Genomic DNA, 55,566 nt, shown 5'->3' with positions numbered 1-55,566 from the left:
ACGGCGGCGCGCTCGTCGACGCGTACGACCGCCGCAAGGTCGCGCTCGCGGCCTCGACGGCGCTGTGGGTGGTCACCGCGCTCATCGCCGTCCAGGCGTGGCTGCACCTGAACTCGGTCGGGGTGCTCTACGCGCTCGTCGCGGCGCAGTCCGCGGCGTTCGCGATCAACAACCCGGCGCGCTCCGCGATCATCCCGCGCCTCGTCGAGCCGCGGCTCCTGCCCGCGGCGAACGCGCTCCAGACGATCGCGTGGAACGTCGCGCTCACCGTCGGCCCGCTGGGCGGCGCGTTCCTCGTCGCGCTGTGGGGCTACCAGGTCGCGTACACGATCGACGCCGTCCTGTTCACGGCCGCGCTGTGGGCCGTGTGGCGGCTCCCCGACATCCCGCCTCTGCCCGCCGGGCCCGGCGCCCCGGCCGCGGTCGCCGCCGCCCCCGCGGGGCGCCGGCGCCGCGTCGTGGGGTGGCGGTCCGTCGTCGACGGCCTGCGGTACCTCGCGACCCAGCCCAACGTCCGCACGACGTTCCTCGTCGACCTCGCCGCGATGGTGCTCGCCTCGCCGCGCGTGCTCCTGCCCGCCGCCGGGGTCGTGTTCCTCGGGGGCGGCGAGGCGACGACGGGCGTCCTCACCGCGGCGTTCGCCGTCGGGGCGGTGCTCGCGGGCGTGTTCTCCGGGGGCCTGTCGCGCGTGCGGTGGCAGGGCCGCGTCATCGTGTGGGCGATCACGGCCTACGGGCTGTCGATCGTGCTGTTCGGCGTCGTGCTCCTCGGCGTGGACGCGACCACCCCGACGACCGTCCTCGTGGGCGGCGTCGTCGCGGCGAGCGTCGCGCTGGCGCTCGCGGGCGCGTCCGACGCCGTGAGCGCGGTGTTCCGCCAGACGATCCTCCAGACCGCGACGCCCGACGACATGCGCGGCCGCCTCCAGGGCGTGTTCATCGTCGTCGTCGCGGGCGGGCCCCGCCTCGGCGAGCTCGTCCTCGGCGCGCAGGCCACCTGGGTGGGGGAGGCGTGGGCCGCCGTCGCGGGCGGTGTCGCGTGCGTCGTCGTGCTGTGGCTCGTCGTGCGGGCCCAGCGCCGGTTCTGGCGCTACGACGCCCTGCACCCGGAGCCCTGAGGCCCCGGCTCAGCCGAGGCGTGCGGCGCCGATCCGCTCGATGCGGTCACGACCCCAGTCCCCGAGGGACTCGAGCGCCGCGTTGAGCGTGCTGCCGTGCTCGGTGAGGGAGTACTCGACGCGCGGCGGCACCTCCGGGAACACCTCGCGCACGAGCAAGCCGTCCGCCTCCATCTCGCGGAGCTGCTGCGCGAGCACCTTGTCGCTCACCCCGGGCAGGCTGCGCTTGAGCGCGGCGTACCGGCGCACGCCGTGGTCCTCGAGCTCCCAGAGGATGAGCGACTTCCACTTCCCGCTCACGACGTCCATCGCGGCGTCGAGCCCGCAGACGTAGGGCCCGCGCCGCGCGGTGCCGGTGGACGTGCCGGTGGGCGTCCCCGTGCCGGGGGAGGTGCGGACCGTCGTCGTCATCGTTCGCTCCTTCGTCGCAGACCCGTTCCGTTCCGGGGGACGCCCTGACCTGCACGCTCACCCAGAGGTGAGAACCCCACCTCGAAGTGCGTTCTTCCCGGGGGACCGCACGCCGGGGAGGGTGGACCGCGAGGGCACGCCGCGCCGCCGGCCGCCCCAGGACCCACGACCCGACCCGGAGGAACGATGTCCGACCAGTCACCCGCCCCAGCAGCCGCCACGCGGCCCGTCACCGTGCTCGGCCTCGGGGCGATGGGCCGCGCCCTCGCCGCCGGGACCGTCGCCGTCGGTCACCCCACCACGGTGTGGAACCGCACGCCCGGACGTGCGGACGTGCTCGTCGCGGCCGGCGCGCGCGAAGCGGCGTCGGTGCGCGACGCCGTCACCGCCTCGCCGCTCGTCGTCGCGGTCCTCCTCGACCACGCGTCGGTGCACCAGACGCTGGACCCGGTGGCGGAGGAGCTCGCGGGCCGGACGCTCGTCAACCTCGTGACGACGACGCCCGAGGAGTCGCGCGAGCTCGCCGCGTGGGCGGGCTCCCACGGGGCGGCCTACCTGGACGGCGGCATCATGGCCGTCCCCGGCATGATCGGCGGGGCGGGGGCCGAGATCCTGTACAGCGGGTCGCGCGCGGCGTTCGACGACTCCCGCCCCGTGCTCGACACGTGGGGCGCGAGCACGTGGTTCGGCGAGGACCCGGGCCTCGCGCCGCTCTACGACCTGGCGCTGCTCGCGGGCATGTACGCGATGTTCGCGGGCTTCTTCCACGGCGTCGCGATGGTGGGGACGGCGGGTGTGAGCGCGCGCGACTTCGCACGCCGTGCCGCGCCCTGGATCGCGGCGATGACGTCGGAGCTCGCCGGCTACGCCGACGTCATCGACCGCCGTGACTACGCGGGCCCTGGCCAGCAGAGCCTCGAGTTCTCGGACCTGTCCGACATGGTCCGGGCGAGCGCGGAGGCCGGGCTCGCGACCGACGTCGTCGCCGCCGTCCAGGCGCTGGTCCGCCGTCAGATCGAGGCAGGCCACGGCGCCGACGGCTTCGCGCGCGCCGTCGAGAGCCTCCGAGACCCGGTCCGCACCCCCGTCGGCACCGCCCTCGCAGGAGGAGCACGATGAGCACACCCGCCCCCGTCACCCTGATCGGCCTGGGCCCGATGGGCCAGGCGATGGTCCGCACGCTGCTCGCCGCGGGCCACCCCGTCACCGTGTGGAACCGGACGCCGGCGCGCGCCGACGCGCTCGTGGCCGAAGGCGCGGTCCTCGCCACGACGGCGGCCCAGGCCGTGGCGGCGAGCGACCTCGTCCTGCTGAGCCTGACGGACTACGCCGCGATGCACGACGTCCTGGACGCCGCGACGGAGGTCCTGCGCGGTCGGACGGTCGTCAACCTCGGCTCGGGCACCCCCGGAGAGACCCGCACCGCGGCCCGGTGGGCGGACGAGCACGGCGCGACGCTCGTCACGGGCGGCGTCATGACGCCCCCACCAGGTGTCGGGGGCGCCGACGCGTACGTGTACTACAGCGGTCCGGAGGCGGCGTTCCGTGCGCACGAGACCACGCTCGCGCTGCTGGGCGCACCCCGCTACCTCGGCGATGACCCGGGGCTCGCGCAGCTCCTGTACCAAGCGCAGCTCGACGTGTTCCTCACCGCGCTGTCGGGCGTCGCGCACGCGGCCGCGCTCGCGCAGGCGGCCGGGGTCGCACCCACGAACTTCGTCCCGGAGGCGCTGCGGACGCTCGTCGAGACGCCCGCGATGATCGCGGGCGACGGCCCGCCGGGCGCGGAGTTCGAGACCGGCGTCCACCCGGGCCACCTCAGCACCGCGACGATGATGGGCGCGACCGCGGCGCACGTCCTCGGAGCGAGCGAGGAGCTGGGAGTCGACGACGTGCTGCCGCGCGCCGTGCTGTCGCACTACGAGCGCACGCTCGCCGCCGGGCACGGGCGGGACGGCTGGACGGCGATCTTCGAGGTCGTCAAGGCGCGGACGCCCGCGGCGCAGGGCGTCGGTGGAGAGTCCTAGGCTCGGGGCGTGCCCCCGAAGAAGCCGACGACCGAACCACCCGCGATCGACCCGGTCGTCCTGGACGACCTCCAGCCCGGTGACGCCTACGACCTCGAGGCGGAGGCCGATCTCGAGGGGTTCGAGATCACGGACCTCCGTCTCGACCGGCTCGACCTGCACGGCGCGACGGTGTTCTCCACGCGGCTCGACCAGGTGCGCGCCGACGAGGCAGACCTGGGGGCGGTGACGCTCACGGAGGTCGTGCTGGGGCGCCTCGACGTCCCGGTGGTGCGCGGGACGCGCGGCCGGTGGCGCGAGGTCGAGGTGCGGGGCGCGCGCCTCGGGTCCGCCGAGCTCTACGAGTCGTCGTGGGCCGGGGTGCGGTTCGTCGGGTGCAAGCTCGGGTTCGTCAACCTGCGCGGCGCGTCGCTGCGCGACGTGGTGTTCACCGACTGCACGATCGACGAGCTCGACCTCGTCGCGTCCGACGCGCTGCGCGTCGCGTTCGAGGGCACGCGCGTGCGCCGGCTCGACGTGCAGGGCGCCACGCTCGCCCACGTGGACCTGCGCGGTGCCGAGATCGACGAGCTCGGTGGCATCGAGTCGCTGCGCGGCTCGACCATCGACTCGATGCAGCTCGCCCGCCTGGCCGCGACGTTCGCCCACAGCCTCGGCATCACGGTGACGGACTGATGGCGGCCCCGCAGGCCGAGGTCCTCGTGGCCGGGCCGGCGTCGTGGAACCTCCTCGTCCAGCTCGACGAGCTGCCCGCTCCCACGCCCCACACCGTGTTCGCGCGGTCGCACCGGCACACGGTCGGCGGCACGTCCGCGGGCAAGGCGCTCAACCTCGCGCGCCTCGGCCGGTCGGTGCTCCTGCGCACCGTGCTCGGGGCGGACGACGACGGCGCGCGCGTCCGGTCCCTTCTCGAGGGCGCGGGCGTGCGGGTGCTCGCGGAGCCCTCGCCCGACGGCCGCACCGAGAGCCACCTCAACCTCATGGACGACGGCGGCGGCCGCGTCTCGGTCTACCTGCGCGCACCGGGCGAGGTCCCGGCCCAGGGCGAGGCGTGGGACGCCACGGTCGCCGCGCTCGACGTGGCGCGGGCCGTCGTCGTCGACCTGGCACTGCCCGCCCTCCCGGTGCTCGACCTCGCGGTGGCCCGAGGCCGCGACGTCTGGGTCGACCTGCACGACTACGACGGCGAGTCCGCCTTCCACCGGCCCTGGGTCGACGCGGGCACGCACGTGTTCCTCAGCGGGGACCGGCTCGACGACTGGCGCGGCTTCATGGCCGCCCGGGTCGCGGCGGGCGCGCGCCTGGTGGTCTGCACGCACGGCTCGCGCGGCGCAGTCGCGCTCACGCCGGAGGGCGGCTTCGTCGAGGTCCCGGCACAGCCCGTGCCGCACGTCGTCGACACGAACGGCGCCGGCGACGGCTTCTTCGCCGGGTTCCTCGACGCTCACCTGCGCGGTGCGGGCGTCGAGGAGGCGATGCGGGCGGGCGCCCGGCACGCCGCCCTCGTCGTGCAGAGCCCGGACCTCGCCCCGGCCTGACCAGCCCTGACGACCCGACCCCTCGCCTGCCCCGCCCCGGCGCCGACCCCGGCCCGCCGCCCACGCCCCGCCCCCGCCCACCCGTCGAGCACGGGGTCGGCGACCGGATCGGGCGGGTTCCGGTCGGTAACCCCGTGCTCGGGCGGGCGTCGGGCGCGTGGTCGGCGGTCGGGTGCAAGGGGCGGTCAGGCGAGGCCGGAGTCCCGCGCGACGATCGCCGCCTGCATGCGGGTCGCGACGCCCAGCTTCGCGAGCACGCGTGAGACGTGCGTCTTGGCCGTGGCCTCGGTGATGTAGAGGTCGGTCGCGATGCCCTGGTTGGACAGGCCCCGGCCGAGCGCCGCGAGCACGTCGACCTCGCGCGGCGTGAGGTCGACGAGCCGCGGGTCGGGCCGGTCGTCGACGACGCCCCCGCCGCCCGACGCCGCGGGGTCCCCGGGACCGTCCGCGCCGCCCGGGCGCGATCCCGAGTGGGGCCGGGGGGCGGCGTCGGGCACGGGGTCGCGCGCGAACGCGGCGAGGAGCCGGCGGGTGACCTCGGGTGCGAGGACGCCGTCTCCGTCGGCGACGCGCCGCACGGCGTCGATGAGCGCGGCGGGCTCGGCGGACTTGAGCAGGAACCCCGCGGCCCCGGCGCGCAGCGCCCCGTCCACGTACTCGTCGAGGTCGAACGTCGTGAGCACGAGGACCTCGGCGAGGCGCTCGCCGGTGATGACGCGTGTCGCCTCGATGCCGTCGACGCCCGGCATCCGCAGGTCCATGAGCACGACGTCGGGCCGGAGCGCCCGGGCGTTCGTGACCGCGGCGGTGCCGTCCGCGGCCTCGCCGACCACCTCGACGTCGGGCGCGGCGTCGAGCAGGAGGCGCAGGCCCGCCCGGATGGCGGCGTGGTCGTCGGCGAGGAGCACCCGGACCGGTCGTCGCGTCACGCGTCCTGCCTCTCGACGGGCAGCCCGGCCACGGGGATCTCGGCGCGCACGGACCACCCGCCCGCGGGCAGCGGGCCGGCGCTGCACGTGCCGCCGAGACCGTCGGCGCGCTCACGCATCGTGAGCAGGCCGGTGCCGGCGCTCAGCGGCGCCTCGACCGTCCCGGAGCCGGGGGCGCCGTCGTCGCGCACCTCCAGCACGACGGCCGCCCCGTGCCGGGAGAGCTCGACGACGACCGGGGCGCCGGGCGCGTGCTTGAGCGCGTTCGTCACGGCCTCCTGCGCGATGCGGAACAGCGCCTGGTCCGCCGCCGCGGGCAGGGGCGACGCGGCGACACCGTCCGGGTCGTGGAGCGTGACGGTCGTCGTCGCGCGTGCGGCGGCGAGGAGCGTGTCGAGGCCGGCGAGGCGGCCGGGGGCGACGACGGCGTCGGACGCACCGCCGTCCTCGCGTCGCCCCTCCGTGCGCAGCAGCAGGATCATGGACCGCATCTCGTCGAGCGACGCGACGGCGCTCGCGCGCACCTGCTCGAGCGCGGCGCGGTCCTTCGCGGCGTCGGGCGGGAGGGCGAGCGCGGCGCCGGAATGGATGGCGATGGTCGACAGGTGCGACGCGATGACGTCGTGCAGGTCGCGCGCCATCGCGGCCCGCTCCGCGCGGACGGCCTCGTGCCGGTCGAGCTGCGCGATGCGCTCGAGGTCGCTCGCGCGCTGGCGCTCCAGGTCGGCCGTGCGGGCCGACGCCTCGGCCTCGCGCGCGGCGAGGTCGGCGCGCTCGCTCGCGACCTCGGCGAGCTCGCTCGTGGTGCGCACGTTGGTGGCCCACCACATCGGCACGAGGAGCAGCGCGCTGAGCTGGAGCCCCATGTACACGAACTCCCGCACGTCCCGCGTGGCCTCGCCCGCCCCGACGGCGCCCACCGCCACGACCGTCGCCGCGACGCCCCAGAGCCACGCGCGCGCCCGGGGCCGCGACCAGAGCGCCGCGGCGTAGAGCAGGTCCCACAGCACGAGCATGAGGGCGAGGCTCCCGCCCCACCGCAGGTCGACGGCGGTGACGACGACCCCGCCGAGGAGCGCGAGGATCGGGTGCGCGCGCTTGACGAGGATGAGGAGGCACCCGACGCCGAGCAGCGCGACGCGCCACCAGGCGTGCGGGGGCTCCACGACGAACGACGCGCGGACGATGCCGACGAGCCCGACCTCGAGCAGCACCCACCCGAGGACGAACGTCGTCACGGCGGAGAACAGGTCGTTGCGCCGGTCCTCGATGCGCCACACGCCGCGCAGGGAACCGGCCGCCGCGCGCCAGCGCCCGGTGCGCCCGGGCGCGGCCGCGCGCGCGTCCTGCGTCCCGCCGTCGTGCGTGCTCACGCCCCCATCCCAGCACAGCCCGCCGGGCAGCGGATCGGTCGAACGGTGTACGACGCCCGCGCCCGCTCCCCGGAACTGCGCCCGTCTCGCTCCTCCGCGGCCCGCGGTGCGGCGCGCGGGTCGGTCGTTCGCCGGACGACGCGCGCGCGCCCGGACGGGAGGCTCGGGCCATGGACCTCCCCCTCGACCTCGACGCCGTCGGCGGTCCGGGCCTCGGCCTGGCCGCGATGGCCGGCGTGCTCGTCGTGCTGGCGCTCATCGACTCCACGAGCTTCGGCACGCTGCTCATCCCCGTGTGGCTCCTGCTCGCGCCCGGGCGGCTGCGTGCGGGGCGCGTGCTCGTGTACCTCGGCACGGTGGCGGGGTTCTACCTCGCCGTCGGGATCGTCGTGCTGCTCGGCGCGGGCGCGTTCCTCGACCGGTTCGGCGACGCGCTCGACACACGCGCCGCCGCGATCGTGCAGCTGCTCCTGGGCATCGGGCTGTTCGCGCTGAGCTTCCGGTTCGACAGCAAGCGCGCGGCGCGCAAGGCCGCGCAGTCCGACGCCGCCCCGTCCGCCGCCGGCCGGCCCGACGCCGTGGGGCCCAGCCCGTGGACCGGTGCCGGTGCCGGGACCGCCGGACCAGGGGCGCCGTCGGCGCCCCCGCGTCCGGGGAGGCTCTCGCGGTGGCGCGAGCGTGCGCTCGGGATCGAGGCGGACGCCGTCGGGACCGGGGTGGTCCGGACGCGCTCGTCGGTGCTGCCGCTCATGGGGCTGGCCCTCGGTGCCGTCGCGATCGAGGTGGGGACGATGCTGCCGTACCTCGCCGCGATCGGGATCGTCACGACGTCCGACGTCGGCTGGCCCGGGAACGCTGCGATCCTCGCCGCGTACTGCGTCGTCATGGTCGCGCCCGCGCTCCTGCTGCTGCTCGGCCGGCTCGTTGCGGCGCGTGCGGTCGACCCGGTGCTGCACCGTCTCGACCGGTGGCTCACGAAGAACGCGACGGACATGACGGGCTGGGTGCTCGGGGCGCTCGGCGTGCTGCTCGCGCTCAACGCGTTCGGGCGCCTCGGCTGGGCCTGACCGGCCCCGGTTCTGCCGGCCGGCTCGCCGACCATGCGGCTGTGGCCCGCCCGGAGCTCCGGACGGGCCATGGCCGCATGCTCGGCGGGGTGGGTCAGTGCGACGTGCCGTTGGTCGGCGCGTCGCCCGAGCCCGCGAGCTGCGTGCCCGCGAGGTTGGCGATGAGCTGGTTGATGTCGACGCCGGTGAGCTGCTTGATGACGCCCTGGCCCTCGCCCAGGACGGACGCGACGTTCTTCGTGAGCGCGGACGCGCCGTCGGTCGAGACGACGGTCATGCCCTGGATGTTGCCGATCGGCTCGGCCGCGGCCCGCACGATCTCGGGCAGGCGCTCGATGAGCTCCTGGACGAGCGCCGCCTCGCCGTACTTCTGGAGCGCGTCGGCCTTGGCGTCGGTCGCCGCCGCCTCGGCGCGACCCTCGGCCTCGATCGCCGCGGCGCGGGCCTCACCCTCGGCCCGGATACCGGCCGCGAGGGCGACCTGGCGGTCGCGCTCGGCCTCACCGGCACGACGCACGGCCTGCGCGGACGCCTCGGCGTCCTGGATGGCCGCGGTCTTGTTGGCCTCGGCGATGACGGTGCGCTTGTACGCGTCGGCCTCGGTGGCGGCGTTCGCGGCGTCACGACGCGCGTTGGCCTCCTGGACCTCCGCGTACGCCTTGGCCTCGGCGGGCTTGCGGACCTCGATGTCGAGGCGCTCCTGCGTCACGCGTGCCTGCTCGGCGAGCGCCTCGCGCTCCTGCTGCGCGACGAGGCGGTCCTGCTCGGCGCGCGCGAGCTGGCCCGCGGCCTCGGCCTCGGCGTTGGCGCGGTCGGTGTCGGCCTTGATCGCGGCGCGCTTGAGGTCGAGGGCCTTCTGGCGCTCGGCGATCTGCTCGGCCGCCTCGATGACGGCGAACTCCGAGGCGCGCTGCGCCTCGGCCTCGGAGACCTCGGCGACCTGGCGGGCGCGGGCCGACTCGGCGCGCCCGAGGTTCGCGAGGTAGTCCGACCCCGGCGTCGAGATGTCGGAGATGTTGAGCAGGTCGACCTGGAGGCCCTGCTCCGAGAGGTCGGCCTTCGTGGACTCGACGACGCGGTCGGACAGGCCCTTGCGGTCGGAGATGATCTGCTCGATCGTCATGTCGCCGACGATGGAGCGCAGCGAGCCCTCGAGGGACTCCTTGATGATCTCGGTGAGCGTGCCCTGCTGGGAGAGGAAGCGCTGGGCCGCGCGGCGCACGCCCTCCTCGTCGCCCCGCACCTTGAAGTTGATCGACGCCTTGATGGCGATCTTGATGCGGTTCTTGTCCACGCCCTCGACCGTGATGCCGATCTGGCGCTGCTCGAGCGAGATGGAGAAGCCCTGCTGGAGGATCGGCCAGACGAACGTGCGGCCGCCGACGACGACCTTCTGCCCGCTGCCCCCGGCCTCCTTGCGGCCCGCGCCGCGGCCCACGATGACCAGGGCCTCGTTCGGCGGGACGCGGCGGATGCGCTTGCTGATGAAGATGACCACCGCGAAGAACGCGATGACCAGGGCGACGATCGCCAGGGTCGTGATGAGGTTCGTGTCGTCGAACATGGTCCGCGCCGGGGCGCGTCTCCTTCCGTGGGTGCGGGCAGGTCAGGACGTGCGGCAGTCGTGCGGGTGCGCAGCACCCACGGGACGACGCGCGGGGCGTCGTGGTCGGTCCGTCGGACCTCAGTCGTTGGGGTAGTGCCGCTGGACGCGCACGCGGCTCCCGGACTGCTCGAGCACGACGACGCGCGCGCCCTCCGGGATCGGTTCGTCGGACCACGCGAGGCGGCGCTCGAGCTCGTGCGCCGCGTCGAGCGAGACCTCGCCGCGCGCGGGGTCGATCGCGGTGGTCGCGGTGCCCTGGACGCCCACGAGGGACACGGGGACGCCGTCCTCCGACGCGCGCAGGTTCTTGACCAGCAGCTGGACGAGGGCCATGACGACGAGCGCCACGACGAGGGACCCGACGTACGCGAGCCACGTCGGCAGGTCGTTGGAGGCCACGATCACGCCGACGGCGCCGAACACCACGCCACCGACGCCGAGCGTCGTCCCGGACACCGCGCCGTCACCCAGGTCGACGATCTCGCCGACGAGCAGCGAGAGGAGCAGGAGGGCGAGTCCGGCGATGCCGATGACGATGAACGCGATCATGCGAGGTCCCCTCGGACGGGTGGCCACGGCGCGGGAGTGGCGTGTGGAGTTGTCGTGAACGTACGCACACCTTACCGTGACCCGACCGTGCCGTGGGGCGATCCGGGGGTACGTCACATGGGGAGGACTCCCCACGGGGGAGTCTCAGACGCCCAGCTCGTCCAGCATCCGCAGCAGGTTGGCGCGGGCCGTGCCGGCGTACCCCTCGACCCAGTCGCCCTCGTAGCCCCGCGGCACCACCTCGACCGCGAGGAGGCACGACAGGTAGGTGCGGTACAGGCGCAGGCGCGTCCACGCGGCGGGGTCGCCGCTGCCGGGCGTGCCGTCGCCGAGGCCCAGGTCGCCGCCCTCGGCGGCGTAGCCCGCGAGGAGGTCCGCGTCGACGGGCCCGGCACCGAGCTGGTCGGCGCCCGCGAGCTCGAACAGCGGGTCGCCCCAGAGCGACCGCTCGGCGTCGAGCACGCCGACGATCCGCGGGGTGTCCGGCGCGAGCAGCACGTTCCCCGGCCACAGGTCCGCGTGCACGAGCCGGGGGACCTCGACGCGGGCGAGGACCTCGCGGTGCCGGGCGACGGCGTCGCGCACCCGGGCCTCCGGGAGCTCGACCCCCCACGTGCGCGCGTCGTCGAGCACGGCGTCGACCATGCGGGCCAGCGCGTCGGGCCAGGTCGCGGCCGCGAGGCCCGACGCGGGGGCCGGGTAGCCGAACCGGTCGCCCGCGATCCGGTGCAGCCGCGCCATGAACGACCCGAGCCCACGGCGGACGGCGGCGGACTCCGCCGCGTCGTCCTCGCGCGCGCTCCACAGGGTCCCGTCGAGGAACGTCACGACGAGCGCGTCGCCGTCCACGTGCTCGCGCGTGAGGTCGGCGTGCAGCACCTGCGGGACGGGCAGGCCCGCGGCGTGGGCGGCCCGGTAGGCCGCCGCCTCGGTGCCGGGGATGCCGTGCTCGTAGCGCAGGAGCCGGGACGTGTCGGCGCCCGTGACCTTGACGACGACGCGGCCCGGGACGTCGTCGGGCGTCACGCCGGGCCGCGGGGCGAGGTCGACCGCGAAGACGCTCGCGAACATCCCGCCGCTCAGCGGCTCGGACCGCAGCGCGTCGCCGAGCGGCGCCACGAGCGCCGCGAGCTGGTCGTCCGTGACCGTCGTCCTGGTGAGCACGCGGCGATGCTACCGCCCGGGCAGGCGGCGCCGGACGCGCGCCCGCGCCGGCCACCGGCCGCGGGTCAGGACGCCGTGAGCAGGCCCTGGTCCGTCACCGCGTCGAGGCTCAGGGTCCGGTACCCGTGGGTCTCGAAGAGCACCGTCACGCGGTCGTCGCCCTCGTAGCCCATGACGGTCCCCTCGCCGAACTCCGGGTGACGCACCGTCGTGCCCGTCGACCACGGCGCGGACGCGTCGTCGGCGGCCCTCTCCTCCGCGGTCCCGGCCCAGCAGCTGTCGCAGCGCCCGCACGGCTCGGGCAGCTCCTCGCCGAGGTAGGCGAGCAGGAACTGGCGGCGGCACTGCGGGGTCTCGGCGTACGCGCGCATCATCTGCAGGCGCGAGTCGTCGACCCGGCGCCGGGCCTCCGCGAGCTCGTGCGCGACGTCGGCCACCGCACCCGGGCGCGCGTCCTCGCCGGCGAGCGCCCGCGCGTCCTCCACGAGCGCGCGCAGGCGTGCGAGACGCCGCGGCAGCCGGGCCCGCCCTCCTGACGACGACGTGCCCGACGCCGGGCCGCCCCGGCCCAGGGCGCGCGCGACCTCGCGGAGGTCGTCGCGGTCGGGCACGCCGACCGCGAAGTAGCGCTGGAGGCCCAGGTCCTCCGGCCGGTAGAAGAGCACCGCGACGGCGGGCTCGCCGTCGCGGCCCGCGCGGCCGACCTCCTGGTAGTAGGCGTCCGGGGAACCGGGGACGTCCGCGTGCACGACGAACCGCACGTCCGGCTTGTCGATGCCCATGCCGAACGCGGACGTCGCGACCACGACGTCCACCTCGTCGTCCGTGAAACGCCGCTGGGCCTCGTCGCGCTCGGCCCGCCGCAGCCCGCCGTGGTAGGCCGCGGTGCGCAGGCCCGCCTCCGCGAGCGCGTCGGCGACCTCGGTCGTGCGACGTCGCGTGCCCACGTAGACGATTCCCACGCCGTGCTCGGCCTCCGCGCGCACCCGCTCGACGACCGCGCGGTCCTTGTCCGCCGCCTCGACCGTGCGCACGACCTCCAGCGCGATCCCCGGGCGGGCGAACCCGCGGACGATCACCGCGGCGTCGCGCAGGTGCAGGCGCTCGGCGACGTCCTCGCGCACGGGCGGGGACGCCGTCGCGGTGAGCGCGAGCACGGGCGGTCGCGGGTCGAGCGTGTCGAGGCGCTCGCCGACGCGCAGGTACTCGGGCCGGAAGTCGTGCCCCCAGGTCGAGACGCAGTGCGCCTCGTCGACCGCGACGAGGCTGGGCCGGGCCGCGCGGACGGCGTCGAGCACCTCCTCGTTGGCGAGCTGCTCGGGCGAGAGGAAGAGGAACTCCAGCTCGCCCGCGGCGGCGGCCTCGAGCGCGGCGCGGCGCTCGGACGCGGGCACGGCCGAGCTCACGGCGGCGGCCCGCGCGTCGTCGTCGCCGAGCTCGAGCAGGGAGCGCACCTGGTCCTGCTGGAGCGCGATGAGCGGCGAGACGACGAGCGTCGGCCCGGGCAGCTCGAGGCCGGGGAGCTGGTAGACCGCGGACTTGCCGGCCCCCGTGGGCAGCACGAGCAGGACGTCGCGGCCGTCGAGGAGCGCGGTGATCGCCTCGCGCTGCCCGGGGCGCAGGTCGCGGTAGCCGAAGACCTCCCGGGCGGTGTCGCGGACGTCGGCGAGGGTGGGCTCGTCGGTCACGGGCGGGGCACGTTGCGCAGGTTGGCGCGGGCCATCGAGACGACCTCGCCCATGCCGCCGCCGAGGACCTCCTTGCTCATCGCGACCGCGAACCCGCGGACCTGGCCCGCGGTGATGTTCGGCGGGATCGAGAGTGCCCGGGGGTCGGTGACGACGTCGACGAGTGCCGGCCCCGGCCGGTTCAGCGCCTCCTGGAGGGCGCGGCGCAGGTCCTTCGGCTTCTCGACGCGCACCGCCGGGATGCCGATCGCGTTCGCGACCGCGGCGTAGTCCACGGGCGGCGACTCGGTGCCGAACATCGGCAGGCCGTCGACGAGCATCTCGAGGCGCACCATGCCGAGGCTCGCGTTGTCGAACAGGACGACCTTGACCGGCAGGTCGTAGTGCTTGAGCGTCACGAGCTCGCCGAGAAGCATCGAGAGGCCGCCGTCACCGGCCATGGCGACGACCTGACGTTCACGGCCCCCTGCACGCCCGGCGGCCGCGGCGCCGATGGCGTGGGGGAGCGCGTTGGCCATCGAGCCGTGGATGAACGACCCGATGACGCGGCGCTTCCCGTTGGGCGTGATGTACCGCGCGGCCCACACGTTGCACATGCCCGTGTCGACGGTGAACACCGCGTCGTCGGCGGCGACCTGGTCGAGCGTGTCCGCGACGAACTCGGGGTGGATCGGCGTCGTGCGCTCGACCTTCTTGGTGTACGCCCCGACGACGCCGGTCATCGCCTTCTCGTGCTTGGCGACCATCGAGTCGAGGAACTTGCGCGACCGCGCCTTCTTCACGAGCGGCAGGAGCGCGCGCACCGTCTCGCCGACGTCGCCCACGACGGCGAGGTCGAGGCGCGTGCGCCGCCCGAGGTGGGTCGGGTCGACGTCGACCTGCGCCGTGCGGACCGACTCCGGGAGGAACTGGTCGTACGGGAAGTCGGTGCCGAGCAGCACGAGGAGGTCGCAGTCGTGCATGGCGTCGAACGCGGCGCCGTAGCCGAGGAGTCCGGACATGCCGACGTCGAACGGGTTGTCGTACTGGATGAACTCCTTGCCGCGCAGCGAGTGGCCCACGGGCGCGGCGATCTTGTCGGCGAGCGCGATCACGTCGTCGTGCGCGCCGCGCACGCCCGCGCCGGCGAAGATCGTGACCTTCTTCGCGGCGTCGATCGCGTCCGCGAGCTGCTGGACGGCGGTCGCGTCGGGGACGACGCGCGGGGGCGCGGGCCGGCACGCGACGTCGGGCACGGCGGCCGGGGCGTCGAGGTCGGCGACGTCGCCCGGGAGCGTGAGGACGGAGACGCCGCGGGCGCCGTACGCGTGGTGGATCGCGGAGTTGATGACGCGCGGCGCCTGCTCGGCGCTCGAGATCATCTCCGAGTAGACGGAGCACTCGGTGAACAAGCGGTCGGGGTGGGTCTCCTGGAAGAACCCGGTGCCGATCTGCTTGCTCGGGATGTGGCTCGCGATGGCGAGCACCGGCACGCGCGACCGGTTGGCGTCGTACAGGCCGTTGATGAGGTGGAGGTTCCCCGGCCCGCACGACCCCGCGCACACCGCGAGGTTGCCCGTGACCTCGGCCTCGGCAGCCGCGGCGAACGCGGCGGCCTCCTCGTGGCGCACGTGGATCCACTCGATCCCCTTGCCCGCGTTCTCGCCCGCGTTGGACCGGTGCACGGCGTCGACCACGGGATTGAGGCTGTCGCCGACGATGCCGTAGATCCGGCGCACCCCCGCCTCGATGAGCTGCGCGACGAGCAGGTCGGCGACCGTGCGGTTGCGCTTGTCCTGCGGGGAGCGACCGATTCCGAACGGCATGACGTACCTCCACGGTGGGCTGGGGTCGTCCTCCATCGTGCGACGGGCCGCCCGGCCGCGCAGCGCGAGCGGGCGTCTCGTGCGTCACCCTCCGCGCGGCCGGGCGCGCGGTCGCTCTCGACCGCGAGCCCGGCCCGGGTGCCTGGGGTCGCCCCCTCAGATTGCGGGCTCGGCGTGCGCCGCGAACGGCGTCCGGCGGCGCGCGACGGCCGCCGCCGCGTCGGCCTGCGCGAGCTCCCCGTGGATCCCCGCGCCGGCCATGACCCCGGCCGCCGCCGACGCGCCGACCTGCGCCATGAGGTCGCTCGAGTTGCCTGCGGCCCACACGCCCGGGACGGCGGTCTGGCCGCGCGGGTCGGCGGGCACGAACCGCCCGAGGGGCTGCTCCTCGAGCGTGCCACCGAGCTGCTCGAACAGCTCGCCGCGCGCGACGAACCGCGGCCCGACGACGACCGCGTCCACCGGGAACGACGTCCCGTCGGCGAGCACGACCGACCGCACGGACCGGCCGTCGACGTCGAGCCGCGCGACCTCCCCCTCGACCACGCGCACGCCGAGCGCCGAGAGCTGTTCCCACGTGGCGTCGTCGGGCTCGGGGGCGGTGTGCTGGAACAGCGTGACGTGGGGGGTGAGCTGGCGGAACAGCAGCACCTGGTGCGCCGCGGCGGGCCCGGTCGCGAGCACCGCGATCCGCTGGCCGCGCACCTCCCACCCGTGGCAGAACGGGCAGTGCAGCACGCTCGACCCCCAGCCCTCGCGGACCCCGGGGACGTCGGGCAGCTCGTCGACGAGACCGGTCGCGAGCAGCACGCGGCGCGCGCGGACCGTCCCGCCGTCGTCGAGCGTGAGCGTGAAGCCGGAGCCGGCGTCGCCGTCGGCGCGGGCGACGCGCGCGTCGCGGACCTCGGCGCCGTAACCCTCGGCCTCGGCGCGGCCGGTGGCGAGCAGCTCGCGCGGCGGCACGCCCTCGCGCCCGAGCAGGTTGTGCGCGCCCTCCGCGGGCGCGTTGCGGGGCTCGCCGGCGTCGAGCACGACGACGGACCGCAGCGACCGCGCGAGCGTGACCGCCGCGCTCAGCCCGGCGGGCCCGCCGCCGACGATCGCGACGTCGTAGGGGGCGTTCTTCTCGGTGGGGGTGTCCATGACTCTCCTCGGCAGGGGACGGGGGTCCACCGCTGAGTGCGTGAAACAGTCGCGGGGATCGGCCCGGACGGCGACTGTTCGATGCACTCAGCGGGGGCGGCGGGCGGCCCAGACGACGCGGCCGCCCCGGGCGCGGACGGTGTGGTCGGTGGTGCCGGGCGCGGTCGCGGCGAGCACGGCGTCGAGCGCGGCGAGGTCGGCGGGCTCCAGCTGGTCCGCCAGGTGCTCGCGCTGGCGCAGCGCGGTGGCGTGCGCCCAGCGGGACGTGTCCGGCCCCGGCGGCACGACGGCGCTTGGCTCGCGCCGGTCCACCACCTCCAGCCCGGCGTCGGTCAGGTACGGGGTCCAGTCGGGGTAGCGGTTCCAGCCGGCGTGCGCCATGGCGCTCTCGAGGTGCGCGGCGAGGTCGGTGTGGTCCGCGCCGTCGGGCAGGACGGGCGACCTCGCGGTCATCTCGACGACGACGAGCAGGCCGCCCGGGGCGAGCGCGTCGCGGGCGTCGTGCAGGACGCGCGCCGGGTCGGCGACGTGGTGCAGCGAGGCCGACGCCCACACGACGTCCGCGACGCCGACGGGCGGCCACCCGGCGTCGAGGTCGGCCTCGACGGTGCGCACGCGGTCCGCGAGACCGGTCCCGGCGAGCCGGGCGCGCAGGCGGTCGAGCATCGCGGCGTCCGCGTCGACGGCGGCGACCTCGGCCTCCGGGAACGCCCGCGCGAGCGCCCGGGTGCCGGTGCCGGTCCCCGCACCGAGGTCGACCACGGCGCGCGTCGGGTCCGGGGCGTGCCCGACGGCGACCGCCACGGCCTCGTCGAGGAGATGCCCGAAGACGAGCGCGTCGAGCTCGAGCAGCTCGGCCAGCCCGGCGCCGTCGTGCGGGCCGTGGGCGTGGGTGTGGCCGTGCTCGAGCGCGTTGCCGGGGGTGTGACCGTGCTCAGCGGGGTGCCCCGGGGCGTGACCGTCGCGGTGCGGGGAGACCGCGACGGCGGCGTCGGGGGTGGGCGCGGGGCGCCCGGGGGCGGGGAGGTCCATGGCTCCACCGTAGGACGACCGTGCGCGGCGAGCATAGGATCTTGCTCATGACGCAAGAACCGGACCTCGACGCCGTCGTGCGGCAGCGCATCCGCGGGCTGCGGCTCGCGCGCGGCTGGACGCTCGACGCGCTCGCCGCGCGCTGCTTCCTCAGCCCGTCCACGCTCAGCCGGATCGAGACCGGGCACCGGCGCATCGCGCTCGACCAGCTCGTGCCGATCGCCCGCGCGCTCGGCACGACCCTCGACCAGCTCGTCGAGCCCGTCGACGACGAGGACGTCGTGATCCGGCCCGAGCCGCAGCGCCGCCCGGGGGAGACCACGTGGCTGCTGTCGCGCGAGCGGACCGGGACGATGGTCGCGAAGATGCGCCTGACGCCCGAGCGCGCCGTCGGGCCGGAGCACCAGCGCGTCCACCCGGGGCACGAGTGGTTCACCGTGCTGTCCGGGACGGCCGTCGTCTACCTCGCGGACCGCCGGATCCTCGTCCACGAGGGCCAGGCGGCGGAGTTCTCGACGATGGTGCCGCACTCGTTCGGCGCGCACGACGGCCCGGTCGAAATCCTGACGATTTTCGACCAGGAGGGCGAGCGCGCCCACCATGAATCCTAGACGATGAGCGCCCCGCAGGAGCCGTCAGTACGCGCCGCTATCCGGGGAAAAGAGGAGTGCAATCTCGACTAGTGATTAGAGAATCTCGCGCACAACCTGGACAATCGTAGCGATAGCGGCGGCCGCACCCAGGACGGCCCCGAGCCGCCGCGCAAGGCGGCGTCTCTTAGCCGGCGCTTCGCGGAGTTCCAGTTCGACACCATCAAGCGGTTCAGCTAACCGTCGACCAGACAGATTACCGGATGACGGCGCTTGTGCCCCAAGCAGCCGTCGCTGCTCGATCATCTCTTCGGCGTAACTGCAACAGAGAGAAGCATCAAAATTTCGGCGCACGCCCCGGAGCGATCCAACACCTCCAATATGCGAAAACCTGGATCGCCAGTATTTCGGATCGTCGGGTTCTAGCCGTCGCTGAGGAAGTCCCCATGACCTGGAGACCACCGCCCACACCTGCCCCTCCTCCAGATACCCGATCGCGTCGGCAAGAGAGGGGTTATCCACGCCTGCCTCTCGTGCTCGCGCGGTACTCTGGGCAAGTATCGCGTAGGCCGGATGATCCCCGTTACGCCAACTAGTCTGGTCTAGCAGCTCCACGGCGAGACGACGACCAGCCACCTCGTGGCGTCCAACGTCACCCCACGACTCGAAGAACAGGTTTCGATGCCGAATCTCGTCCACGAGGGGCTCAAAGTCCCACAATCCTCGACCACCGTCTCGCCAGTCGCTTGGTATCACGTGCATCGCTACGAGTCTGGCGCGATCTAGCGGGGCCTCCTTCAGCACAGGCCCGAGGGCGTATTGTGACACCGTTTCCCAAAGCCCGATCGCCTCTAGGTAGTCAGCCATGCGGCTTGCCCATGACGATCTCGCAACGTCGACGGACGAGGGGTCCGCCCCACCTGCAACCGCGTCACAGTACAACTTGCAGAGATGTGCGACGCCGCCGGACCAATCCAGCACGGCGGAAACCCTCCGACCGGAGGTTGCAACTGTTGGCCATAAAAGTCGAATATCGGAGCGCTCAAGAAGTGGGGCGTGGAACGGCGCGAACACGCTATCGAGGGTAGAGATCCCACGAAGTCGCTCCTCGAGCAAGCGGAGGGGGCGTCTAGAGGCCACGAGGAGCCGTAGCCCTCTCGCGCCACCATACTGAACCTGCTCGCGTAGGTTGCGAAGAAAATCAGCGCCATCCGGAAAGCGCTCGACTGCATCGAACTCGTCGACGATCAAGATTGGCGCTGGCGCTAGGTCGAGCCGTGTGCGAAGATCTCGCCAGCCGACCAGGCTCGGGATCTCGGCCGTGCCACCAACGATCGCTCCAAGGAGCGCTCTTATAGCGTCTGAACCAGAGCGACAACTTTGAAGGTCCACACGGGCGGCGTCCATGGAACCGCTGGAAATTGACTCGCGAACCCGTTCCAGAATCCAGGTCTTTCCTGAACCCGGTGGGCCAACCACGGAACAGTTGCCGCCGCTGCGGAGTTGATCAGATACGCGGTCGCAAAAGGTCTCGATTGGCGTCATAAGCCCTGCCGAAGATACTCGGCGAAGAGCGGCATCTTGATCCGAACGCCGTTGTCCCACTCGAGGACGTCTCTCTTTAAGAGATCGTTTATGACAAGTTGGTCGTCGGCCCCTTCGACGACATCCGACACGTCGACCACTTGATTACCTGCGCCAGCGAGGGCCGCGATTCGCGCTAGGACGGTGAAAGGGTACTCAGCGTCGGGATCGAAACGCTCGGCGGTCTCGCCGTCACCCTCCAAAGCTACAAGTCCCGTGTTGTCCGCCGTAAGCAAGCAGTCAAATCGGAAGGGGTCCAGCTTCTCTGGACCTGAAACCAGGGATTCAACGGCATCGTCCACGTCGACCTCAGTAATCTGGGGCTTCCGACGTTGGTTTGCTAAACGCACGATGCGATCGCACAGCACCTGCGTAAAGAAGGGATGTCCGCGCGTGTGCTCATATATCGACTCAAGCGAGTATCCGGTGTATCGAGAGCTTCCGTCCGATTCCAAGATCGGCTTGTCCGCGAGACTGCGCGTCTCATCGAGGGCAAGATATCCTAGTCGAACGGGCGCCATGCTCGAGAATTCGTTTGGAAATCGCTGCATAAACAGCGGCATGGTGTCTTGGCCAATAATCAAACTTGAGAACGCTCGTGACTCAAGAAGAGCCTTCCATTGCCGCATGAACTCCCGGATGTCCTCGCGGGCCTTGTCCTGATAGTCGCGGCCCCTGAGGACCTCGAAGAGATATGTGAACTCGTCGAAGAGGAATATGTATCGAACTCGAGGCCAGCTGGCGGTGCGCGAGAGCATTGCCCTGCCAGCAGCGAGTGCTGACTGCAGGCTTTCCAGCGGACGAGAGTCGATCTTGTCTTCTGCCGGCCAAAGGCGCATGAGTTGATCAAAACTGGTTCCGTCGAGATTCTCCAGCATGCGAAGGCGGATTTGATCAAGCACACTTCGCACAAATGAAACTGTCAGATTATCTCGGTCGAGAATCCCCACGGATACGGAAGTCACAATAGCAGGCTTCGCGGAGCAGAGTCGCCTTACTTGTTCAATTAGACTTGTTTTCCCGCTTCGCTTCTGCCCGTAGAGGGCGAACCCGGTCCCGAGTGGCCCATTCCGTAGCTGGTCTACGAGATCCGTGAGCAGTTCCGTCCGCCCAAAGAACATCTGGGGGTCTTCGACTGCGGTGCCGCCAGCGTATGCCCGGTAGGGATTCGGTATCGCCTCAAAGTGAGATTCCGGAACAAGATTATAGAGAATCGTCTGTATGGGTGAGAGTCGCGTTTCGCCCGTTAGGGTCTTATATCGCAGTTGAGCACGAATGCTGAGTTGCGACTCACCAAATGTCAGAGTGTGATCCAGCACGGCGACGCTGCGGACCGTCCGTGTTTCGCCAGCCTCTTGCCGCGAAATGAGCGGAGCCCCCGTCAAGTGCTGGATTTTCTCTGAGTCGTCAAAAACAACCTCGATTGAGCTAGCTGGTGCTAGGCCGGCTTCTATCTGGACTCTGAGGGGCAGCTCGACCTCGCCGGTTCGCGAAATGGCTACGCGGGTTGCGGACTTTTTCACCGTGAATCGAGGTCGTGGGTCGAACTTCTGGAGCGTCGACCGCCAATGCTCTTCTGTTATGCGCCTTAGGTGCTCTGCCGCCACTCCAAGAGGGAGTGTCTCACTGCTGGAGTGTCGCTTAATCTGTTCAGTTTTGGACTTTATTACTGACCGACAGTGGTCTACCTTTGAAAAATCGTCGCTTTCGCGCATTTTGGCAAACTGGACAATCGCGTCTCGCAGATTCGCGGTGAGGTCTCGGATGTCGAAGTCGATTAGTGCACGTTCTGCGTCGTCACATTTTGCGATAAGTTGGTCAATCTGTTGGCGCTGTAAGTCTCGGGGGATGGCGCCTGTGCCTGTGAGGAACGCGGTGTTGAAGGGCGCTAGCAGGTCGCCCAGCCGAGGGGGCATGGTCGCTGCCGTCCAGCCTGGATGCGACTGTAGCTGCACTTCGATCGTGACGATTGCTGTCGTTGGAAAGGTATAGCTCTTCTCGGTGCCGTCCTGGCGCACTTGGACTGCGTGCGGACTTACTTGTAGCACGGTCCCAGTGATCACATGAGTCTGCTGGCCCGCGAGCAGTATGCGTACGTACTCACCCATGTGCACGTAGGTCGTGTCGACGGCGCTCACCCGCGTAGATTACGGGACCGCCGCTTGGTGAGCGACGGCCGATGAGGGTGATATTCCGGCAGCAGGCCGAGACGAGAAGCGCCCCGCACGCCTATGCATCCGGTGAGGACCGCATCAGCGGGTCGGCGTGCCGTCTTCGACAGCCTCGCGGTCGGCGCTGCGTCGCAGCGACCGCAGGGCCACGAGCACCAGCACGACGGCGAGCGCGGCCGCGGCGACGACGACCTCGAACCCGGCGTGGGCGCCACCCGCGTCGATGCGCGACCCGGCGACGGACGAACCGATCGACACCCCGACGCCGAGCGACGTCCCGACCCACGCGAGGCCCTCGGTGAGCTGGGTCGGCGCCACGAGGTTCTGCACGAGGTTGTTGCCGTTGATGAGCGTCGGCGCGATGGCGAACCCGGTGACGAACATGACCGCCGCGAGGACGGGGATCGACGTGACGAAGAAGAACAGCGAGACGCCCGCGGCGAGCGCGACGATCCCGATGACGAACCGGCGCCACAGCGGGGACACCCAGTGGCGGGCGCCGTAGACGAGGCCGGAGATGAGCGATCCCAGGGCGAACACGGCGAGGATGACGCCGGCGGCGCCCTTCTGGCCCTCCTCCTCGGCGAACGCGATGGTCGAGACGTCGGTCGCGCCGAACACGATGCCCATCGCCACGAAGATCACGGCGAGCACGACCATCCCCGTCGACCGCATGGCCGAGCGCTGCTTGACGCCGGCCTCGGGCACGACGACGGGCGGCTCGGTCGCGCGCTGGGACAGGAACCACAGCCCGCCCACGACGGCCGCGACCAGGGGGACGATCAGGCCCGCCGACGGCGACACGCTCGTGGCGAGCACGGTCGCGAGCACGGGCCCGACGACGAACACGAGCTCGTCGAGCGCGGACTCGAGCGAGTACGCGGTGTGCAGGCGCCGCGCGTCGGGCACGACGTGCGTCCAGCGCGCGCGGACCATCGAGCCGTACGACCCCTGCGTCGCGCCGGAGACGGCGGCGAACACGTAGAGCGTCCACTCGGGCGCGCGGAGCACGGCGCACAGGATGAGCCCGCCGAGCCCGAGCGTCGCGGCGGCGAGCAGCGGCAGCATGACGACGCGCTGCCCCGTGCGGTCCACGAGGCGCGCGATCTGCGGCGACACGACCGCCTGCGCCACGACGAGCGCGGCCGCGACGCGTCCCGCGAGCGCGTACTCGCCGTAGATGCCCTGGATCATGAGGATCGTGCCGATGCCGACCATCGACATCGGCAGGCGCGCGACGAGCGCCGCGGCGGAGAACCGCCACGCGCCGGGCAGCGTGAGCACGGCGCGGTAGGGGTTGCGGGAGGCCCGGACCTCGGCGTCGGGCGCGGTGCCCGACGTCGTCCCCTCGGTCGTCAGGTCGTCCCGCCGGTGCTCGGGGTTCTCGGGGTCGTCAGCGCGCGACGGGGAATCCTGGACCACCGTCCCAGTGTCGCACCCGGAAGCCGTCCGGCCGGTAGCGAATCCGTGTCGCCACGCCCGACGTGACCGCCGTCTCAGGGGTCGCGCCGTGGTTGTCCGGGGGGCGCCGGGCCGACGACGATGGCGGCATGACCGACAGCCCCGCACCCCGCACGCCCACCGTCACCGTCACCGACGAGGGCGACCGCTTCGAGGCCCGCACCGACGACGGCGTCGTCGCCGGCTTCGCCGCCTACGTGCGGGAGCCGGGCGCGGTGATCTTCACGCACACCGAGGTCGACCCCGCGTTCGAGGGGCGCGGCGTCGGGTCCGCGCTCGCCGCCGGCGCGCTCGACAGCGTGCGGGAGTCGGGCGAGCGCGTCGTCGCGCTGTGCCCCTTCATCCGCGCGTACGTCGAGCGGCACCCGGAGTACGAGGACCTGACCCGGCGCTGAGCGCACAAGAGCCCCGGTCCGTCGGGACCGGGGCTCTCGCGGCAGGCGCGGGCGGCGTCAGGAGATCGTGCCGGTGCCCTCGCCCTCGATGCGCTCGTCGTGCAGGAGCTCGCCCTCCGCGTCCACGGGCGTGATCACGGCGTCGAACGTGATCGGCGAGCCGGGCTGGTAGCGGAAGTTCGTCGCGTACGAGTACGACTGGCCCGTCGTGAACGGGTACACCGACGGCTCGCGGTACGCCTGGTTGTGCATCGCGTCGTCGTGCACGCCCTGCGCCTCGTACAGCGCGTCGTCGACGATCGTGTCCATGCCCTGCATGTACGGCCAGTCGTCGTAGCGCTCGTCGATGCTCACGAGGCTCGAGCCGAGGTCGATCGGGTCGCCCTCGTTCGTGATGACGTAGTTGATGAAGACGATGTCGTCGCCCGCGGCGATGAGCGGCTGGTTGGTCTCGGGGTCGACGAACAGGCCGTCCTTCGAGGCCTGGGTGACGCCCACCTGGTAGACGTCGACGCGCACGTCGCCGACGTTGAACGTCGAGATCTGCTCGCCCGGCGTCGCGACGGGGTTGGCCCAGTCGGGGAGCTCGCCGTCCGAGCCGGTCTCCGCCGCCGCGTCGTCGGTCTCCTCGGCGTCCTCGGCGGGCGCGGACTCCTCCGTCGTCGTCTCCTCGGGGGCCGACGTCTTCGGGGCGTCCCCGCCGTCGACGGCGACGGTGCACGCGGTGAGGCCGAGCGCGAGCGCGGCGGCGACGGTCAGGCGGGCGGCGGTACGGGCGGGACGCATGAGTGCTCCGGTGGTTCGGGGAGGGGTTCCGCACGGACCTTACCCACAGACGGGCCGCGGGCTCGATGGGGAGCGGTGCCCATGGGGCCCCGGACCGGGACCTTCGCCTGTTGCGCTGCCCCGGCGGCGCGGGGACCCTTCCCCTATGCCTCGGCACGCTCTCCCCCCGCTCCGCCCTGCACGCCCCGGACCGGCCGGCCCCTCCCGCACGCCCCGAGGACGCCGGTGACCGCGCTGCGCGTCGAGCGCGCCGACGTGGTGGTGGTCGGGGGCGGCGCCGCCGGGCTGAGCGCGGCGCTCGCCGTCGCCGAGGCAGCGGCCCGCGACGTCGGTCGCGCCCCCGTGGTCGCGCTCGTGTCGAAGGTGTACCCGATGCGCTCGCACACGGTCGCCGCCGAGGGAGGCGCGGCGGGCGTCGTGGGGGACGACGACTCGCTCGAGCAGCACGTCGCCGACACGCTCGCGGGCGGCGCGGGGCTGTGCGAGGACGACGCCGTCCGGTTCGTCGTGGAGCGCGCGGCCGGCGAGCTCTACCGGCTCGAGCGGTGGGGGCTGCCGTGGTCGCGCACCGACGCCGGCGACGTGGCCGTCCGCCGGTTCGGCGGCATGAGCCGCGCGCGCACCTGGTTCGCCGCCGACAAGACCGGCTTCCACCTCCTGCACACCCTGTTCCAGACGTCGCTGCGGCACTCCGGCGCCGACGGTCCCGTCCGCCGGTACGACGAGCACCACGTGCTCGACCTCGTGGTCGACGACCCGGGCGGGCCGGACGCGCGGGTGCGCGGCGTCGTCGTGCACGACCTGCACCGCGGCGAGCCGCTGCTCCTGGAGGCGCCCGCCGTGGTCCTCGCGACGGGTGGCTCGGCGCGCGCGTGGGGGACCAGCACGAACGCGGGCATCTGCACGGGCGACGGCACCGCGATGGCGCTGCGGGCGGGCGTGCCGCTGCGCGACCTGGAGTTCCTCCAGTTCCACCCGACCGGCCTCCCGGGCAGCGGCATCCTGCTCACCGAGGCCGCGCGCGGCGAGGGCGGGGTGCTGCTCGACGCCGACGGCCGCCGCTACCTCGCCGACTACGGGCTCGGGCCCGAGTCGCCCGTCGGGGCGCCCGTGCCGCGCACCATGGAGCTCGGGCCGCGCGACCGCCTGTCGCAAGCGTTCTGGCACGCCGACCGCGACGGCCGCACGATCCCCACGCCCGACGGCGGCGTCGTCCTGCTCGACCTGCGGCACCTCGGCAAGGAGCGGCTCGCCGAGCGGCTGCCGCTCGTGACCGGCCTGGCCAAGCAGTTCGCGGGCGTCGACCCGGCGGCCGAGCCCGTCCCCGTCCGCCCGACGGCGCACTACACGATGGGCGGCATCCGTACCGACGCGCGCGGCACGACCGGCGTCGCCGGGCTGTTCGCCGCGGGGGAGTGCGCCTCCACCGGCCTGCACGGCGCCAACCGGCTCGGGTCCAACTCGCTCGTCGAGACGCTCGTCGTCGGGCGCGCGGCGGGCGAGGCGGCGCTCGTGTGGTCGCGGGAGATGGGCCCGCCCGGGGCCGACGGCGGGCCCTCGGCCCTCCCGACGGGTCCCGCCGTCGTGGACCGGGCCGCCGAGATCGCCGACGGCTACCTCGCGATGCGCGGCCGGGGGACCGAGCCGCCCGCCGCGATCCGGGCCGAGCTCGGGCGCGTCCTCGACGCCGACGCCGGGATCTACCGCGACGCCGACGGCCTGCGGCGGGCGCTCGGGGCCGTCGAGGACCTGCGGGCCCGGTACGACGACGTGCGCGTCGCCGACACGAGCGCCGTGCTCAACACCGACTGGGCGACGACCGTCGAGCTCGGCGCGACGCTGCTCGTCGCGCACGCGACCGTCGCCGCCGCGCTCGCGCGGGAGGAGTCGCGCGGCGCCCACCAGCGGCTGGACTTCCCGGCGCCGGACGCGGTGGCGCGCCACTCCGAGGTCCGCCTCGGCGCGGGCGGCACCATCGAGGTGGCGCACGTCCCGGTGGGTGCCGGGACCCCCGCCGAGCACGGGGTTGCCGTCGGGAAGGGTCCGGAGACGACGACAACGTCGTTCTCGGCGAAGGAGGGAGAGGGCGCGTGAGCGAGCAGACGGTGCGGCTGGAGGTCGCGCGCACGTCGCCCGACGGCGCGAGCACCGGCGGGCGGGACGTGTTCGACGTGCCCTACGACGACCGCACGTCCGTGCTCGACGCGCTCCAGTGGGTCAAGGACCACGCCGACCCCACGCTGACGTTCCGGTGGTCGTGCAAGATGGCGGTCTGCGGGAGCTGCGGCGTCATGGTCAACGGACGCCCGGTGCTCGGGTGCGAGACGTTCGTGCGCGGCTACCGCACGTCCGGCCTCGTCGTCGAGCCGCTCGCGCACGCCGAGGTGCTCCGCGACCTCGTCGTCGACACCGACACGTTCCTCGGCAAGCTCGCCACCGTGCAGCCCTGGCTCGTGCCCGACGGCGCCACGCGCCTCCCGCTCGTCGACCCGCCCGCAGCGGGGGTCGGGGCTGAAGCCGGCGCCGGGGCGGGGGCCGGCGCCGGGGGCGAGGTGGGCGAGGACGTCGACGGCTCGCCGACGCCGGACGGTGGCGACGTGCTGCGGGCGGTCGGGCCGGCGTCGGGCCACCGGCAGACGCCGGGCGAGCTCGCCGCCTTCAAGGGCTTCGCCGAGTGCATCGACTGCATGCTCTGCTACGCGGCGTGCCCGCAGCTCGACGTCGCGCCCGACTTCCTCGGCCCGGCCGTCGTCGCGACGGCGCGCCGCTGGGACGAGGACTCGCGCGACGCGGGCGAGCTCGACCGCGCCGACGTCCTCGACACCGAGTTCGGCGCCTGGCCGTGCATCCAGGTCGGGGCGTGCACGCAGGTCTGCCCGAAGGGCGTCGACCCGGCCCGCGCGCTCCGCGACGCCCAGCGCGTCGCGACGGACACGTGGGACGCCCGCGAGCGCCGTCGGACGACGTAGCCCCTCTCGCGAGGGAGAGCCCTGGTCCCGCGAGGTAGAGGCGAGGTCCCGCGAGGTAGAGCCCCGGTCCCGCGAGGTAGAGGCGTGGTGGTGACCACGCCTCTACCTCGGCGGGGTCGTCAGCTCCCGAGGGCCGCGGAGACGACGTCCTTCGCCTCGGCCTGGACCTGGGTCAGGTGCTCGGCGGAGACGAACGACTCGGCGTAGATCTTGTAGACGTTCTCCGTGCCCGACGGCCGGGCCGCGAACCACGCGTTCTCGGTCGTCACCTTGAGCCCGCCGATCGGGGCGTCGTTGCCGGGGGCGTTCGTGAGCTTCGCGGTGATCGGCTCGCCCGCGAGCTCGGTCGCGGTGACCTGCTCGGGCGAGAGCTTGCCGAGCGTCGCCTTCTCCTCGAGGGTCGCCGGCGCGTCGACGCGCGCGTACCAGGACTCGCCGTAGCGCTCGACGAGGTCGCGGTGGTGCTCGGACGGCGTACGGCCCGTCGTCGCGATGATCTCCGACGCGAGCAGCGCGAGGAGCAGGCCGTCCTTGTCCGTGGACCAGACGCGGCCGTCCTTGCGGAGGAACGACGCCCCCGCGGACTCCTCGCCGCCGAACCCGACCGAGCCGTCGAGCAGGCCGGGCACGAACCACTTGAACCCGACGGGGACCTCGACGAGCCGACGGCCGAGCCCGCCCGCGACGCGGTCGATGAGCGCGGACGACACGAGCGTCTTGCCGATCGCGGCGTCGTCGCGCCAGCCCTCGCGCGCGCCGCCGTAGAGGTACTGGATCGCGACGGCCAGGTAGTGGTTGGGGTTCATGAGCCCGGCGTCGGGCGTGACGATCCCGTGGCGGTCGGAGTCGGCGTCGTTCCCGGTGGCGACGTCGAACGGTGCGCCACCCTCGGCGTTCCCGGACTCCCCGGTCATGCCCGCGACGAGGGACGCCATCGCGTACGGCGAGGAGCAGTCCATGCGGATCTTGCCGTCCCAGTCGAGCGTCATGAACGCCCAGCGAGGGTCGACCTGCGGGTTGACGACCGTGAGGTCGAGCCCGTACCGCTCGCCGATCTCGCCCCAGTACTCGACCGACGCGCCGCCCAGCGGGTCGGCGCCGATCCGCACGCCGGAGTCGCGGATCACGTCGAGGTCGAGGACGTTCGCCAGGTCGTCGACGTACGTGGTGAGAAAGTCGTGCTTGTGCACGTGCTCGGACGTGAGCGCCTGGGTCAGCGGCACGCGCGGCACGCTGCCGACGCCGGTGCGCAGGATCTCGTTCGCGCGGTCCGCGATCCAGCCGGTCGCCTCGGACCCGGCGGGGCCGCCGTGCGGCGGGTTGTACTTGAAGCCGCCGTCGCGCGGGGGGTTGTGCGAGGGCGTGACGACGATCCCGTCGGCGAGGCCGGGGCCGGTGGTGCGGACGCCGTCGACCGTCGTCGCCTCGTTGTGCAGGAGGATCGACTGCGAGACGGCGGGGGTCGGGGTGAACGAGTCGCGCGCGTCGACGTACGTCTGGACGCCCGCCGCGACGAGGACCTCAAGTGCGGTCTGCCACGCCGGGAGCGACAGCGCGTGCGTGTCGCGCCCGATGAACAGCGGCCCGTCGGTGCCCTGCGAGCGCCGGTACTCGACGATCGCGGCCGTGATCGCGATGATGTGCGCCTCGTTGAACGCGTGATCCAGGCTCGACCCCCGGTGGCCCGACGTGCCGAACACGACCTTCTGGGCGGGGTCGTCGACGTCGGGCGCGAGGTCGTAGTAGGCGCCGACCACGGCGTCGACGTCGATGAGGTCGCTGGGCTGGGCGGGCATGCCGGCGCGGGGATCCATGGGTCGATCCTGCCAGGGGTGGCGCCCGCACGTCAGCCGGGACGGACGTCGTGGCGCGGGACCTTCGGCACGACCTCCCTAGCCTGCGGGGTGGGGGTCCTCCGGCGCGGCCGCGGGGTCGTCGGACCGGTCGGCGCTCGCGCTGTCGATGGCCAGCTCGACGGCGTCGAGCAGACGGTCGAGGCTCGCGTCGAAGGGCCCCTGCGGCGCGTCGAAGCCGCCCGCGACGTAGACGCGCGTCATGACGGGGTAGCGCTCGACGTCGAACCAGTCCTCCCAGAAGCTGCCGAGGGTCGTCCAGTACTCGTCGTTGCCCACGCCGGTCGCGTCGCGCTCGGTCCGCTCGGCGATCGTGGCGCGCGCGAGGCCCTGGACGTAGTTGTCGACGAGGCCGAGCGTGTCGACGACCTGGAGCTCGGAGAGACCGGTGTCGACGATGGTCCGCAGCCCGGCCTCCTGGGCGTCGAGCACGTGCGGCGCGAGCGGGGCGCGCCACATGTTGGTCTGGAGGATCCACGGGTGGCGCAGGTAGAGGTTCCACAGCTCGTGCGCGTACTGCGCGAGCGCGGGCCGCCACGGGGCTCCCGCGGCGGGGAGGTCGAGCTCGGCGTACGCGCGGTCGATCATGAGGTCGACGAGCTCGGTGCGGCCGGGCACGTAGGTGTAGAGCGACATCGCCCCGACGCCGAGCTCGGTCGCGACGCGGCGCATGGACAGCGCGTCGAGCCCGCCCTCCTGCGCGACGGCGATCCCCGCCCGCACGACGTCGTCGAGCGTGAGGCGCGGCTTGCGGCCGCGAGTCGCGGGGGCAGGCGGGTCCCACAGGAGCGCGAGGCGGCGCGTGATCTCGGGGGTGCGGACGATCTCGGTGAACTGGGCGCGCGCGTGCTCGGCCGCCTGCACCGCGGAGGCGACCCCGGCGTCCGCGGCGGCCGCGACGCCGCGCGGACGCTCGGAACCCTCGGGGTCCGGGGTCGCGGGCGGGGTCGGCGCGGTGGCCGACGGCGCACGGTCGGCCGCGCGGGCGTCGGTCGGGTCGGTCGTCACGTCCGTATCCTCCCCGACTTCCCGCGGGATCTCGCCTTCGGCGCCGTCGCGCGCCGAAGGCTTGCCTTTTCCCGTACACCGTATGCTAGCGTGGTCGCTCCATTTCAGTACGGCGTACGAGAGGGTGGCTCCGGTGATCCGAGCCCGCGGCCTGACCAAGACCTTCCACCGCAAGAAAGAGACCGTCGAGGCCGTCAAGGGCATCGACGTCGACGTCCGGGAGGGCGAACTCGTCGCCTTCCTCGGCCCGAACGGGGCCGGCAAGTCCACGACCTTGAGGATGCTGACGAGCCTCCTCGCACCGACCGCCGGGACCGCGGAGGTCGCCGGGTACGACGTCGCGCGCGACCCGGCGCGGGTCCGCTCGCGCATCGGCTTCATCGGCCAGGGCAACGGCGGCGGGTTCTCCTACCGCGTGCTCGACGAGCTCCACAACCAGGGCCGCTTCTACGGGCTGGCGCCCACCGAGTACACGCGGCGCGCCGCCGAGCTCCTCGACGCCCTCGACCTCGGCGGGCTCGAGAAGCGGACCGTCCAGTCGCTGTCCGGCGGCCAGCGCCGTCGCCTCGACGTCGCGCTGGGGCTGATGAACCACCCGCCGCTGCTCTTCCTCGACGAGCCGACCACGGGCCTCGACCCCCACGCCCGCGCGAACCTCTGGGAGCACATCGCGGCGATGCGCGAGCGCTACGGCATGACGATCGTGCTCACGACCCACTACCTCGACGAGGCTGACAGCATGGCGGAGCGCGTCGTCGTCATCGACCACGGGGAGATCATCGCCGACGCCACCCCGGACTCCCTCAAGCACGACCACGCGGACGACGTCATCACGCTCGCCGTGGTCCCGGCGCCCGGTGGCGGCGCCCGGGGAGAGGCGTCGCCGGGAACGGTGCCCGACGTCGTCGGCCGCGTCCGCGCGTCCCTCGCCGAGGACGCGGGCGAGGTCGCGACCACGAACGGCCCGGACGGCGTCGTGACGGTCCGCATCTCGACGACGCACGGCGCCGACCGTCTCCCGGAGGCCATCGAGGCGCTGCGCGTCGCGGGGCTGGCCGTGCGCTCGGCGGAGCTCAAGCAGGCGAGCCTCGACGACGTCTTCCTCAACCTCACCGGCCGCAGCCTGCGAGAGGAGGCCGCATGAGCACGCGGACCGACCTGGCGGGCGCGCGCGTCGGGGCACCGGCCGCCGGTGCCGACACGTCGATGCGGACCGGCGTCGCGAAGTTCGTCGGGGACACGTGGGCCGTCTTCACGCGCGAGATCCTGCTCGTGCTGCGCGACCCGTTCACGCTGATCTTCTCGCTGCTGCAGCCGCTGATCTTCCTCGGTCTCTTCGGCCCGCTCCTCACGGGCGCGGTCGGCGGGTTCGGTGGCGGCGCGCCCGGGGGCGGCGGGTCGACGGCCGAGACGCTGCAGTGGTTCGTCCCGGGCGTGATCGTCATGATCTCGCTGTTCGGCACGTCCATGAGCGGGTCGAACCTGCTCTACGAGATGATGACCGGCTCCTACGAGCGCGTGCTCGCGACGCCGCTCGACCGCTCCGCGATCCTCGTCGGGCGCTCGCTCAAGGAGTTCGCGCCGCTCGTCGTGCAGGGGCTGCTCATCGCGCTCGTGTGCGTGCCGTTCGGCTTCACGCTCTACCCGCTGCACCTGCTCGTCGGGCTGCTGCTGCTCGGGCTGTTCGGCATCGGGGTGGGCGCGCTGTCGATCGCGCTCGCGCTCGCCGCGAAGAACCGCGAGTGGCTGTTCTGGGGAGTGCAGCAGTCGCTGCTGTTCCCGCTGCTCATCCTCTCCGGCATGATGCTGCCGCTCGAGGCCGGACCGGCGTGGATGCGCACCGCGGCGCTCTTCAACCCGCTGACCTACATCGTCGACGCGGAGCGCGCGCTGCTCGCCGGGTCGTTCGCCGACCCCGACGTGCTGTGGGGCTTCGTCGCCGCGGCGGTGACGTGCGCCGTCGGGCTGTGGGTCGGCATCCGCCGTACCCGCAAGACCGTCTGACGCCTCACCGGTCGTCCTCCACCTCGTCCAACCACGACGTGAGGACGGCGGTGGCCGCCGCCGTGAGCGCCGCACCGTGCCGGCGGGCGTCCTCGCGGAGCGCTCGCGGGTCGATCCCCGCGCCGGCGAGCTCGTGGGCGTGGCCCACGAGCCACTGCTCGATCCGCGCAGGGTCGGCCTCGACGTGGAACTGGAGGCCGAGGGTCGAGCGGCCGTGGGAGAAGGCCTGGTTGGGGAACCCCGGCGTCGCGGCCAGCCGCCTCGCGCCCTGCGGTATCGCGAAGGCGTCACCGTGCCAGTGCAGGACGGGGACGCCCGCGAGGGGCGCCAGCACGGACCGCTGCCCGTCGTCGGTGAGGTCGAGCGGTGCGTAGCCGATCTCCGTGCGCCCGGTGGGTGCGACGTCGGCGGCGAGCGCCGCGGCGAGGAACTGCGCGCCGAGGCAGACGCCGAGCGTCGGGCGGCCGGTCGCGAGACGCGCCTGCACGGCGGCGATCTCGCGGGAGAGGAACGGGTAGCCGGGTGCGTCGCCGATGCCGACGGGGCCGCCGAGGACGACGACGAGGTCCGCGTCGTCGAGCGACCCGACGGGCAGGGGGTCGCTCGGGGCCTCGACGTACGAGACCCGGTAGCCGCGCCGTTCGAGCAGCGGGGCGAGCACCCCGAGGTCCTCGAAGTGCACGTGACGGACGGCGACGGCGTGGCGCGAGGCCGGGGCGGCGTGGGGCCGGGACGACGGCACGGGTCGTCTCCTCTCGGGCGGGTGGTGCGGGGGCGGGGGAGGGGCGGTCGAGCAGCAGCCGTGCCCAGCCTCCTCGCGGACGTCGGCCCGCGGGTGCCCGATCGTCCGGGAGACGTACCCGATCGTCCGCTCTCCTGACGGGCGGCGACCGACGCCGGGCCGGACGCCGCACGGGTCGTGGTGGGCGGGGGTCGTCCATGAGATCGTCGAGCGCAACCGACCACCAGGAGGACGACATGTCGTGGACCACGCCGGCGAAGAAGGCGGTCTCCGGGCTCGTGCTCGCGGTGATCGCCTGCGTGATCTTCTTCAGTGCCGCCGCCGTGGGTTCCTTCCTCACCGCCGTCGTCGTCGCCCCGGACGCTCCCGACGTCACCACACCTGTCCCGCGCGGCGCGCTCACCGCCCTCTACTTCTGCGGGTTCGTCCTCTTCCTCTGGGGAACCTTCCGGATGACGACGGCGACGTGGGAGATGATCGGGAGCATCCGCCGCCCGGCCGAGCCCGACCCCGCTCCCCGGCGCCGCGCTTCCCGGTGATCCCGGCGGCCCCGGGGCTGCCGTCGTCAGGCGCTCGTCGTCGCGCGGTCCGACGCCCACGGGACGGCGCGCCCCGTCGCGAGCGAGGCCCGCGCGTCGAGCACGCGCTGGTTGGTGCTGCCGCGGAACGCGAGCGTGAGGTCGCGGCGCGCGAGCTCGAACCGACCGTCGACCAGCACGTCGACCTCGGCGAGGAGCGCGCGCTGGTCCGCGGTCCCCGCGCGCAGCTCCTCGAACGTGTAGCCCGTCCAGCACCACACGTCCCGGCGGTCGCCGTGCTCGGCGCGCAGGCGGCGCACGAGCCGCAGGCACACGCCCGTGTTGAGGAACGGCTCCCCGCCGAGCAGGGACAGGCCCTGCACGGCGGGGTGCGCGAGGTCGGCGAGGACGCGGTCCTCCAGGGAGTCGTCGTACGGGCGCCCGTAGCGGAAGCTCCACGCGGCCTCGTTGAAGCAGCCCTCGCACGCGAAGAGGCACCCGCTCACGTACAACGAGCAGCGCACGCCCTCGCCGTCGACCATGACGAACGGCTTGTAGTCCGCGACGTACCCCTGGCTGACGCGGTCCGAGCGCCAGCCGGGGCCGGGGGTGCGCGCCACGGTCACGCCGACGCCGGGTCCGGCAGGTGCTTCACACGCGCGGAGATCTCCGCGTGGCGGCCGTGCACCATGGGGCGCTGCTGCGGGTTGCCGAGGTACCCGCACGTGCGCTTCACGACGTCGCACGTGCGCGGGTCGGCGTTGCCGCAGGACGGGCACGCGAAGCCGCGCGCGGTCGGGTCGAAGTCGCCCGTGAACCCGCACGCGTAGCAGCGGTCGATGGGCGTGTTCGTCCCGAGGTAGCCCACGCGGTCGTACGCGTAGTCCCAGACGGCCTCCAGCGCCCGCGGGTTCTGCTGGAGCACGGGGTACTCGCAGTAGTGGATGAACCCGCCCGACGTGTACCGCGCGTACTCGGCCTCGAAGTCGAGCTTCTCGAAGGGCGTCGGGCTCTTGCGGACGTCGTAGTGGAAGCTGTTCGTGTAGTAGTCCTTGTCGGTGATGTCGGGCACCGCGCCGAACCGCTCCCGGTCGAGGCGGCAGAACCGGTCGGTCAGGCTCTCGCTCGGCGTCGCGTAGACGCTGATCCGGTAGCCGAGCCGCGCCGTCCACCCGGCGGCGTGCGCGTGCAGGGACCGCAGCACGTCGAGCGTGAGCTCCTTGGCCCGCGGGTCGTGCTCCCAGGCACCGCCGAAGAACGCGGCGGCGACCTCGTACAGCCCGATGTACCCGAGCGACACCGTGGCGCGGCCGTCGCGGAAGAGCCGGTCGACGTCGTCGCCGGGAGCGAGGCGCTCCCCGAACGCCCCGTGGACGTAGAGGATCGGCGCGTTGCCCGGCGTCGCCTCCTTGCAGCGCTCGATGCGGAAGACCAGTGCGTCGTGCACGGTCTCCAGGCGCTCGTCGAGCAGGCGCCAGAACGTGTCGAGGTCGCCGTCGGCCTCGAGCGCGATGCGCGGCAGGTTGAGCGTCACGACGCCCAGGTTCATGCGCCCCTCCGAGACGTCCCGGCCGTGCTCGTCCTGCCACCCCTGGAGGAACGACCGGCAGCCCATCGGGACCTTGAACGACCCCGTGAGCTCGACGATCTTGTCGTACGACAGCACGTCCGGGTACATGCGCTTCGTCGCGCACTCGACGGCGAGCTGCTTGAGGTCGTGGTTGGGGTCGCCGGGGTCGAGGTTCAGCCCCCGGCGCAGCGTGAAGATGAGCTTGGGGAAGATCGCGGTGCGGCCCTCGCTGCCGAGGCCGCGGATGCGGATCTGGAGGATCGCGCGCTGGATCTCGCGCTCCAGCCACCCCGTGCCGAGCCCGAACCCGACCGACGTGAACGGCGTCTGCCCGTTCGACGTGAACAGGGTGTTGATCTCGTACTCCAGCGACTGCATCGCGTCGTAGATGTCCTTGCGCGTCTTCTCGCGCGCGTACTCCTCGTGCGCAGAGGCGTCGGCGATCCAGCGGCGCGCGTCCGCGAGGTGCTTCTCCAGGTTGCGCTCGGCGTACGGGGCGAGGAGCTCGTCGATGCGGTTGACCGAGCACCCGCCGTACTGGCTGGAGGACACGTTCGCGATGATCTGGCTGATCTGCGCCGTCGCGGTCTGGATCGAACGGGGCGGCTCGACCTGCGCGTTCCCGATCCGGAAGCCGCTCGACAGCATCGACCGGAAGTCGATGAGGCAGCAGTTCGTCATGGGCGCGTAGGGGTGGTAGTCGAGGTCGTGGTAGTGCAGGTCGCCCTTCTGGTGCGCGTTCGCGACGTGCGGCGGCAGCATCCGCAGCCCGATCGCCTTGCCCACCGTCCCGGCCGTGAGGTCGCGCTGGGTGTTGAAGACCTCGCTGTCCTTGTTCGCGTTCTCGTTGACGACCGTCGAGTCCTTGTCGAGCAGCCGCACGATCGAGTGGTTGAGGTCCGTCGCCCGGCTGCGCGCGAAGTCACGCTGCACGCGGTAGTCGATGTAGGCGCGTGCGACGTCGTACTCGTGCGACTCGAGGAGCACGTGCTCGACGACGCCCTGGATCTCGTAGATCTTCACGGTCGCGTCGAACCGCGCGGCGATCTCCGCGTCGACCTGGTCGACGACCTCCGCCACGCGGCGGCGGTGCGTCGCCGTGAGGTCGCCGTGCACCTCCGCGAACGCCTTCGTCACGGCGGCGCGGATGCGGGCGTCGTCGAACGGCCGTCGCCGGCCGTCGCGCTTGAGGACCTCCAGCGTGGCGGTCGTGCGGTGCGGTGCTGCTTGGTCGAGCTCGATGGCGGTCATCGCTCGTCCCCTCTGCCCACCGGGTTCTCGCCGGCACGCAGAGGTTGCGCGACGGACCGTACCCCAACATGTGGGGTGTGAATCACGGCTGCGCCACCATATCTAGTCCGACGACCGCGCGTGACGACGGACGACGGCGCGCCGCGGGACGCCGTCGAAGGTCAGGGCGAAGGTCCCGCGCGGCCGGGACGTGCGGCCGCGCGCACGGGGGACTCCGCGCGGCCGGAGCCGGCCCCTGCGGCGCTAGCCTCGTGAGGTGGCCCGACGTCCGCCCGGCTGGGTGCCGAACCAGCACGGCGCGTGGCCCATGCTCCTGCTGCCGTTCGTGGTCGGCACGGTGCGCGGCGTGCAGGACGCCGGGCTCCGTCCGGTGACCCTCGCGCTCGGCGCGCTCTGGCTCATCGGGTACCTCGCCTACTCCGCGGCCGGGCTGTGGCTGAAGTCCCGCCGCCGACCGCGCTACCGGCGCCCGATGCTCACGTACGGCGCGGCTGCGGCCGTGCTCGGGACGGTCGTGCTCGCGCTCGACCCGGCGCTCGCGGCCTGGGCGCCCGCGTTCGTGCCGTTCCTCGCGCTCGGGCTGTGGGCGTCGGCGCGACGCACCGAGCGGTCCGTCGCCGCGGGCGGCGCCCTGACGGTCGCGGCGTCGCTCATGACGGTCGTCGCCTACGCAGCGTGCCGGCCCGCGGGTGCGTCCGTGCTCGCCGTCCCGGCCGTCGTCTGGCTGGTCGCCGCGCTGCTCCTCGCGTACCTGTTCGGCACGGTGATCTACGTCAAGACGATGATCCGCGAGCGCGGCGTGCGGTCGTACGTCGTCGCCTCGGTCGCGTACCACGCGGCGGTCACCGTCGCGGCGGGCGTCGTCGCCGTCGTGCACGACCCCGCGTGGTGGTGGGCGACGGCGTTCCTCGCGGCCGCGACCGCCCGGGCGGCGGTGCTGCCGGGCCGACGGCTGAGCCCGCGGGCCGTCGGGATCGGGGAGATCGTCGCGACGGTGCTGCTGCTCGTCGTCGCGCTCGTCGTGCGGTAGGTCCGCTGTTCGGCAGGTCGTGCGGGGTTCGGCACCTCGTGCTGCCGAACGCGGACCGTGGGTGCCGAACGGTCGGAGGTGCCAGGTGGTTCACTGGCGCGATGGACGACGACGCGCCCCTCACCCTGCCCGCGCTCGGCGAGCGCGTCGAGGCGGTGTCGGCGCTGTACGCGCGCAAGTTCGGCGTCGACCGCGACCCGGACTGGTTCATGCTCAAGCTCACCGAGGAGGTCGGCGAGCTGACCCAGGCGTTCCTCGCCGCGACGGGGCGCACCCGCCCGCGCGGAGGGGCAGGGACGCCCGGGCCCGACGGCGGAGCCTCGCCGCTCGCGGACGAGGTCGCCGACGTCCTGGCGCACCTGCTCCTGCTCGCGCGCTCCCAGGGTGTCGACGTCGAGGCGGCGGTGCGGCGGAAGTGGCTCGCGTGGGAGGCCGACCTGCCCTGAGCGGTCGCACCGGCGCGGTCGCTAGGGTGGCGCCGTGACCGACCACCGCACCGACCCGCCCGTCGCCGCCGACGAGGTGACCACGCTGCGCGGCTTCCTCGACTTCCACCGCGACACGCTCCGCTGGAAGACGGCCGGGCTCGACGCCGCGGAGCTCGCGCACCGGCTGCGGCCGTCGTCGATGACGCTGGGCGGGCTGCTCAAGCACCTCGCGTTCGTCGAGTCGCAGTGGTTCTCGCAGGTGTTCCGCGGCGAGGAGCTCATGCCCCCGTTCGACACGGCGGACTGGGCCGACGACCGCGACTGGGACTGGACCTCCGCGGCGGGCGACTCGCCGGAGGAGCTGCGCATGCTGTTCGACCGTGCGGTCGCGGCGTCGGACGCGGTGCTCGACGCGGCGCTCGCGGACGGCGGGCTCGACCGGCTGAGCGCTCGCGCCGACCGGCACACGGGCGAGCGCTGGACGCTGCGCTGGATCCTCGTGCACCTGGTCGAGGAGTACGCGCGGCACAACGGTCACGCCGACCTGCTGCGCGAGGCGATCGACGGGACCGTGGGGGAGTAGCGCCGCGGTCGGTTGCCGCGGGGGCCGCCGCCCGGGACGATGGCGGACGTGACCGCCCGCGAGCAGCCCGCGCCCCGTCCGGTCCGTCCGCGCGGCGCCGCCGTCGTCCTGGTGGCGCTCGTCGTGCTGGGGGTGGGACTGCTGCTCGCCGCGCTCTGGGTCGCGAGCCGCCCGACGTCGTTCGGCTGGTTCGCGTACGCGCCGGTCTCCGGGACGACGTTCGTCCCCGTGGGCGCGTACCCGCCGGGTGCCGCGGCGCTCCTCGCGGGAGCCGGAGCCCTGCTGGTGGGCGGGGCGGTCGGGTTCGTCCTCGGACGGCGCCGCGCCGCCCCGTCGCAGGAGACCTCGGCGCCCTCGCCGGCACCGTCCGACGGCCCTGGCCCCGGCCCCGGCCCCGGCTCCGCCCCGTCCGACGGCGGGACGGCACCGACCGCCTGACACGCCACCTCCGACGCCCGGTCCCGCACGCCGCGGGGGCCGGGCGTCGTCGTGTACCCACCGCCTGAGCGCCGGGCGCTCCTCCGCGGGCCCCGCGTACTCACCCGGCGTCCCGGGCGGTGCTCCACCGCGGCCGGAGCCCGGATGGGTACCGGCCCGTGCGACGGACGGTGGAACCACCGACGACGACAGGAGGTGGATCGTGTACCAGCTCGGTACGACTCAGGCAGGGACCGTGCTCGCGACGACGGGAGCGATCGCGGGCTTCTACGTGGTGGGAGCCTGGACGCTCGTCGTGGCGGGGCTCGCGCTCGTCATGACGGCGCGCGTCCTGCGCAAGCGGCTCGCGGAGCACCGATGAGCGCGGCGACGCTCCCACGGGTGGTGGTCGTGGTCCCGGCGCACGACGAGGCCGCGGCCCTGCCGACGACGCTCGCGTCGGTCCGGGCGCAGACGCGTCCGGTCGACCGGGTCGTCGTCGTGTCCGACCGCAGCACCGACGCGACGGTCGAGACCGCGCGCCGCCTGGGCGCCGACGTCGTCGAGACGGTCGGCAACACCGGACGCAAGGCCGGGGCGCTGAACCAGGCGCTGCGCGGGGTGGAGGCGGAGAACGTCCTCGTGCTCGACGCGGACACGACCATCGCCCCGACGTTCGTCGAGGACGGCCTCGCCCTGCTCGACGCGCGCCCGGAGCTCGGCGCGGTCGGTGGCGTCTTCCGCGGCACACCGCCGCGCTCGGTGCTGGAGCAGCTCCAGTCCGACGAGTACGAGCGGTACGGCGTGCAGATCGACGTGACCGGGCGGACGTCCGTCCTCACGGGCACGGCCGCGCTCGTGCGGACCGAGGCGCTGCGGGCGGTCGCCGCCGCGCGCGGGGACCGGCTCCCGGGGCGGCGCGGCGACGTGTACGACGTCGGCGCCATCACCGAGGACTCCGAGCTCACCCTCGCGCTGCGCACGCTCGGCTACGAGCTCGCGTCGCCGGTGCGGATGTCCTGTACGACGGAGCTCATGCCGACGTGCCGCGACCTGCACCGCCAGCGCGTGCGCTGGTACAAGGGGATGCTCGACAACCTGCGCGCGTACGGGTTCACGCGGGTCACCGCCCGGTACGTCGGGCAGCAGGCGATGCTCGTGCTGAGCACGCTCATGCTCGCGAGCCTCCTCGTGCTCACGGCGCTGACCGTCGTCGCGGGCACGTTCCGGGTGGTCCCGGCGTGGCTCGCCGTAGGCGGGGTCCTCGTGCTCGAACGGCTGGTCACGGTGTGGCGGAACGGGCCCCGGGGTCGGCTGCTCGCCGTGCTCGTGCTGCCCGAGCTCCTCTACGACCTGTTCCTCCAGGTGGCGTTCGTCCGGGCGTGCTTCCTCGCCGCGACGTCGCGCGACGCCGGGTGGCACCACGTGGTGCACGCGACCGTCCCCGGGAGCGCGACCGAGGACGCCCCCGAGACCGGCCCCGCGAGCAACATCGAGAACACCGAGAGCCCGAAGCAGTTGACCTTGACGTGACGTCAACTTCTACCGTGGTCCCGGTGCCGCACGAGAGCACCACACCGACGCACGGGAGGAGCGGGAGATGAGCACGACGGGCGCCCGCACGGCCGACTGGTCCATCCAGGAGGTCGCGCGCCTGGCCGGGACGACGAGCCGGACGCTGCGTCACTACGACGCGGTCGGGCTCCTGCCCCCGAGCCGGGTCGCGGCGAACGGTTACCGCCACTACGACGCCGACGCGCTCGTCCGGCTCCAGCGGATCCTGCTCCTGCGCGACCTCGGTCTCGGGCTCCCCGCGATCCGCGAGGCGCTCGACGGCCCGCCCGCCCGGCAGGGTGACGGGCCGCCGTCGGACAGTGCCCGGCGGGAGGCCCAGGTGCGGGCGCTGCGCGGCCACCTCGGGTGGCTGCGGGCGGAGCGGCAGCGGCTGGCGCGGCAGATCGCGTCGGTCGAACGGACGATCACCACGATGGAAGGAGGCGGCGAGCTCATGGCGGACGACATGTTCGACGGGTTCGACCACACGCAGCACCGCGACGAGGTCGAGGCCCGCTGGGGGAAGGACGCGTACGCGCGGAGCGACACCTGGTGGCGCGGGATGTCCGACGACGACCGCGCCGCCTGGCAGGACCGCACGCGCGCGCTCGCCGCGGACTGGGCCGCCGCGGCCGCCCGGGGCGTCGACCCGACGTCCGACGCGGCGCAGGAGCTCGCGCGCCGCCACGTCGAGTGGCTCGGCGGCATCCCCGGCACCCCGGGTGCCGGCGCGGCGCCGGTCAAGGAGTACGTCGTCGGCCTCGGCGAGATGTACGTCGCGGACGAGCGGTTCGCGAGGAACTACGGCGGCGTCGAGGGTGCGACGCTCGTGCGCGACGCCCTGCGCGTCTACGCGGACGCCCACCTGTAGCCCCGTGCCCGGGCCGGGACCTCCGGCCCGGGCACGATCCGTTCGACGTCACTAGCCTGGAACCCCGGCGGGACATGGCGCCCCGCCGCCGCCAGGAGGCAGCCATGGCCACGACGTCGACGTCCACCGGCCCGGCCACGACCCGCAACGTCGCCCTCGTCGGGCACAGCGGATCGGGCAAGACCACGCTCGCCGAGGCGTTCCTCCACCGTGCGGGCGCCGTCCCGCGACCGGGCTCCGTCGCGGAGGGCACGACCGTGTGCGACCACGAGCCCGAGGAGGTCGCGCGCGGCATCTCGGTGAGCCTCGGCGTCGCGCACCTCGACTGGCGCGCGCCCGACGGCACGACCTACCAGGTCACGCTGCTCGACGCCCCCGGCTCGCCCGACTTCGCGGGGTCCGTGGACGCGGCGCTCGCGGTGGCGGACCTCGCGGTCGTGGTGGTGAGCGCCGTCGACGGGGTGCAGTCGGGCACGGAGGAGGTCTGGCGACGGTGCGACGAGGCGGGGATCCCCCGCCTCGTCGTCGTCTCCCAGGAGGACCGCGCGCGGGCGAGCTTCCGCACCGTCCTCGCCGCGCTCCGGGCCGCGTTCGACGCGCCGTTCGCGCCGCTCGAGCTCCCGCTCGGGGAGGAGCAGACGCTGCACGGCGTCGCCGACGTCCTCACCGAGCGCGCCCGCGAGTACGGCGGCGGGCAGGGGGCCTGGCAGGGGCACGACGAGGAGGTCCCCGCCGACGTCCGCGACGAGGAGCACGCGCTGCACGACGACGTCGTCGAGGAGATCGTCACGCACGACGACGACCAGCTCGAGGCCTACCTCGGGGGCGACGAACTGGGCCCGGCCGACCTGGAGCGCACGCTCGCGCACGAGGTGCTGACGGGCGAGGCCGTGCCGGTGCTGCTCGCGTCCGCCGTCACCGGGGTCGGCGTGGACCGGGTCCTCGACCTCGTGTGCGAGCTCGGGCCGTCGCCCGCGGACCGCCCGGCCGTCGTCGCGCTGCCCGACGCCGCCGGGTCGGGCGAGGCCGTGACGTCCGAGGTCGTGGCCGACCCCGCGGGCGACGCGCTCGTCCACGTCTTCCGGACCGTCGTCGACCCGTTCGTCGGGCAGGTGTCCGTGTTCAAGGTGCTGTCCGGGACCGTCGCGACGGGCGACCGGCTCGTGAGCACCGCGACCGGCGCGGACGACCGCGTCCACGGGCTCTTCCGGCTGCGCGGCCGCGAGCACCTGGCCGTCGACCGGGTCGTCGCGGGCGACGTCGCCGCCGTCGCGAAGCTCTCCGCCGCCTCGACCGGCACGCTCCTCGCGGGCCGCCGGATGCCCGTCGCTGCGCGGGACCTGCCACCCCGGCCCCCGGTGTACACGCTCGCGCTACGGCCCGTGTCGCAGTCCGACGACGACAAGCTGTCCGCCGCGCTCACCCGGCTGCGCGCCGAGGACGCGACGCTGCACGTCGACCTCACGGGCTCCCAGGCGGTCCTCGGCGGTCTCGGGGACACGCACCTCGCCGTCGCCGTCGAACGGCTCGAACGGTCCTTCGGCGTCCGCGTCACGACCGAGCCCGTCGAGGTCGCCTACCGGGAGACGATCACGCGCGCCGTCGAGGTCGAGGGCCGCGTGAAGAAGCAGTCCGGCGGGCACGGGCAGTTCGCCGTCGTGCAGCTGCGCGTCTCCCCGCTCCCGCGCGGCGAGGGGTTCGCGTTCGTCAGCTCCGTCGTCGGCGGGTCGGTGCCGCGCCAGTACCTGCCCGCGGTCGAGCGCGGCGCCCGCGAGGCCATGGCGGGCGGCGGACCGCACGGCTATCCCGTCGTGGACCTGCGCGTCGAGGTCCTCGACGGCAAGGCGCACTCCGTCGACTCGTCCGACATGGCGTTTCGCACCGCGGGCGGCGTGGGGGTGCGCGAGGCGCTCGCCACGGCGGGGACGGTCGTGCTCGAGCCCGTCTCCGCGGTGACCGTGACCGTCCCGCCCGACGCGCAGGGCGACGTCATGGGCGACCTCTCCGCGCGGCGCGGCCACATCACCGCGACCGACTCCCTGCCCGACGGCCGCGTGCGCGTCGACGCGCTCGTGCCCGAGGCCGAGCTGACCCGCTACGTCCTCGACCTGCGCTCGATCACCGGCGGGCGAGGGTCGTTCACGGCCGCTCCCGACCGCTACGAGGTGCTCCCGGGCGGCGTCGGGGCGAGTCGCTAGGCCGGGCCCTCTCGACGGGCGGTGCTCCACGGTCTTCGACCCCGCGCAGAGAAGATCCCCCGGGTTGCGCATCGTGGAGAGGCGTGGGGGATGTCGTGCTCACGACCCTGTCGTCCTCAGCGGCGCGGCACGACGATCGGCGCACCGCCGCCGGGGTGGTCGACGACCTCGACGGGATAGTCGTAGACGCCGCTCAACAGCTCGGCGGTGAGGACGTCGCGCGGGCCGCCGTCGGCGACGACGCGCCCGCCCGCGAGGACGGTGACCTGGTCGGCGTACGCGGCCGCGAGCGAGAGGTCGTGCACGACGACGACCACCGCACCGCCGGCGGCGGCGTGCGCCCGGGCGAGCTGGAGCACGAGCTCCTGGTGCTTGAGGTCGAGCGCGGCGGTCGGCTCGTCGAGCATGAGGAGCGCGGTGCGCTGGGCGAGCACGCGCGCGAGCGCGACGCGGGCCTTCTCCCCGCCGGACAGCGACGTGAAGTGCCGGTCGGCGAGGTGCTCGACGTCGGTCGCGGCGAGCGCCTCGGCGACCGCGGCGGCGTCGTCGTCCTCGAACGGGGTGCCACGCCACGGCGAGCGGCCCATGCGCACGACGTCCACGGCGGTGAACGGGAAGCTCAGCGAGACCTGCTGGAGCATGACCGACCGGCGCAGGGCGAGCTCGGTCGGGGTCCACGCGGCGAGCGGGCGGCCGTCCACGGTGACGTCCCCGGCCTCGGGGCGCAGGTCGCCGGTGAGCACACCGAGCAGCGACGACTTCCCGGCCCCGTTCGGGCCGAGCAGCGCGCGCACCTCGCCCGCGCGCACGTCGACCGACACGTCCCGCAGGATCGGTGCCTCGCCCAGGGTGAGGGACACGCCGTGCGCCGCGGTGACCACGTCGCCGGGCGCGGCCGGCCGGGGGAGGCGGGGCCGCCGTCGGGCACCGGTGACGGCGGTGCGCAGCGCGCCGAGGAACGACGACCCCTCGTGGCGCAGGTCGCTCATGCCCAGCCTCCCTGGCGCGAGCGCGTGCGGCGCAGCAGGTAGAAGAAGAACGGCCCGCCGACGAGCGACGTGATCATGCCGAGCGGCAGCTCGACGTTCGCGACGGTGCTGCGCGCGAGGAGGTCGGCGGCGAGCAGCACGACGGCGCCGCCCAGCACGGACGCGGGGACGAGCGTGCGGTGGCTCGGCCCGCACACCATGCGCACGAGGTGCGGCACGACGAGCCCGACGAACGCGATGATCCCCGTGAACGCGACCCCGGCGGAGACGAGGAGCGCGACGAGGACGATGACGAGCTGGCGCAGCCGCTCGACGTCGACCCCGAGGTGCTGCGCGGCGCGCTCGCCGAGCGCGAGCAGGTCCATCTTGCGGCGCACGAGCATCGCGCCGGTGACGCCGACGACGGCGATCGGCAGGACGACCGCGACGGACTGCCACGTCGCGCCGCCGAGCGACCCGAGCTGCCAGAAGACGATCTGCTCGCGCGCGGCCGGGTCGGCGACGAACGTGAAGAACGCGAGCATCCCGCCCGCGAACGCGTTGACCGCGATGCCCGTGAGCACGAGCGTCACGACCTCGGTGCGACCGCCGGCGCGCGCGAGCGCGTAGACGACGAACGTCGTGACGAGCCCGCCGGCGAACGCCGCCGCGGCGACCCACGTGCCGGGCACGAGCGCGCCCGCGGTGACGATGACCGCGCACGCGCCCACGGCCGCGCCCGAGGACACCCCGATGACGCCGGGCTCGGCGAGCGGGTTGCCGAACACGCCCTGCATGAGGGCGCCCGAGCACGCGAGCGCCGCGCCGACGACGATCGCCAGGACGACGCGCGGGAACCGCACGACCCACAGCGCGTTCTCGCCCTGCGGGTGCGACGGCATGGGTCCCCAGTCGAGCCCGACGTGGTGCGCGAGCGAGCCGAGCACCTCCGCGGGCGACACGGGCACCTGGCCCGTCATGCCGGACACGACGGTGAGCACCGCGAGCGCCACGCCCAGCCCGACCATCAGCCACCGGGCGGCGTGGCGGCGCTGCTGCCCGACGGCGGGCCCCACCCGGGCGGGCCGACCACCGGGGCGCGGGGCGCCGTCGGGCGCGGCGACGCCCTCGGGACCGGGCGCGCCGTCGGGCGTGCCGAGGGGGCGGGTGGCGGGCGCGCTCACGACGCCGGGAGCTCCGGCGCGGGCACGCCGTAGAAGGCCTCGACGAGCGACGCGATCGTGGAGCCGGCGCGGGGGCCGAACGTGAGCAGGCGCGAGCCGTCCATGTCGACGACGCGGCGCGCCTCGCCCGCGGGCGTCTGCGCGAGGCCGGGGATCGCCATCATGGCGTCGAGGCCGCCCATCGACTCGAGCCCGTCGGTCATGACGAGGTAGGCGTCGGGCGCGGCGCTGATGATCGCCTCGCTCGTGACCGGCGCGTACTGCTGCGTGAGGCCGATGGCGGTCCCGGCGTCCTCGCCGCCGATCTCGCGGATCAGGTCGTCGGCTCCGGAGCCGGGCCCGAACAGCATCTTGATGTTCGCCCCGCGCAGGTAGAGGAACGCGACGCGGGGCGTCCCGGTGTCCTGCGGCACCGCGGCGAGGGCTGCGCAGATCTGCCGGTCCGTGCGCTCGACGAGGGCCTCGCCCTGCTCGGGCACGCCCAGCGCGGTCGCGACGGCGCGGATCCGGTCGTCGACCCCGTCGAGCGTGCGGGCCTCGTCGAAGTACACGACGGGGATGCCCGAGCTCTCGAGCTGGCCGCGCACGTCGTCGGTGAGGATCGTCGCGTCCGTGAGGATCACGGAGGGGTCCAGCCCGAGGATCGCCTCGACGTCGAGCGCGTGGCCGGCGCCCGTGACGACGGGGACGTCCGCGGCCTCGGGGAAGCCGGTCGGCAGGTCGCGGCCCACGACGTTCGCACCCAGCCCCAGGCTGTAGACGATCTCGCCGAGCGTCCCGTACAGGTCGACGGGGATGATGCGGCTCACGTCCGTGATCTCGACCTGGCGCCCGTCGACCGACCCGACCGTCACCGGGAGCTGCGGGGCGGGCGCCTCGGCGACCGGGTGGATCGCGTCGTCGGTGAACGTCGCGCTCGTGGGCCCGGTGGGGAACGACGCGGGGTCGACGTCGGAGCCGCCGCCCGCGGCCCGGGACTCCTCGAGCGTCGTGCAGGCGGCCTCGGTGCCCGGGGTCTCGGCCGGGGTCGCCTCGACGGGTGCGGCGTCCTGGCTCGCCGCGGCCGACGGCGTCGCGGGCGCCTCGTAGGGGAGCGGCGAGCACGCGGCGACCAGGCCCAGCAGGACGACGGCGCCCGCCCCGGCCAGCGCGGTCACGGTCCGGCGTGCGCGGCGGGGTGCGGCACCCGGCGTGCCGGCGGGCGACGTCGGGCGGCGCGGCGACGAGCCGGGGTGCGGCGCAGGGCGGGCAGCGTGAGGCATGGGGAGTTCTCCAGGAAGCGGTCCGAGGGCGCGGCCGCCACGGCCGCCGCCACCAGGTAAGACGAGCCTAACCTGACCCACGGACGTTTCTCGACCGTCGTTGAGGTAACTCACCTCACGAACGCCCCCCGGCGCGCGGCCGAGCATGGCGACGCGGCCCGTCGGCTGGGTGGGACGGGCCGCAGCCGCATGGTCGGCGGCGGCGGGGGTGGGTTGGGGGCGGGGCAGGTCAGGGGTGGGCGGCGCCGAGGTCGGCGAAGAGGTCGCTGTTGAGGCGGAAGGCGTGCTTGGCCTCGGCGACGGTCTCGTCGAGCTGCTCGGGGGTGAGGACCAGGGCGTCGAGGCGCTCGCGGTAGACGTCCTTGAACGGCTTGGACTTGGGGATCTCGACGAACGTGTAGAAGGCGAGGCCGTCGCCCGAGAGCCCGTAGTGCCGCTCGAGCATGCGCTTGATGATCTGCCCGCCCGAGAGGTCCCCGAGGTAGCGCGTGTACGCGTGCGCGGCGTACGCGGGCAGCGACCCGCCGACCGTGCGCAGGCGCGCGACGTAGCGCTCGGTCGCGGGATGGATCGTCACGCGCTCGGCCCAGTCGGCGCCCACGAGGAACGTGAGGTCCTTCTCGATCTCGGGGGTGCGCGTCAGCTCGCCGAACACGAGGCTCGCGCCCTGGGCGTCGTCGCGCATGGCGGCGCTCGCGTCCTCGAGCGCGCCGTAGACGGCCCACTGCTGGGCGGCGAGGTCGGCGTACGCGGCGACGTCGAGGCGCCCGGACATGAGCCGCTCGACGAACCCGGAGCCCTCGGCCTGCTCGTGCTCGGGGCGCGTGCCCTCGCGCAGCCGCTGCGACAGCGGGACGGACTCGTCGGCGCGGTGGAGGTCGTGGGTGAGGGCAGTCACGGGGTGGCTCCTGCGGGTGCGTCGGGGCGGGACAGCACGTCCTGACGCCGTGTCATGACGATGCGTCAGGAACTGTAACCCACGGAGGTGAGGCTTGCCTATCCTCTGTCCGTCATCCGGCCCCGCCGAGCGGGCAGGGCGTCAGCCCGCGAGCGCGGGCGAGGTCGCGTCGGCCCCCACGGCGCGCAGCACGAACGCCTCCGTCGCCTCGATCGCCTGCTCGCGCGCGGCCGGGTCGTCGGGCACGAGCCGCCCGGACAGGCACGCGTTGACGAGCTGGACGGTCGTGTCGATGTCCTGCGCGGGGAACTCGCCCGCCTCGATCCCCGACCGGACGATGCGGCGCAGGATCGCCTCGACGAGCTCGGCGTGCTCGCGCAGCCGCTGGCGCGTCGTGCGCGAGAGCACGGTGCGCAGGTCCGGCCCCGGGGCGAGGTGGAAGATGCGCTTGAGCTGCGCCTGCTGGCGGATGTACGTGCGCAGCTGCTCCACCGGGTCGTCCACGTGCTCCAGCGCGCGCTCCAGCGTCCCGACGTACTGCTCCGTCTCGTGGGTGATGAACCCGAGGAGCAGGGCCTCCTTGTCGGGGAAGTGGTTGTACACCGCGGTGCGGCCGACCCCGGCGGCGGCGGCGATGTCTGCGAGCGAGATGGCGTCGAAGCCCCGGTCCATCATGAGGGTCGAGAGCGCCGCGAAGAGCTTCTGCCGGGTCTGGGCGCGGTGCTCGTGGAGGGACCCTCCGATGATCTTGGGCATGCTGACATCATAGGCAGTCCGTGTCAGAACGCTAATCCCGGGCGACCGGCCCGCGGAGGGCGCCGCGCCGTCTGGCACACTGCCGCCATGGACACGACCGCGTCGCCCGAGGGCGTCCCCGCCGCCCCGGACCCGGAGTTCCCGCCCGTCCCCGCGGACACCAAGGACTGGACGTGGGTCATGGAGCGGCCGTGCCCCGCGTGCGGGTTCGTCGCAGGCGAGGTCACGCCCGACCGCGTGGGCGCCGCCGTGCGCGACGCCGTCCCGCGCTACGTCGCGGCCCTGGGTCGGCCCGACGCGCGGACCCGCCCCGACCCGACGACCTGGTCGGTGCTCGAGTACGCCGCGCACGTCCGCGACGTCTTCTCCGTGTTCGACGTGCGCGTGCAGTCCATGGTCGAGGGCGACGACCCGCAGTTCGCCAACTGGGACCAGGACGCGACGGCGGTCGCGGAGGACTACGCGCACCAGGACCCGGCCGTCGTCGCGCGCGAGCTCCGGATCGCGGGCGACCGCGTCGCGGGCCGCTTCGACGCGCTCGCCCCCGACCAGTGGGAGCGCCCCGGCCGGCGCTCGAACGGCTCGGTCTTCACCGTCCGGACGCTGGGGCAGTACTTCGTGCACGACGTCGTCCACCACCTGCACGACGTCGTCGCCTGACGCCCCGGGGTCCCGGTGAGCGGACCCACGCTCGTGACACCGCCGTAACACCGTCGCCTCCGGGGCGCTCTACGTTCCGGTCATGGACGCCCCCGTCGCCGGCCTGGTGCCGGACGCGCACGCCGGTGCGCACCTGCTCGCGACGCCCCGCTCGCGCGGCGCGGCCCGCACGCCCGTGGACGCGCTCGCGCGCGCCTGGTTCGCCGGTGCGGCCTGGACGACCCCGCCGGGCGGCGGGGGAGCGGCGCGCCCCATGGCCGGCGCGCGGTTCCGTGGCGTGGTGCCCGACGGCGTCGTCGCACCGGGCGAGCTGCGCCTCGCCGAGGGGGCGCGCGTCGTCGGGCCCTTCGCGCTCACGCCGCCGCAGACCCAGGCGCTCGGCCTCGCGGGCGGGGGCGCCGAGGCGTTCGCGCTGCACGTCGACCACCCCGACGCGCGGCTCGCGCCCGTCGCGCGGACCGGCGCCTGGACCGACACGTCGACCGGCACGTCGACCGGCACGTCGACCGGCACGTCGACCGGCACGTCGACCGGCACGTCGACCGGCTCCCTGACCGACGACCGCGACGGGCTGGTGCGCGCGTTCCCGGCAGGCCTGCCGCAGGGGCTCGAGCTCCGCGTGCTGGGCTGGGCCGTCGCCGCGGCCCGGCGCGTCGGCGGCGCGGTCGTCGCGGACGGCCGGACCGTGCTCACGCCCGACCCGGCGTCGGGCGTCGACCTCACGCTCTACAGCGCCCACGTGCTCGGGCCCGACGACGCGCTCGGCGTCCTGCGCACGACGGTCCCCGGCGCGGGGGTCGTCGCGGTGCGGCCCGGCGCGGACGGCCTCGCGGAGTACGTGCTGTCGGGCGAGACCCCGTACGACGGCGCGGTGCGGCTCGAGGCCCGACGCGTCGCGCGGGTCCCGCTCGCGCTCGACGGCCTCGACTGGCGCGAGCACGGGCCGCACGCCTACCGCCTCACGTGGGTGCCGACCGAGCCGGACGAGCTCGCGGTCGAGCGACCTTCGGGGCTGCACGTCATCGCGCGCTCGCGCGCCCGGGTGCTGCTCGCCCGGCTCGCGGCGATGCTCCAGGGCCGGCTCGCGGGGACGCTCGTCGACGACGGCGGGTTCGTCGTGCGCGACCTCGACCTCGACGAGCGGCTCTCCCCGGCGGCGGCACCCACGGCGCGGTTCTGGGTCTGAGCGCGTGCGCACGGGCCGCGCCGCGGGGTCGGACGGGCCCGGTCCGCGCCGAGGTCTGTCCACAGAATTCATCCACAGGCCTGTGGGCGGCGTGGAAACGGCGCGGGACGTCCTGTGGACGAACCTGTGGTCATCCGGGCGGCCCAAATGACAACGGTGGGAACTCTTGCAGACCCCCGGACCGAGGACTACAAACGTCCGTAACGGCCCGGACGGGCGCACACGGACGACGGGGTTTCCGGCACGCAGCACGCAGGGGTCTGACGGCCCCGCCAGGACCGCACGACGTCTCGCCGCGCACGCGAGGGCACGGCCGACCGGAGAACGGTGGACGACCCGCCACCCCCTGCTGCGGGGCTGCGCGCGACGGCGCAGGTTCCTACCGGACCCGGAAGGCCGACCGCGATCGGCGTCACCGCACCAGCCCGGGCACCCGGGCCGACGCGAGGGCGCCGGGCCGCCACGTCGCGAGCGGCGCCCCGACGGGCCACCCGGCCCGACCGCCCCGGGGTCGCGCGGACACGGCGAGGCCCCTCGGAATCCTGCTCCGAGGGGCCTCGTCCCCATTCTCCCGCGGGCGCGGCCCGACGCGAAGACCGTCCACAGGCGCAGGACGGCGCCGCCCCGCGCGCCTACGCTCGTGCCATGAGCAACCTCGAGACCCGGCCCGAGGAGCGCGTCTGCTCGGCGGGCGCGCCCCACGACGACGGCGCCCGCGCCGCGGTCGAGATCCTCGAGCACCGGGACGTCCCGCTCGGGGGCACCCGGGCGATGCGGGTGCGGCGCACGATCCCGCAGCGCGCGCGGTCGCTCGTCGGCGCGTGGTGCTTCCTCGACCACTACGGGCCCGACCCGCTGCCCGCGATCGGCGACGGCACCGACGGCATGCAGGTGCCGCCGCACCCCCACACCGGGCTCCAGACGGTCACGTGGCTCTTCGCCGGGGAGATCCTGCACCGCGACGCCGTCGGGTCGCTCCAGACGGTGCGGCCCGGCGAGCTCAACCTCATGACCGCGGGCCGCGGCATCTCCCACTCGGAGGAGTCGCCGCGCGGCGAACGGCCCCCGGTCCTGCACGGCGTCCAGCTCTGGGTCGCGCTCCCGGGCGACCGTCTCGCGGACCCGCCTGCGTTCGAGCACCACGCCGACCTCCCCGTCGCCACGGTCGACGGCGCGCGCGTGCAGGTCTTCCTCGGCGCGCTCCGCGTGGGCGGCGCCGCCCTGCGCTCGCCCGCCACGACGTACACGCCGATCGTCGGGGCGCAGCTCGACCTCGCGCCCGGCGCGCGCGTCACGCTCGACGTGGACCCGACGTTCGAGCACGGCCTCCTCGTCGACGAGGGCGCCGTGCGGCTGGAGGGCTCGCCCGTGCCGCCGTCGTCGCTGGGGTACGTCGAGCCCGGCCGCACGACGCTCGTCGTCGAGGCAGGGCCGGACGCCCCGGCGCGGGTGGTGCTCGTGGGGGGCGAGCCGTTCGGCGAGGACATCGTCATGTGGTGGAACTTCGTGGGCCGCTCGCACGACGACGTCGCGCGCGCCCGCGCGGACTGGCAGGCCCAGCTCGTCGTCACGGGGGACCAGGGTCCGAACCGCGGCGGCACCCGGTACGCCGACGGCGCGCGCGAGCGCCGCTACGGTGAGGTCGTCGGGTACGACGGCGGACCCCTGCCCGCGCCCGCGCTGCCCGACGTCCGCCTGCGCCCGCGCACCCGGCCCGCCACGCCGCCGCGCCGGTAGGCCGCGCCAGTAGACTGCCGCGCATGGCCAAGAACACCACGCCCGACTTCGTGCTGCGCCCGTTCGAGGGGCTCCCCGGCGAGACCGACTGGGTCGCGATGCGCGAGGTCGTCCCCTCGGCCACCGCGACCGCGCGCACGACCGCCGAGCACGGGGCGCGCGACGTCCTCGTCGTGACGGTCCTGCCCGCCGGCTGGGCCGCGCTGCACCGTCAGGACGGCACGATCCTCCTCGCCGTCCAGACCCTCGCCGGCTCGGGCGACACGAGCCGCGACCTCGCCGCCGCGCTCCTCGAGGCGATCGACGCCGAGCCCGGCACGTCCATCGAGACGAGCGCCCTGCCCGACGCCGGCCCGCGCCTGCAGGACGTGCTCGACCTCTCCGTCCCGTTCGACGTCACCGTGCACGAGGACTTCGCGTTCTGGCTCGACCCGTCGGCGGAGATCACGCCCGACCTGCGGGCCTCGCTCGACCAGGCGGCCGAGTCGATGGTGCCCACCGTCAAGCTCGACGCCGTCGAGTCGGCGTACTGGTGCCGCATGTCGCGCGAGTTCTTGCGCTGGGCCCGCCCCGAGCCGGAGGACGCCCTCATCGACGCGATCTCGCGCCTGCACGCGAAGCGCGAGTCCGGCCTCGCGGGCGGCAAGTTCGTCGGTGCCTTCCGGTCGAGCGGCCTGCTCGTCCCCGTCTGGGAGCTGCCCCGCGGCACGGAGGCGGACGAGCTCGAGGGCCCGGTCGCGGAGCTCGACGCGCGGCTCACCGAGGCGCTCGCGGTCACGGAGCCGCTCGACGCGAACGAGCGCCGTGCGCGCGCAGGCATCGTGTCCCGGCAGGTCACGCTCCGCTGACCCGGAGCAGGCTGATCCGCAGCCCCCGCGCGTGAGCGCACGACGCGGGAGCGCGACCACGCCGAGAGCCCGCCGACGCCCCTGTCGGCGGGCTCTCGCGTCGAGTAGGATCCGGGAGACCTGGGAACGCAGCCCGGTCGTCCTGCGGAGATCCCGAGCGGATCCGCTGGTGGAACGACGACACATCTGCGGCCAACTCTTTGCACTACTAGGCTGGACGGCGTGAACGCGGACCATCGGTCGACCGATACGGGGAAGAACACGGGGAGTACCCCCACGAGCACGGCGAGCACGCCGCCGACGTACCTGTCGGCGTCCGGCACGCGGGCGCGCACGCCGCGCCCCGTGACCGGCGACGGCCGCACGGGTCGCGCCGTCCGCCAGCGCGTCGCGGTGATCATCCCCGCGAAGGACGAGTCCCGCCGCATCGCCGCCACCGTGCGCGCCGCGAAGGCCATCCCGCACGTCGACCTCGTGCTCGTCGTCGACGACGGCAGCGAGGACGACACCCAGCACGTCGCGCGCGAGGCGGGCGCCGTCGTCGTGCGGCACTCCCACAACCGCGGGAAGGCCGCGGCCATGGAGACGGGCGCCGCCGTCGTCGCGATGCGCGACGCGGCCGACCGCCCGCCGCGCCTCCTGCTCTTCATCGACGGCGACCTCGGAGAGACCGCGGTGAACACCGCGCCGCTCGTCGCGCCCGTGCTCGACGGGTACGCCGACGTCGCCATCGCGCTGCTCCCGCCGCAGCCGGGCGCGGGCGGCCGGGGGATCGTCGTGGGGGCCGCGCGCCGCGCGATCCAGTCCCTCACGGGGTGGACCCCGACGCAGCCCCTCTCCGGGATGCGGTGCCTCACGCGCGAGGCGTTCGAGGCCGCGACGCCGCTCGCGCGCGGCTGGGGCGTCGAGACGGGCATGACGATCGACCTGCTCCGCAAGGGGTACGTGGCGGTCGAGGTGCCGTGCGACCTGCGCCACCGCGCGTCGTCGAACGACCTCAAGGGTCAGCTCCACCGCGCCGCCCAGTACCGCGACGTGCTGCTCGCGGTGAACGCGCGCAAGATGCGCTCCGCCGTCGACCGCGTGCGCGCGGGCGACCACTGACCGAGGCGGCGCTCAGGGCGTCGGCGTGCGGACCATGCCGTGCACGACGGGGCCGTCGTGCACCTGCGTGGTCGCGGTGCGCACGAAGCCCAGCCGCTCGTAGAAGGTGACGTTGCGCGCGTCGGAGGTCTCGAGCGCGACGGGCGCGTCCCCGAGGGCGGGGTCGCGCAGGGCGGCCCGGCACACCGCGCTGCCGCGCCCGGTGCCCTGGAGCGACGGCAGGACCCCCACCGTCGCGAGCGTCCAGGCGTCCGGCGGGGGCGGCGGCAGCTCGGCAGCGGCCACGGCCTGCAGGCGCGGGCCGTGCAGCGCGGCGACGCGCTCCTGGACGTCCCCGGGGGGAGCGGGGGCGTCGGGCGGCATGAGCGCGACGACGGCGTCCGCCGGGTCGTGGACGACCACGATCCCGTGCGCGAGGGCGTGCTCGAGGTAGATCTCCTGGAGCGCGGCGAGGCGCTCGGGGTAGTCGTCCTCCGGGACGGCCCAGCGGGTCCAGGGGTAGTCGTGGAACGCGGCGGCGAGGGTGCGGGCCGCGGCGGGGACGTCGGCGGCGGTGGCTCGACGGAACGTCGGCGTCATGGTGCGGTGCCTCTCGGGGTCGGGTCGGGCTGGGGCTCGATCGCGCCGGTGCGGGCGATCTGCTCGAGCGTGCGCACGTGCTGCCGGAACGCGTCGAGCCCTCGGTCGCTGATGCGGACCCAGGTGCGCGTCCGACGTCCGGCGGCCTCCTTGCGGATCTCGACGAGGCCCGCGTCGGAGAGCGCGGTGAGGGCCTGGGAGAGGGACGAGTCGCTCAGCTCGACCAGGTCGGCCAGGAAGCGGAAGTCCGCGCTCTCGACGTTCGCCAGGGCGGCGAGGATCGAGAAGCGCACGGGCGAGTGGATGAGCGCGTCCAGGCCCTTGCGCGGGTGGCTCACCGGCGTGCGCTCGCGAACGCGCACGCCGCGAACGGGGACGCGGCGACGACGCCGGCGACGACCCACCAGGCGGGCGACGTCGCGCCGACGAGCTGGAGCGCCGGGTCGAGCATCACGAAGTACAGCACCGCCCAGGTGATGAGGGCGATGCCCATGTCGCGCACCCAGTGCCGGGGCGCCGTCCGGTGGTGCCGCGCGACGGCGGACCACAGCAGCGCGAGGACGACCACGAGCACCGTGGTGGCGGGCCACCACGGTGCGTCGAGGGCGTCGATCGCGATCGTGTACGCGAGGGCGGCGACGGCGTGCCCGACGCTGAGCCAGGGGTACCAGCGGGTCGCGCGGTGGGCCTGGGCGGCGACCTCCTCCGCCTGGCCGAGCTGACGACGGGCCTGCTCCGGGGTAATGGAGTTCTGGATCATGCAATCACTTTAACACTCCTAAAGTGATTGCTGCCCACCCGACGCGGTGTCCTCCCGCATCTCCTCGAGCGGGCGGTTCGCCGTCTCGGGCAGCGCGCGGAGCACGAGCACGAACGACGCTGCCGCGAACACCGCGTAGAGGGCGTAGCTGCCGGGGAGCGACAGGTCCCGGAGCGAGGGGAACGTGAGGT

Annotated in this window: 54 protein-coding genes (2 of these 54 only partly in view); 26 read left to right on the top strand and 28 right to left on the bottom strand. The window is 74.0% G+C overall.

What is annotated here, in order from left to right; all coding sequences use genetic code 11:
* Positions 1-1,118: the 3' portion of an MFS transporter gene (locus tag BXA05_RS02960; RefSeq protein ID WP_076403809.1), read on the top strand. Its footprint begins 214 nt before the window's first position; 1,118 of the gene's 1,332 nt are visible here — the last part of the coding sequence; its start codon lies beyond the left edge, outside the window; its stop codon occupies positions 1,116-1,118.
* Positions 1,119-1,127: 9 nt separating this feature from the next.
* Here BXA05_RS02960 and BXA05_RS02955 read toward each other — a convergent pair whose 3' ends face one another.
* Positions 1,128-1,529, bottom strand: coding sequence for a winged helix-turn-helix transcriptional regulator (locus BXA05_RS02955; RefSeq protein WP_082774275.1), 402 nt, complete (start codon positions 1,527-1,529; stop codon positions 1,128-1,130).
* A gap of 186 nt (positions 1,530-1,715) precedes the next feature.
* Between BXA05_RS02955 and BXA05_RS02950 the strand changes: the two genes are divergently transcribed.
* From BXA05_RS02950 to BXA05_RS02935, 4 genes are read left to right on the top strand one after another with little or no spacing between them, the layout of a single operon-like run.
* A complete protein-coding gene (locus BXA05_RS02950) occupies positions 1,716-2,648 on the top strand; it encodes an NAD(P)-dependent oxidoreductase (protein ID WP_076403807.1) in 933 nt (310 codons plus the stop codon).
* Positions 2,645-3,556 (top strand): NAD(P)-dependent oxidoreductase, encoded by a 912-nt coding sequence (locus tag BXA05_RS02945; RefSeq protein ID WP_009861162.1) that lies wholly within the window; start codon positions 2,645-2,647, stop codon positions 3,554-3,556. The genes BXA05_RS02950 and BXA05_RS02945 overlap by 4 nt, the downstream gene beginning before the upstream one ends.
* A 9-nt stretch (positions 3,557-3,565) precedes the next feature.
* Positions 3,566-4,231, top strand: coding sequence for a pentapeptide repeat-containing protein (locus tag BXA05_RS02940; RefSeq protein WP_021483362.1), 666 nt, complete (start codon positions 3,566-3,568; stop codon positions 4,229-4,231).
* Positions 4,231-5,094 (top strand): carbohydrate kinase family protein, encoded by an 864-nt coding sequence (locus BXA05_RS02935; protein ID WP_076403806.1) that lies wholly within the window; start codon positions 4,231-4,233, stop codon positions 5,092-5,094. The genes BXA05_RS02940 and BXA05_RS02935 overlap by 1 nt, the downstream gene beginning before the upstream one ends.
* A gap of 185 nt (positions 5,095-5,279) precedes the next feature.
* Here the strand turns inward: BXA05_RS02935 and BXA05_RS02930 are convergent, their stop codons facing one another.
* Positions 5,280-6,023, bottom strand: a complete 744-nt coding sequence (locus BXA05_RS02930; protein ID WP_076403804.1) for a response regulator — start codon at positions 6,021-6,023, stop codon at positions 5,280-5,282.
* Positions 6,020-7,396 (bottom strand): sensor histidine kinase, encoded by a 1,377-nt coding sequence (locus tag BXA05_RS02925; protein ID WP_083711299.1) that lies wholly within the window; start codon positions 7,394-7,396, stop codon positions 6,020-6,022. The genes BXA05_RS02930 and BXA05_RS02925 overlap by 4 nt, the downstream gene beginning before the upstream one ends.
* 170 nt (positions 7,397-7,566) lie before the next feature.
* On the opposite strand from BXA05_RS02925, the gene BXA05_RS02920 reads away from it, so the two are divergent.
* Complete coding sequence (locus BXA05_RS02920) at positions 7,567-8,463, top strand: GAP family protein (RefSeq protein WP_076403802.1); 897 nt, start codon at positions 7,567-7,569, stop codon at positions 8,461-8,463.
* 94 nt (positions 8,464-8,557) lie between these two features.
* On the opposite strand, the gene BXA05_RS02915 is transcribed toward BXA05_RS02920, so the two are convergent.
* The 7 genes from BXA05_RS02915 to BXA05_RS02885 form a co-directional block, all read right to left on the bottom strand.
* Positions 8,558-10,027 carry a flotillin family protein gene (locus tag BXA05_RS02915; RefSeq protein ID WP_034652746.1) on the bottom strand — a complete coding sequence of 490 codons (1,470 nt, stop codon included), beginning with the start codon at positions 10,025-10,027 and terminating at the stop codon, positions 8,558-8,560.
* Between the two features lie 120 nt (positions 10,028-10,147).
* Entirely contained in the window at positions 10,148-10,618 is a 471-nt protein-coding gene (locus BXA05_RS02910) for an NfeD family protein (protein ID WP_076403800.1), read from the bottom strand.
* A gap of 144 nt (positions 10,619-10,762) precedes the next feature.
* A complete protein-coding gene (locus BXA05_RS02905) occupies positions 10,763-11,782 on the bottom strand; it encodes a phosphotransferase family protein (protein WP_076403798.1) in 1,020 nt (339 codons plus the stop codon).
* Positions 11,783-11,847: 65 nt separating this feature from the next.
* Entirely contained in the window at positions 11,848-13,470 is a 1,623-nt protein-coding gene (locus tag BXA05_RS02900) for a RecQ family ATP-dependent DNA helicase (RefSeq protein WP_076403795.1), read from the bottom strand.
* Positions 13,467-15,275, bottom strand: coding sequence for a pyruvate dehydrogenase (locus BXA05_RS02895; RefSeq protein WP_076403793.1), 1,809 nt, complete (start codon positions 15,273-15,275; stop codon positions 13,467-13,469). The genes BXA05_RS02900 and BXA05_RS02895 overlap by 4 nt, the downstream gene beginning before the upstream one ends.
* Positions 15,276-15,431: 156 nt before the next feature.
* Entirely contained in the window at positions 15,432-16,418 is a 987-nt protein-coding gene (locus BXA05_RS02890) for an NAD(P)/FAD-dependent oxidoreductase (RefSeq protein WP_076403791.1), read from the bottom strand.
* Positions 16,419-16,505: 87 nt separating this feature from the next.
* Positions 16,506-17,450 (bottom strand): class I SAM-dependent methyltransferase, encoded by a 945-nt coding sequence (locus BXA05_RS02885; RefSeq protein ID WP_083711298.1) that lies wholly within the window; start codon positions 17,448-17,450, stop codon positions 16,506-16,508.
* Between the two features lie 47 nt (positions 17,451-17,497).
* Here BXA05_RS02885 and BXA05_RS02880 point away from each other — a divergent pair, with 47 nt between their 5' ends.
* Positions 17,498-18,061, top strand: coding sequence for a helix-turn-helix domain-containing protein (locus BXA05_RS02880; RefSeq protein WP_076403789.1), 564 nt, complete (start codon positions 17,498-17,500; stop codon positions 18,059-18,061).
* A 75-nt stretch (positions 18,062-18,136) separates the two neighbouring features.
* Here BXA05_RS02880 and BXA05_RS20770 read toward each other — a convergent pair whose 3' ends face one another.
* The 3 genes from BXA05_RS20770 to BXA05_RS02865 form a co-directional block, all read right to left on the bottom strand.
* A complete protein-coding gene (locus tag BXA05_RS20770; protein WP_076403787.1) occupies positions 18,137-19,585 on the bottom strand; it encodes an ATP-binding protein in 1,449 nt (482 codons plus the stop codon).
* The gene (locus BXA05_RS19530) at positions 19,582-21,762 is read right to left on the bottom strand and encodes an ATP-binding protein (protein ID WP_143311016.1); all 2,181 of its coding nucleotides are present in this window, start codon (positions 21,760-21,762) and stop codon (positions 19,582-19,584) included. The genes BXA05_RS20770 and BXA05_RS19530 overlap by 4 nt, the downstream gene beginning before the upstream one ends.
* Before the next feature lie 114 nt (positions 21,763-21,876).
* Entirely contained in the window at positions 21,877-23,079 is a 1,203-nt protein-coding gene (locus BXA05_RS02865) for an MFS transporter (RefSeq protein WP_244550376.1), read from the bottom strand.
* A gap of 266 nt (positions 23,080-23,345) precedes the next feature.
* On the opposite strand from BXA05_RS02865, the gene BXA05_RS02860 reads away from it, so the two are divergent.
* A complete protein-coding gene (locus BXA05_RS02860; RefSeq protein WP_061266992.1) occupies positions 23,346-23,651 on the top strand; it encodes a GNAT family N-acetyltransferase in 306 nt (101 codons plus the stop codon).
* 57 nt (positions 23,652-23,708) lie between these two features.
* On the opposite strand, the gene BXA05_RS02855 is transcribed toward BXA05_RS02860, so the two are convergent.
* A complete protein-coding gene (locus BXA05_RS02855) occupies positions 23,709-24,437 on the bottom strand; it encodes a hypothetical protein (RefSeq protein WP_076403783.1) in 729 nt (242 codons plus the stop codon).
* 225 nt (positions 24,438-24,662) lie between these two features.
* On the opposite strand from BXA05_RS02855, the gene BXA05_RS02850 reads away from it, so the two are divergent.
* Positions 24,663-26,531 carry an FAD-binding protein gene (locus BXA05_RS02850; RefSeq protein WP_076403781.1) on the top strand — a complete coding sequence of 623 codons (1,869 nt, stop codon included), beginning with the start codon at positions 24,663-24,665 and terminating at the stop codon, positions 26,529-26,531.
* Positions 26,528-27,406: a succinate dehydrogenase/fumarate reductase iron-sulfur protein gene (locus BXA05_RS19935; RefSeq protein WP_076403779.1), complete on the top strand. Its 879-nt coding sequence runs from the start codon at positions 26,528-26,530 to the stop codon at positions 27,404-27,406. Before BXA05_RS02850 ends, BXA05_RS19935 begins: the two co-directional genes overlap by 4 nt.
* 119 nt (positions 27,407-27,525) lie before the next feature.
* Here BXA05_RS19935 and pgm read toward each other — a convergent pair whose 3' ends face one another.
* Both pgm and BXA05_RS02835 read right to left on the bottom strand, forming a co-directional pair.
* A complete protein-coding gene (pgm, locus tag BXA05_RS02840; protein WP_076403777.1) occupies positions 27,526-29,220 on the bottom strand; it encodes a phosphoglucomutase (alpha-D-glucose-1,6-bisphosphate-dependent) in 1,695 nt (564 codons plus the stop codon).
* A gap of 78 nt (positions 29,221-29,298) precedes the next feature.
* Complete coding sequence (locus tag BXA05_RS02835) at positions 29,299-30,267, bottom strand: TetR/AcrR family transcriptional regulator (protein ID WP_083711296.1); 969 nt, start codon at positions 30,265-30,267, stop codon at positions 29,299-29,301.
* 133 nt (positions 30,268-30,400) lie between these two features.
* On the opposite strand from BXA05_RS02835, the gene BXA05_RS02830 reads away from it, so the two are divergent.
* Positions 30,401-31,411: an ABC transporter ATP-binding protein gene (locus tag BXA05_RS02830; protein ID WP_076403775.1), complete on the top strand. Its 1,011-nt coding sequence runs from the start codon at positions 30,401-30,403 to the stop codon at positions 31,409-31,411.
* Positions 31,408-32,271: an ABC transporter permease gene (locus BXA05_RS02825; RefSeq protein WP_076403772.1), complete on the top strand. Its 864-nt coding sequence runs from the start codon at positions 31,408-31,410 to the stop codon at positions 32,269-32,271. Before BXA05_RS02830 ends, BXA05_RS02825 begins: the two co-directional genes overlap by 4 nt.
* Before the next feature lie 4 nt (positions 32,272-32,275).
* Here BXA05_RS02825 and BXA05_RS02820 read toward each other — a convergent pair whose 3' ends face one another.
* The gene (locus BXA05_RS02820; RefSeq protein WP_076403770.1) at positions 32,276-33,013 is read right to left on the bottom strand and encodes a glutamine amidotransferase; all 738 of its coding nucleotides are present in this window, start codon (positions 33,011-33,013) and stop codon (positions 32,276-32,278) included.
* Between the two features lie 236 nt (positions 33,014-33,249).
* On the opposite strand from BXA05_RS02820, the gene BXA05_RS02815 reads away from it, so the two are divergent.
* A complete protein-coding gene (locus tag BXA05_RS02815) occupies positions 33,250-33,552 on the top strand; it encodes a hypothetical protein (RefSeq protein WP_128957638.1) in 303 nt (100 codons plus the stop codon).
* 26 nt (positions 33,553-33,578) lie between these two features.
* On the opposite strand, the gene nrdG is transcribed toward BXA05_RS02815, so the two are convergent.
* Together nrdG and nrdD are read right to left on the bottom strand one after the other, a co-directional pair.
* Positions 33,579-34,151 carry an anaerobic ribonucleoside-triphosphate reductase activating protein gene (nrdG, locus tag BXA05_RS02810; protein WP_076404084.1) on the bottom strand — a complete coding sequence of 191 codons (573 nt, stop codon included), beginning with the start codon at positions 34,149-34,151 and terminating at the stop codon, positions 33,579-33,581.
* A gap of 2 nt (positions 34,152-34,153) precedes the next feature.
* The gene (gene nrdD, locus BXA05_RS02805) at positions 34,154-36,352 is read right to left on the bottom strand and encodes an anaerobic ribonucleoside-triphosphate reductase (RefSeq protein ID WP_076403766.1); all 2,199 of its coding nucleotides are present in this window, start codon (positions 36,350-36,352) and stop codon (positions 34,154-34,156) included.
* Between the two features lie 256 nt (positions 36,353-36,608).
* On the opposite strand from nrdD, the gene BXA05_RS02800 reads away from it, so the two are divergent.
* The 8 genes from BXA05_RS02800 to BXA05_RS02770 all read left to right on the top strand — a co-directional run bounded on the left by BXA05_RS02800 (position 36,609) and on the right by BXA05_RS02770 (position 43,433).
* Positions 36,609-37,382 carry a YwiC-like family protein gene (locus BXA05_RS02800; protein WP_143311013.1) on the top strand — a complete coding sequence of 258 codons (774 nt, stop codon included), beginning with the start codon at positions 36,609-36,611 and terminating at the stop codon, positions 37,380-37,382.
* A gap of 101 nt (positions 37,383-37,483) precedes the next feature.
* Complete coding sequence (locus tag BXA05_RS02795; RefSeq protein ID WP_034655042.1) at positions 37,484-37,828, top strand: MazG nucleotide pyrophosphohydrolase domain-containing protein; 345 nt, start codon at positions 37,484-37,486, stop codon at positions 37,826-37,828.
* A 34-nt stretch (positions 37,829-37,862) separates the two neighbouring features.
* Positions 37,863-38,393, top strand: coding sequence for a DinB family protein (locus BXA05_RS02790; RefSeq protein ID WP_043652923.1), 531 nt, complete (start codon positions 37,863-37,865; stop codon positions 38,391-38,393).
* Positions 38,394-38,441: 48 nt separating this feature from the next.
* Entirely contained in the window at positions 38,442-38,831 is a 390-nt protein-coding gene (locus BXA05_RS02785; protein ID WP_143311012.1) for a hypothetical protein, read from the top strand.
* A 202-nt stretch (positions 38,832-39,033) separates the two neighbouring features.
* Positions 39,034-39,192, top strand: a complete 159-nt coding sequence (locus BXA05_RS19930) for a hypothetical protein (protein ID WP_009861736.1) — start codon at positions 39,034-39,036, stop codon at positions 39,190-39,192.
* Positions 39,189-40,343 carry a glycosyltransferase family 2 protein gene (locus tag BXA05_RS02780; protein WP_076403760.1) on the top strand — a complete coding sequence of 385 codons (1,155 nt, stop codon included), beginning with the start codon at positions 39,189-39,191 and terminating at the stop codon, positions 40,341-40,343. Before BXA05_RS19930 ends, BXA05_RS02780 begins: the two co-directional genes overlap by 4 nt.
* 67 nt (positions 40,344-40,410) lie before the next feature.
* A complete protein-coding gene (locus tag BXA05_RS02775; protein WP_076403758.1) occupies positions 40,411-41,235 on the top strand; it encodes a MerR family transcriptional regulator in 825 nt (274 codons plus the stop codon).
* A gap of 104 nt (positions 41,236-41,339) precedes the next feature.
* Positions 41,340-43,433, top strand: coding sequence for an elongation factor G (locus tag BXA05_RS02770; protein WP_076403756.1), 2,094 nt, complete (start codon positions 41,340-41,342; stop codon positions 43,431-43,433).
* A gap of 116 nt (positions 43,434-43,549) precedes the next feature.
* Here the strand turns inward: BXA05_RS02770 and BXA05_RS02765 are convergent, their stop codons facing one another.
* From BXA05_RS02765 to BXA05_RS02745, 5 genes are all read right to left on the bottom strand, one after another.
* Positions 43,550-44,422: a heme ABC transporter ATP-binding protein gene (locus tag BXA05_RS02765; RefSeq protein ID WP_076403754.1), complete on the bottom strand. Its 873-nt coding sequence runs from the start codon at positions 44,420-44,422 to the stop codon at positions 43,550-43,552.
* A complete protein-coding gene (locus tag BXA05_RS02760; protein ID WP_076404083.1) occupies positions 44,419-45,429 on the bottom strand; it encodes a FecCD family ABC transporter permease in 1,011 nt (336 codons plus the stop codon). The genes BXA05_RS02765 and BXA05_RS02760 overlap by 4 nt, the downstream gene beginning before the upstream one ends.
* 152 nt (positions 45,430-45,581) lie before the next feature.
* Positions 45,582-46,847, bottom strand: coding sequence for a heme/hemin ABC transporter substrate-binding protein (locus tag BXA05_RS02755; RefSeq protein ID WP_211435810.1), 1,266 nt, complete (start codon positions 46,845-46,847; stop codon positions 45,582-45,584).
* Between the two features lie 229 nt (positions 46,848-47,076).
* Complete coding sequence (locus tag BXA05_RS02750) at positions 47,077-47,745, bottom strand: biliverdin-producing heme oxygenase (RefSeq protein WP_076403750.1); 669 nt, start codon at positions 47,743-47,745, stop codon at positions 47,077-47,079.
* Positions 47,746-47,886: 141 nt separating this feature from the next.
* Positions 47,887-48,501: a TetR/AcrR family transcriptional regulator gene (locus BXA05_RS02745; protein ID WP_076403748.1), complete on the bottom strand. Its 615-nt coding sequence runs from the start codon at positions 48,499-48,501 to the stop codon at positions 47,887-47,889.
* An 87-nt stretch (positions 48,502-48,588) separates the two neighbouring features.
* Between BXA05_RS02745 and BXA05_RS02740 the strand changes: the two genes are divergently transcribed.
* The 5 genes from BXA05_RS02740 to BXA05_RS02720 all read left to right on the top strand — a co-directional run bounded on the left by BXA05_RS02740 (position 48,589) and on the right by BXA05_RS02720 (position 54,036).
* Positions 48,589-49,161, top strand: a complete 573-nt coding sequence (locus BXA05_RS02740) for a DinB family protein (RefSeq protein WP_076403746.1) — start codon at positions 48,589-48,591, stop codon at positions 49,159-49,161.
* Positions 49,162-49,243: 82 nt separating this feature from the next.
* Positions 49,244-50,347 (top strand): hypothetical protein, encoded by a 1,104-nt coding sequence (locus BXA05_RS02735; protein WP_076403744.1) that lies wholly within the window; start codon positions 49,244-49,246, stop codon positions 50,345-50,347.
* Positions 50,348-50,992: 645 nt separating this feature from the next.
* Complete coding sequence (locus tag BXA05_RS02730) at positions 50,993-52,084, top strand: pirin family protein (RefSeq protein WP_076403743.1); 1,092 nt, start codon at positions 50,993-50,995, stop codon at positions 52,082-52,084.
* Between the two features lie 23 nt (positions 52,085-52,107).
* On the top strand, positions 52,108-52,932 hold the full coding sequence (locus BXA05_RS02725; protein ID WP_043656736.1) for a DUF5926 family protein: 825 nt from the start codon (positions 52,108-52,110) through the stop codon (positions 52,930-52,932).
* Positions 52,933-53,277: 345 nt separating this feature from the next.
* A complete protein-coding gene (locus BXA05_RS02720) occupies positions 53,278-54,036 on the top strand; it encodes a glycosyltransferase family 2 protein (protein ID WP_051028312.1) in 759 nt (252 codons plus the stop codon).
* Between the two features lie 12 nt (positions 54,037-54,048).
* On the opposite strand, the gene BXA05_RS02715 is transcribed toward BXA05_RS02720, so the two are convergent.
* The 4 genes in view from BXA05_RS02715 to BXA05_RS02700 are tightly spaced (at most 18 nt apart) and all read right to left on the bottom strand, a layout consistent with a single transcriptional unit that may run on beyond the window.
* Positions 54,049-54,615, bottom strand: coding sequence for a GNAT family N-acetyltransferase (locus BXA05_RS02715; RefSeq protein ID WP_076403741.1), 567 nt, complete (start codon positions 54,613-54,615; stop codon positions 54,049-54,051).
* Positions 54,612-54,953: a transcriptional regulator gene (locus tag BXA05_RS02710; protein ID WP_021482310.1), complete on the bottom strand. Its 342-nt coding sequence runs from the start codon at positions 54,951-54,953 to the stop codon at positions 54,612-54,614. Before BXA05_RS02710 ends, BXA05_RS02715 begins: the two co-directional genes overlap by 4 nt.
* Positions 54,950-55,375: a hypothetical protein gene (locus BXA05_RS02705; RefSeq protein ID WP_021482309.1), complete on the bottom strand. Its 426-nt coding sequence runs from the start codon at positions 55,373-55,375 to the stop codon at positions 54,950-54,952. The genes BXA05_RS02710 and BXA05_RS02705 overlap by 4 nt, the downstream gene beginning before the upstream one ends.
* 18 nt (positions 55,376-55,393) lie before the next feature.
* Positions 55,394-55,566: the 3' end of a sugar porter family MFS transporter gene (locus BXA05_RS02700; RefSeq protein WP_076403738.1), read on the bottom strand. Its footprint extends 1,270 nt past the window's final position; the window shows 173 of its 1,443 coding nt (coding positions 1,271-1,443); its start codon lies off the right edge, out of view; the stop codon is at positions 55,394-55,396.

This window comes from Cellulosimicrobium funkei (genome assembly GCF_900155925.1).
Lineage (GTDB): Bacteria > Actinomycetota > Actinomycetes > Actinomycetales > Cellulomonadaceae > Cellulosimicrobium > Cellulosimicrobium funkei.
This window is presented reverse-complemented; position numbering and strand designations above follow the sequence as displayed.

What these genes read in the sequence shown, in the direction of transcription:
- BXA05_RS02910 (WP_076403800.1), bottom strand. Translation starts at nt 10,618, where the DNA reads ATGATCGCGTTCATCGTCATCGGCATCGCCGGACTCGCCCTCCTGCTC.
- BXA05_RS02890 (WP_076403791.1), bottom strand. Translation starts at nt 16,418, where the DNA reads ATGGACACCCCCACCGAGAAGAACGCCCCCTACGACGTCGCGATCGTC.
- BXA05_RS02950 (WP_076403807.1), top strand. Translation starts at nt 1,716, where the DNA reads ATGTCCGACCAGTCACCCGCCCCAGCAGCCGCCACGCGGCCCGTCACC.
- BXA05_RS02855 (WP_076403783.1), bottom strand. Translation starts at nt 24,437, where the DNA reads ATGCGTCCCGCCCGTACCGCCGCCCGCCTGACCGTCGCCGCCGCGCTC.
- BXA05_RS02955 (WP_082774275.1), bottom strand. Translation starts at nt 1,529, where the DNA reads ATGACGACGACGGTCCGCACCTCCCCCGGCACGGGGACGCCCACCGGC.
- BXA05_RS02770 (WP_076403756.1), top strand. Translation starts at nt 41,340, where the DNA reads ATGGCCACGACGTCGACGTCCACCGGCCCGGCCACGACCCGCAACGTC.
- BXA05_RS02880 (WP_076403789.1), top strand. Translation starts at nt 17,498, where the DNA reads ATGACGCAAGAACCGGACCTCGACGCCGTCGTGCGGCAGCGCATCCGC.
- pgm (WP_076403777.1), bottom strand. Translation starts at nt 29,220, where the DNA reads ATGGATCCCCGCGCCGGCATGCCCGCCCAGCCCAGCGACCTCATCGAC.
- BXA05_RS02755 (WP_211435810.1), bottom strand. Translation starts at nt 46,847, where the DNA reads ATGCCTCACGCTGCCCGCCCTGCGCCGCACCCCGGCTCGTCGCCGCGC.
- BXA05_RS02780 (WP_076403760.1), top strand. Translation starts at nt 39,189, where the DNA reads ATGAGCGCGGCGACGCTCCCACGGGTGGTGGTCGTGGTCCCGGCGCAC.
- BXA05_RS02740 (WP_076403746.1), top strand. Translation starts at nt 48,589, where the DNA reads ATGGACACGACCGCGTCGCCCGAGGGCGTCCCCGCCGCCCCGGACCCG.
- BXA05_RS02825 (WP_076403772.1), top strand. Translation starts at nt 31,408, where the DNA reads ATGAGCACGCGGACCGACCTGGCGGGCGCGCGCGTCGGGGCACCGGCC.
- BXA05_RS02745 (WP_076403748.1), bottom strand. Translation starts at nt 48,501, where the DNA reads ATGCCCAAGATCATCGGAGGGTCCCTCCACGAGCACCGCGCCCAGACC.
- BXA05_RS02885 (WP_083711298.1), bottom strand. Translation starts at nt 17,450, where the DNA reads ATGGACCTCCCCGCCCCCGGGCGCCCCGCGCCCACCCCCGACGCCGCC.
- BXA05_RS02760 (WP_076404083.1), bottom strand. Translation starts at nt 45,429, where the DNA reads ATGGTCGGGCTGGGCGTGGCGCTCGCGGTGCTCACCGTCGTGTCCGGC.
- BXA05_RS02915 (WP_034652746.1), bottom strand. Translation starts at nt 10,027, where the DNA reads ATGTTCGACGACACGAACCTCATCACGACCCTGGCGATCGTCGCCCTG.
- BXA05_RS02765 (WP_076403754.1), bottom strand. Translation starts at nt 44,422, where the DNA reads ATGAGCGACCTGCGCCACGAGGGGTCGTCGTTCCTCGGCGCGCTGCGC.
- BXA05_RS02860 (WP_061266992.1), top strand. Translation starts at nt 23,346, where the DNA reads ATGACCGACAGCCCCGCACCCCGCACGCCCACCGTCACCGTCACCGAC.
- BXA05_RS02795 (WP_034655042.1), top strand. Translation starts at nt 37,484, where the DNA reads ATGGACGACGACGCGCCCCTCACCCTGCCCGCGCTCGGCGAGCGCGTC.
- BXA05_RS02730 (WP_076403743.1), top strand. Translation starts at nt 50,993, where the DNA reads ATGAGCAACCTCGAGACCCGGCCCGAGGAGCGCGTCTGCTCGGCGGGC.
- BXA05_RS02715 (WP_076403741.1), bottom strand. Translation starts at nt 54,615, where the DNA reads ATGACGCCGACGTTCCGTCGAGCCACCGCCGCCGACGTCCCCGCCGCG.
- BXA05_RS02815 (WP_128957638.1), top strand. Translation starts at nt 33,250, where the DNA reads ATGTCGTGGACCACGCCGGCGAAGAAGGCGGTCTCCGGGCTCGTGCTC.
- BXA05_RS20770 (WP_076403787.1), bottom strand. Translation starts at nt 19,585, where the DNA reads ATGACGCCAATCGAGACCTTTTGCGACCGCGTATCTGATCAACTCCGC.
- BXA05_RS02935 (WP_076403806.1), top strand. Translation starts at nt 4,231, where the DNA reads ATGGCGGCCCCGCAGGCCGAGGTCCTCGTGGCCGGGCCGGCGTCGTGG.
- BXA05_RS02705 (WP_021482309.1), bottom strand. Translation starts at nt 55,375, where the DNA reads ATGATCCAGAACTCCATTACCCCGGAGCAGGCCCGTCGTCAGCTCGGC.
- BXA05_RS02945 (WP_009861162.1), top strand. Translation starts at nt 2,645, where the DNA reads ATGAGCACACCCGCCCCCGTCACCCTGATCGGCCTGGGCCCGATGGGC.
- nrdD (WP_076403766.1), bottom strand. Translation starts at nt 36,352, where the DNA reads ATGACCGCCATCGAGCTCGACCAAGCAGCACCGCACCGCACGACCGCC.
- BXA05_RS02775 (WP_076403758.1), top strand. Translation starts at nt 40,411, where the DNA reads ATGAGCACGACGGGCGCCCGCACGGCCGACTGGTCCATCCAGGAGGTC.
- BXA05_RS02920 (WP_076403802.1), top strand. Translation starts at nt 7,567, where the DNA reads ATGGACCTCCCCCTCGACCTCGACGCCGTCGGCGGTCCGGGCCTCGGC.
- BXA05_RS02895 (WP_076403793.1), bottom strand. Translation starts at nt 15,275, where the DNA reads ATGCCGTTCGGAATCGGTCGCTCCCCGCAGGACAAGCGCAACCGCACG.
- BXA05_RS02725 (WP_043656736.1), top strand. Translation starts at nt 52,108, where the DNA reads ATGGCCAAGAACACCACGCCCGACTTCGTGCTGCGCCCGTTCGAGGGG.
- BXA05_RS02735 (WP_076403744.1), top strand. Translation starts at nt 49,244, where the DNA reads ATGGACGCCCCCGTCGCCGGCCTGGTGCCGGACGCGCACGCCGGTGCG.